At 68.0% G+C, this 57,671-nt stretch carries 51 protein-coding genes and 1 pseudogene (1 of these 52 only partly in view); 25 read left to right on the top strand and 27 right to left on the bottom strand.

Annotation, left to right across the window (positions count from 1 at the left end; translation table 11 throughout):
* The first annotated feature begins 43 nt into the window (after window positions 1-43).
* Genes lon through IT361_09320 form a run of 3 tightly spaced genes read left to right on the top strand, consistent with a single transcriptional unit; the run spans window position 44 to window position 3,722 of the window.
* Complete coding sequence (gene lon / locus IT361_09330; GenBank protein ID MCC6317879.1) at window positions 44-2,446, top strand: endopeptidase La; 2,403 nt, start codon at window positions 44-46, stop codon at window positions 2,444-2,446.
* Window positions 2,443-3,084 carry a YihA family ribosome biogenesis GTP-binding protein gene (locus tag IT361_09325; GenBank protein ID MCC6317878.1) on the top strand — a complete coding sequence of 214 codons (642 nt, stop codon included), beginning with the start codon at window positions 2,443-2,445 and terminating at the stop codon, window positions 3,082-3,084. Before lon ends, IT361_09325 begins: the two co-directional genes overlap by 4 nt.
* Window positions 3,081-3,722 carry a hypothetical protein gene (locus IT361_09320; protein MCC6317877.1) on the top strand — a complete coding sequence of 214 codons (642 nt, stop codon included), beginning with the start codon at window positions 3,081-3,083 and terminating at the stop codon, window positions 3,720-3,722. The genes IT361_09325 and IT361_09320 overlap by 4 nt, the downstream gene beginning before the upstream one ends.
* Before the next feature lie 30 nt (window positions 3,723-3,752).
* Here IT361_09320 and IT361_09315 read toward each other — a convergent pair whose 3' ends face one another.
* Window positions 3,753-4,214 carry an NUDIX domain-containing protein gene (locus IT361_09315; GenBank protein MCC6317876.1) on the bottom strand — a complete coding sequence of 154 codons (462 nt, stop codon included), beginning with the start codon at window positions 4,212-4,214 and terminating at the stop codon, window positions 3,753-3,755.
* Between the two features lie 384 nt (window positions 4,215-4,598).
* Here IT361_09315 and IT361_09310 point away from each other — a divergent pair, with 384 nt between their 5' ends.
* From IT361_09310 to IT361_09300, 3 genes and pseudogenes are all read left to right on the top strand, one after another.
* Window positions 4,599-7,742 carry a SusC/RagA family TonB-linked outer membrane protein gene (locus tag IT361_09310; GenBank protein ID MCC6317875.1) on the top strand — a complete coding sequence of 1,048 codons (3,144 nt, stop codon included), beginning with the start codon at window positions 4,599-4,601 and terminating at the stop codon, window positions 7,740-7,742.
* Between the two features lie 13 nt (window positions 7,743-7,755).
* Window positions 7,756-9,108 carry a RagB/SusD family nutrient uptake outer membrane protein gene (locus tag IT361_09305; GenBank protein ID MCC6317874.1) on the top strand — a complete coding sequence of 451 codons (1,353 nt, stop codon included), beginning with the start codon at window positions 7,756-7,758 and terminating at the stop codon, window positions 9,106-9,108.
* Window positions 9,095-9,630, top strand: a pseudogene (locus IT361_09300) (efflux RND transporter permease subunit). The gene IT361_09305 and the pseudogene IT361_09300 overlap by 14 nt, the downstream one beginning before the upstream one ends.
* Window positions 9,631-9,645: 15 nt before the next feature.
* On the opposite strand, the gene IT361_09295 reads toward IT361_09300, so the two are convergent.
* The 4 genes from IT361_09295 to IT361_09280 all read right to left on the bottom strand — a co-directional run bounded on the left by IT361_09295 (window position 9,646) and on the right by IT361_09280 (window position 15,825).
* Window positions 9,646-10,050 (bottom strand): HPF/RaiA family ribosome-associated protein, encoded by a 405-nt coding sequence (locus IT361_09295; protein MCC6317873.1) that lies wholly within the window; start codon window positions 10,048-10,050, stop codon window positions 9,646-9,648.
* A gap of 557 nt (window positions 10,051-10,607) precedes the next feature.
* A complete protein-coding gene (locus IT361_09290) occupies window positions 10,608-10,973 on the bottom strand; it encodes a hypothetical protein (GenBank protein MCC6317872.1) in 366 nt (121 codons plus the stop codon).
* Between the two features lie 419 nt (window positions 10,974-11,392).
* Entirely contained in the window at window positions 11,393-13,594 is a 2,202-nt protein-coding gene (tadA, locus tag IT361_09285) for a Flp pilus assembly complex ATPase component TadA (GenBank protein ID MCC6317871.1), read from the bottom strand.
* 161 nt (window positions 13,595-13,755) lie between these two features.
* Window positions 13,756-15,825 carry a hypothetical protein gene (locus IT361_09280; protein ID MCC6317870.1) on the bottom strand — a complete coding sequence of 690 codons (2,070 nt, stop codon included), beginning with the start codon at window positions 15,823-15,825 and terminating at the stop codon, window positions 13,756-13,758.
* A gap of 29 nt (window positions 15,826-15,854) precedes the next feature.
* Here IT361_09280 and IT361_09275 point away from each other — a divergent pair, with 29 nt between their 5' ends.
* The 4 genes from IT361_09275 (at window position 15,855) to IT361_09260 (ending at window position 19,907) form a co-directional block, all read left to right on the top strand.
* Window positions 15,855-17,444: an FHA domain-containing protein gene (locus IT361_09275; protein ID MCC6317869.1), complete on the top strand. Its 1,590-nt coding sequence runs from the start codon at window positions 15,855-15,857 to the stop codon at window positions 17,442-17,444.
* The gene (locus tag IT361_09270; GenBank protein MCC6317868.1) at window positions 17,441-18,250 is read left to right on the top strand and encodes a hypothetical protein; all 810 of its coding nucleotides are present in this window, start codon (window positions 17,441-17,443) and stop codon (window positions 18,248-18,250) included. The genes IT361_09275 and IT361_09270 overlap by 4 nt, the downstream gene beginning before the upstream one ends.
* A complete protein-coding gene (locus IT361_09265; protein ID MCC6317867.1) occupies window positions 18,241-19,284 on the top strand; it encodes a glycosyltransferase family 9 protein in 1,044 nt (347 codons plus the stop codon). The genes IT361_09270 and IT361_09265 overlap by 10 nt, the downstream gene beginning before the upstream one ends.
* A 260-nt stretch (window positions 19,285-19,544) precedes the next feature.
* On the top strand, window positions 19,545-19,907 hold the full coding sequence (locus IT361_09260) for a hypothetical protein (GenBank protein ID MCC6317866.1): 363 nt from the start codon (window positions 19,545-19,547) through the stop codon (window positions 19,905-19,907).
* A 36-nt stretch (window positions 19,908-19,943) separates the two neighbouring features.
* Here IT361_09260 and maf read toward each other — a convergent pair whose 3' ends face one another.
* From maf to glmM, 7 genes are all read right to left on the bottom strand, one after another.
* On the bottom strand, window positions 19,944-20,543 hold the full coding sequence (maf, locus tag IT361_09255) for a septum formation inhibitor Maf (GenBank protein ID MCC6317865.1): 600 nt from the start codon (window positions 20,541-20,543) through the stop codon (window positions 19,944-19,946).
* The gene (locus IT361_09250; protein MCC6317864.1) at window positions 20,540-20,989 is read right to left on the bottom strand and encodes a D-tyrosyl-tRNA(Tyr) deacylase; all 450 of its coding nucleotides are present in this window, start codon (window positions 20,987-20,989) and stop codon (window positions 20,540-20,542) included. Before IT361_09250 ends, maf begins: the two co-directional genes overlap by 4 nt.
* Window positions 20,990-21,034: 45 nt before the next feature.
* Window positions 21,035-21,970, bottom strand: coding sequence for an arsenite methyltransferase (locus tag IT361_09245; GenBank protein ID MCC6317863.1), 936 nt, complete (start codon window positions 21,968-21,970; stop codon window positions 21,035-21,037).
* A gap of 23 nt (window positions 21,971-21,993) precedes the next feature.
* Window positions 21,994-22,452, bottom strand: a complete 459-nt coding sequence (locus tag IT361_09240; protein ID MCC6317862.1) for a GNAT family N-acetyltransferase — start codon at window positions 22,450-22,452, stop codon at window positions 21,994-21,996.
* A 175-nt stretch (window positions 22,453-22,627) separates the two neighbouring features.
* Complete coding sequence (locus IT361_09235) at window positions 22,628-22,993, bottom strand: winged helix-turn-helix transcriptional regulator (GenBank protein MCC6317861.1); 366 nt, start codon at window positions 22,991-22,993, stop codon at window positions 22,628-22,630.
* Window positions 22,994-23,304: 311 nt separating this feature from the next.
* A complete protein-coding gene (gene glmS / locus IT361_09230; GenBank protein ID MCC6317860.1) occupies window positions 23,305-25,131 on the bottom strand; it encodes a glutamine--fructose-6-phosphate transaminase (isomerizing) in 1,827 nt (608 codons plus the stop codon).
* 19 nt (window positions 25,132-25,150) lie between these two features.
* Window positions 25,151-26,521 carry a phosphoglucosamine mutase gene (gene glmM / locus IT361_09225; GenBank protein ID MCC6317859.1) on the bottom strand — a complete coding sequence of 457 codons (1,371 nt, stop codon included), beginning with the start codon at window positions 26,519-26,521 and terminating at the stop codon, window positions 25,151-25,153.
* A gap of 236 nt (window positions 26,522-26,757) precedes the next feature.
* On the opposite strand from glmM, the gene IT361_09220 reads away from it, so the two are divergent.
* On the top strand, window positions 26,758-27,666 hold the full coding sequence (locus IT361_09220) for a hypothetical protein (protein ID MCC6317858.1): 909 nt from the start codon (window positions 26,758-26,760) through the stop codon (window positions 27,664-27,666).
* Here IT361_09220 and IT361_09215 read toward each other — a convergent pair.
* The gene (locus IT361_09215) at window positions 27,663-28,712 is read right to left on the bottom strand and encodes a response regulator (GenBank protein MCC6317857.1); all 1,050 of its coding nucleotides are present in this window, start codon (window positions 28,710-28,712) and stop codon (window positions 27,663-27,665) included. The two genes, IT361_09220 and IT361_09215, sit on opposite strands and share 4 nt — an antisense overlap.
* A gap of 141 nt (window positions 28,713-28,853) precedes the next feature.
* Here IT361_09215 and IT361_09210 point away from each other — a divergent pair, with 141 nt between their 5' ends.
* From IT361_09210 to IT361_09190, 5 genes are all read left to right on the top strand, one after another.
* On the top strand, window positions 28,854-30,017 hold the full coding sequence (locus IT361_09210) for a PLP-dependent transferase (GenBank protein MCC6317856.1): 1,164 nt from the start codon (window positions 28,854-28,856) through the stop codon (window positions 30,015-30,017).
* 68 nt (window positions 30,018-30,085) lie between these two features.
* Window positions 30,086-31,069 carry a M48 family metallopeptidase gene (locus IT361_09205; protein MCC6317855.1) on the top strand — a complete coding sequence of 328 codons (984 nt, stop codon included), beginning with the start codon at window positions 30,086-30,088 and terminating at the stop codon, window positions 31,067-31,069.
* Window positions 31,066-32,349, top strand: a complete 1,284-nt coding sequence (gene purD / locus IT361_09200; GenBank protein MCC6317854.1) for a phosphoribosylamine--glycine ligase — start codon at window positions 31,066-31,068, stop codon at window positions 32,347-32,349. Before IT361_09205 ends, purD begins: the two co-directional genes overlap by 4 nt.
* A complete protein-coding gene (gene mutM / locus IT361_09195; protein MCC6317853.1) occupies window positions 32,333-33,145 on the top strand; it encodes a bifunctional DNA-formamidopyrimidine glycosylase/DNA-(apurinic or apyrimidinic site) lyase in 813 nt (270 codons plus the stop codon). Before purD ends, mutM begins: the two co-directional genes overlap by 17 nt.
* The gene (locus IT361_09190) at window positions 33,133-34,245 is read left to right on the top strand and encodes a GIY-YIG nuclease family protein (protein ID MCC6317852.1); all 1,113 of its coding nucleotides are present in this window, start codon (window positions 33,133-33,135) and stop codon (window positions 34,243-34,245) included. Before mutM ends, IT361_09190 begins: the two co-directional genes overlap by 13 nt.
* A 332-nt stretch (window positions 34,246-34,577) precedes the next feature.
* Here IT361_09190 and IT361_09185 read toward each other — a convergent pair whose 3' ends face one another.
* From IT361_09185 to IT361_09165, 5 genes are read right to left on the bottom strand one after another with little or no spacing between them, the layout of a single operon-like run.
* Complete coding sequence (locus IT361_09185) at window positions 34,578-35,057, bottom strand: metallophosphoesterase family protein (GenBank protein MCC6317851.1); 480 nt, start codon at window positions 35,055-35,057, stop codon at window positions 34,578-34,580.
* Window positions 35,058-35,062: 5 nt separating this feature from the next.
* On the bottom strand, window positions 35,063-35,680 hold the full coding sequence (locus IT361_09180) for a UbiX family flavin prenyltransferase (GenBank protein MCC6317850.1): 618 nt from the start codon (window positions 35,678-35,680) through the stop codon (window positions 35,063-35,065).
* A 1-nt stretch (window position 35,681) separates the two neighbouring features.
* A complete protein-coding gene (locus IT361_09175; GenBank protein ID MCC6317849.1) occupies window positions 35,682-36,617 on the bottom strand; it encodes a UbiA family prenyltransferase in 936 nt (311 codons plus the stop codon).
* Window positions 36,614-38,125: a menaquinone biosynthesis decarboxylase gene (locus IT361_09170; protein MCC6317848.1), complete on the bottom strand. Its 1,512-nt coding sequence runs from the start codon at window positions 38,123-38,125 to the stop codon at window positions 36,614-36,616. Before IT361_09170 ends, IT361_09175 begins: the two co-directional genes overlap by 4 nt.
* Window positions 38,115-38,918, bottom strand: a complete 804-nt coding sequence (locus IT361_09165; protein ID MCC6317847.1) for a class I SAM-dependent methyltransferase — start codon at window positions 38,916-38,918, stop codon at window positions 38,115-38,117. Before IT361_09165 ends, IT361_09170 begins: the two co-directional genes overlap by 11 nt.
* A gap of 124 nt (window positions 38,919-39,042) precedes the next feature.
* Here IT361_09165 and IT361_09160 point away from each other — a divergent pair, with 124 nt between their 5' ends.
* The 3 genes from IT361_09160 to IT361_09150 are packed head-to-tail and all read left to right on the top strand — an operon-like array spanning window position 39,043 to window position 41,344.
* The gene (locus IT361_09160) at window positions 39,043-39,645 is read left to right on the top strand and encodes a sigma-70 family RNA polymerase sigma factor (GenBank protein ID MCC6317846.1); all 603 of its coding nucleotides are present in this window, start codon (window positions 39,043-39,045) and stop codon (window positions 39,643-39,645) included.
* Between the two features lie 42 nt (window positions 39,646-39,687).
* Complete coding sequence (locus tag IT361_09155; protein MCC6317845.1) at window positions 39,688-40,278, top strand: hypothetical protein; 591 nt, start codon at window positions 39,688-39,690, stop codon at window positions 40,276-40,278.
* A 1-nt stretch (window position 40,279) separates the two neighbouring features.
* Entirely contained in the window at window positions 40,280-41,344 is a 1,065-nt protein-coding gene (locus tag IT361_09150; protein ID MCC6317844.1) for a hypothetical protein, read from the top strand.
* Window positions 41,345-41,527: 183 nt separating this feature from the next.
* On the opposite strand, the gene IT361_09145 is transcribed toward IT361_09150, so the two are convergent.
* The 8 genes from IT361_09145 to IT361_09110 form a co-directional block, all read right to left on the bottom strand.
* Window positions 41,528-42,274, bottom strand: coding sequence for an SAM-dependent chlorinase/fluorinase (locus IT361_09145; GenBank protein MCC6317843.1), 747 nt, complete (start codon window positions 42,272-42,274; stop codon window positions 41,528-41,530).
* 3 nt (window positions 42,275-42,277) lie between these two features.
* Window positions 42,278-43,381, bottom strand: a complete 1,104-nt coding sequence (locus IT361_09140; GenBank protein ID MCC6317842.1) for an Mrp/NBP35 family ATP-binding protein — start codon at window positions 43,379-43,381, stop codon at window positions 42,278-42,280.
* Window positions 43,382-43,394: 13 nt separating this feature from the next.
* Complete coding sequence (locus IT361_09135; GenBank protein ID MCC6317841.1) at window positions 43,395-44,435, bottom strand: bifunctional oligoribonuclease/PAP phosphatase NrnA; 1,041 nt, start codon at window positions 44,433-44,435, stop codon at window positions 43,395-43,397.
* A 70-nt stretch (window positions 44,436-44,505) separates the two neighbouring features.
* Window positions 44,506-45,972 (bottom strand): amino acid permease, encoded by a 1,467-nt coding sequence (locus tag IT361_09130; GenBank protein ID MCC6317840.1) that lies wholly within the window; start codon window positions 45,970-45,972, stop codon window positions 44,506-44,508.
* Between the two features lie 257 nt (window positions 45,973-46,229).
* Window positions 46,230-47,789 (bottom strand): IMP dehydrogenase, encoded by a 1,560-nt coding sequence (gene guaB / locus IT361_09125; protein MCC6317839.1) that lies wholly within the window; start codon window positions 47,787-47,789, stop codon window positions 46,230-46,232.
* A gap of 231 nt (window positions 47,790-48,020) precedes the next feature.
* Window positions 48,021-48,452 carry a hypothetical protein gene (locus tag IT361_09120; GenBank protein ID MCC6317838.1) on the bottom strand — a complete coding sequence of 144 codons (432 nt, stop codon included), beginning with the start codon at window positions 48,450-48,452 and terminating at the stop codon, window positions 48,021-48,023.
* Window positions 48,453-48,524: 72 nt separating this feature from the next.
* Window positions 48,525-49,508, bottom strand: a complete 984-nt coding sequence (locus tag IT361_09115; GenBank protein ID MCC6317837.1) for a DUF882 domain-containing protein — start codon at window positions 49,506-49,508, stop codon at window positions 48,525-48,527.
* Between the two features lie 6 nt (window positions 49,509-49,514).
* Entirely contained in the window at window positions 49,515-50,408 is an 894-nt protein-coding gene (locus IT361_09110) for a DUF882 domain-containing protein (protein ID MCC6317836.1), read from the bottom strand.
* A gap of 585 nt (window positions 50,409-50,993) precedes the next feature.
* Here IT361_09110 and IT361_09105 point away from each other — a divergent pair.
* Genes IT361_09105 through IT361_09080 form a run of 6 tightly spaced genes read left to right on the top strand, consistent with a single transcriptional unit; the run spans window position 50,994 to window position 57,352 of the window.
* The gene (locus IT361_09105) at window positions 50,994-52,535 is read left to right on the top strand and encodes a 2,3-bisphosphoglycerate-independent phosphoglycerate mutase (protein ID MCC6317835.1); all 1,542 of its coding nucleotides are present in this window, start codon (window positions 50,994-50,996) and stop codon (window positions 52,533-52,535) included.
* An 8-nt stretch (window positions 52,536-52,543) separates the two neighbouring features.
* Complete coding sequence (locus IT361_09100; GenBank protein MCC6317834.1) at window positions 52,544-53,230, top strand: hypothetical protein; 687 nt, start codon at window positions 52,544-52,546, stop codon at window positions 53,228-53,230.
* Between the two features lie 37 nt (window positions 53,231-53,267).
* Complete coding sequence (locus IT361_09095; protein ID MCC6317833.1) at window positions 53,268-53,885, top strand: molybdenum cofactor guanylyltransferase; 618 nt, start codon at window positions 53,268-53,270, stop codon at window positions 53,883-53,885.
* Window positions 53,886-53,933: 48 nt separating this feature from the next.
* Window positions 53,934-55,442, top strand: coding sequence for a D-alanyl-D-alanine carboxypeptidase/D-alanyl-D-alanine-endopeptidase (dacB, locus tag IT361_09090; protein MCC6317832.1), 1,509 nt, complete (start codon window positions 53,934-53,936; stop codon window positions 55,440-55,442).
* On the top strand, window positions 55,442-56,692 hold the full coding sequence (locus IT361_09085) for a molybdopterin molybdotransferase MoeA (GenBank protein MCC6317831.1): 1,251 nt from the start codon (window positions 55,442-55,444) through the stop codon (window positions 56,690-56,692). The genes dacB and IT361_09085 overlap by 1 nt, the downstream gene beginning before the upstream one ends.
* Window positions 56,693-57,352: a methyltransferase domain-containing protein gene (locus tag IT361_09080; protein ID MCC6317830.1), complete on the top strand. Its 660-nt coding sequence runs from the start codon at window positions 56,693-56,695 to the stop codon at window positions 57,350-57,352.
* On the opposite strand, the gene IT361_09075 is transcribed toward IT361_09080, so the two are convergent.
* Window positions 57,342-57,671 carry the 3' end of an ABC transporter permease gene (locus IT361_09075; protein ID MCC6317829.1) on the bottom strand. 2,322 nt of this gene lie beyond the right edge of the window, so only the last 330 of its 2,652 coding nucleotides appear in the window; the start codon falls outside the window, past its right edge; its stop codon occupies window positions 57,342-57,344. The two genes, IT361_09080 and IT361_09075, sit on opposite strands and share 11 nt — an antisense overlap.

Below are 57,671 nucleotides of genomic sequence, written 5' to 3'. Positions count from 1 at the left end.
CCGTCAAGGAGTCACCCGTCCACCGTCCAGCCGCTGTTCCGTGATGTTGGTTCATCGCCCGCCTGACTCATTCGAGGTTCCCGGCAAGCTCCCCGTCCTTCCGCTGCAGGACGTCGTGGGCTTCCCGCACCTCATCATGCCGCTCGTCGTGGGACGATCGGGCTCGCTGGCCGCCGTACAGCAGGCCTGGGATGGGGATCGGCTGCTCGTCCTCGTCACGCAACGCAGCGGCGATGGCGAACAGGTGCGACCCTCCGATCTCTACCGCGTCGGCGTCATCGCGCAGGTGCAGAATGCGGTGCGGCTCCCAAACGGCGCCGTGCGCCTGCTGGTTGACGGCATCGCGACGGTGCGGCTCTCCAGGATCACCACCGTGCGCGGGATGTTGCACGCGGTGCTCGGACCGATCGCGCTCGACATCACCGATGTCGACGGCGGCGCCGCCGCGCGCGCGCGGCGGCTCGTCGATCGGTTCGAGGAGTACGCGGGCCTGCAGCGGCGCATTCCGCCCGAAGTCGTCCAGATCGCGGCCGCGAGCGAAGACGAGGTCCGGGCGGCGTACGTGATCGCGGCGCACCTGTCGCTCCGCACGCCACAGCGCCAGCGCCTGCTCGAGTGCCTCACGCTGCGCGAGCTGCAGGAGTCGCTCCTGTCGCTGCTCGACGCCGAGATCGACGTGCTCGGGCTCGAGCGCAAGATCGAGGACGACGTGCGCGGCACGATCAATCGCAGCCAGCGCGAGTACTACCTCCAGGAACAGCTCCGGGCGATCCATCGCGAACTGGGGCAGGACGACGGCGAAGACGTGGACGAGCTGCAGGCGCAACTCGCCGCGCTCACCCTCCCCGAACCGGCGCGCAAGCGCGCCGAACGCGAACTGCGCAAGCTGAGGCGCATGCCGGCGATCTCGCCGGAGGCGACGGTGTCGCGCAACTACCTCGACTGGATCGTCGCGCTGCCGTGGAGCGCGCGCACGGACGACGTGGCGGACGTGGCACGCGCGCGCACCGTGCTCGATGAAGACCACTTCGGACTGGAAGAGGTGAAGGACCGCATCCTCGATCACGTTGCCGTGCTCGCCAGCGTCGGCAGCCTGGAGGGCCCGATCCTCTGCCTCGTCGGCCCCCCGGGCGTGGGCAAGACGTCGCTCGGTCGATCCATCGCGCGAGCCCTTGGGCGTTCCTTTGTACGCATGTCGCTCGGCGGCATTCGTGACGAAGCCGAGGTTCGGGGGCACCGACGCACCTACATCGGTGCGCTGCCCGGGCGCATCCTGCAGGCCATGCGCCGCGCCGGCGTGGTCAATCCGCTGATCCTGCTCGACGAGGTCGACAAACTCGGCCAGGACTACCGCGGCGACCCGGCAGCGGCGCTGCTCGAAGTCCTCGACCCCGAGCAGAACAAGGCCTTCAACGACCACTACCTCGAACTCGACTACGACCTCTCGCAGGTCTTCTTCCTGACCACGGCGAATTCACTCGCCACGATTCCCGAGCCGCTGCGCGACCGTATGGAGATCGTGCGGCTCCCTGGCTACCTCGACACCGAGAAGTACGCGATCGCGCGACAGTTCCTCCTTCCCAGGCAATGCGCGCGACACGGCATCGACGCATCCTCGCTCGTGCTCGATGCCGACGTCGTGCCGGCGATCGTGCGTGGCTGGACCCGTGAAGCCGGCGTGCGCGAACTCGACCGCCGCATTGCGCGGCTGACGCGCAAGGTCGCCCGCCGACGCGTCGAGGCCACCGCCGTGGCCGGCGGCGACGCGACCTCCGATCGGGTTCGCGTGAGCGATCTCGAGACGCTGCTCGGAGTACCACCCTACGACCCGGACGACCTCCGTCACGACGACCTCGTGGGGGTGGCGACCGGGCTGGCGTGGACGGGCACCGGCGGCGAGGTGCTCGACATTGAAGTGGCGGTGCTCCCGGGACGAGGGCGGCTGCACCTGACCGGGGCGCTCGGCGATGTGATGAAGGAGTCGGCGGGCGCCGCGTTGAGCTACACGCGTTCGCGCGCGACGGCGCTCGGCCTGGACCCTGGATTCGTGCGCACCGTCGACCTGCACGTGCACATCCCGGCGGGCGCCACGCCCAAGGACGGACCGTCAGCCGGTATCGCGATCGCGAGCGCGCTCATCAGCGCACTCACCCGCACCCCGATCCGCGCTTCGGTGGCCATGACCGGAGAAATCACGTTGCGCGGCCGCGTCCTCCCGATTGGTGGCCTCAAGGAGAAATGCGTCGCGGCCGTGCGTGCGGAGAAGCAGCTCGTGATCATTCCGCACGGCAACGCGCGTGAGATCGAGGAGCTTCCGATCGAGGTTCGGCAATCACTCACGATTCGGCCGGTTCGATCGATGGACGAGGTGCTGGACCTCGCTCTCACCGCCTTGCCAGCGCAGGCGCCCGCACCGACGGCGGCTCCACGGAGTGCCGCGCCATGAGCGGCGACGGTACCACGACGGATCCCCTGGTCATCCGACACCTCGCCTTTCTTGGTGGCATGGCGGTGAGCGGCGGCTGGCGACCCGACGCTCTGCTCCCCGAGATCGCGTTCGCAGGACGCAGCAACGTTGGCAAATCTTCGTTGCTCAACACCATCGTGCGTCGCAAGGCGTTTGCCCGCGTGAGTCGCACGCCCGGCCGCACGCAGGAGGTGAACTTCTTTGAAGTGAACAAGAGCTTCGTGATCGTCGACCTGCCGGGGTATGGCTATGCTCGCGTGGCCCGGGACAAGCGCCACGCATGGCAGGGACTGATGGACGCCTACCTCCGCCACACCACGCAATTGCGCGGAGTGGTGGCACTCCTCGACGCGCGACGCGAGCCCTCCGCCGACGACCTCGACCTGCTCGAGTACCTCGCTGACCTGGAAGTGCCCACCCTCGTCGCCATCACCAAGGTCGACAAACTCGGCGCAGCGTCTCGACGCGAAGCCCTGCGGGTGATCGAACGCGTCACCGGCCTCGACGCCGACCAGATGGTGCCCTGCAGCGCGCACACCGGCGAGGGCCGCACGGAGATCGCCGAGGCGATGATGTCGCTCCTGGACGCGCCAGCGTGGCGCGGGACCGTCGGATGAAGGGCCTCGCGCTGGTGCTCGCCCTGTGCAGTTCGGCTGCCTGCGTGCCGCCGGCTTCATCCCCGTCGCAGGGCACAGCGCCCTCCGGCTCGTCCACGGCTCGGCGAGACACCCTCGCACTCATCCCCGCGGGCTATGGCACACTCAAGCAGGACGACATCGCGATTCGCGTGCAGCAGTTCGGGCTGCAGGTGCGCGCGATCCCGCTCGACGAATCGGTGATTCGGGTGCTGTCTCCGGATTCGTATCGCGCGCTCAGTGAATTGCTCCGCAGCCAGTCCACGCGGCTGGACGAAATCCGGCGGCGGACGGCGTACGCAAAGCTCAGTGTGTGGTACGTGTCCTTCTTTGGGGTGGAGCTTGGCGAAGCGCGCTACAGTCCGATGGAGATCATCGTGACCAACGTGGGCCGCGACTTTCGCCCGGTCGACGTGGTCGCCCTGTCACCAGGCTTTGGCCGGCAGCGTGTGCGACAGCGCGAGGTACAGAACGCGCTCTACGTGTTCGACGGGCAGCTCGACGTGAATCAGCCGCTCGTCGTGGCGTACGAAACCGCGCGTTCCAGTTCCTGGCCAACCGTGCTCGAGCGGATCGAACGTGAGCGTGTCCTGGTGCGCTCGCGCGTTCGTCAGCCGTAGCACGGCTGGCGGCGCGGCGCACACCGCAGCTCAGACGACACGCAGCACGTCCTCGACCGGCCCGGCGTCGCCTCCGCTGAGCAGCGCCTGCACCTCAGCCATGCCCTGCCGAGTTCGCGGCCACGACGCGCGTGCCACGGCCTGCTCCACCGTCAGCCATTCGTAGCGGTCGTGTTCGGCTGACAGGCGAATGGGGATCTCCGCATCGACGAACGCGGCGAATGCGACCGCAACCTGCACGGTGGCCAGGCGATGAAGATAGAACGGGTGGCAGAGCACGTTGTACAGGCGCATCACCGGAAGGCCGACCTCCTCCAGCACCTCTCGGACCGCTGCCTGCTCGGGCCGTTCTCCGGATTCGATGCGCCCGTGAACAACCTCCCACGCCCCGGGGCACCGCGCTCCTTCTGCCCTTCGGACGAGGAGCAGGCGCATGGGTGGTCGAGGATCCACCACAAAGACGTCCACGACGCCGACCTTGAGTTCCGTCACGAGATCTGATTGGGAGTGATGACCGCGCCGACGTCGACGCGTGGCGCACAATGCGCCGAGGAGCGGGCGAAGGTGAGTGCTTGCCGCGCACCGCGGGGCCAACCTCGGTCCTGATGAAGTGTCGCGCGGTGGGATGCGCTCCGGTCGCTGACGGGATACGCCGTGCCGCTCTCTCGCAATCCCTCCCATGTGAGTCGGGCTCACCCGGTCGACGCTTGTCAGGCATACGCTGTCATTTCTGTCAGGTATGCGCCTGTATCTGAATGCTGGTGAGCGCGATCGCAGAAAAGTTATTGACAACAATATGTACCGATCGCAAAGGTGGCGGCGCGAGCCGCTGTTGGCTGCGTGTGTATCCGTTCTTGTCGAGAGGAGTAGTCCGCAATGACGCGATGGTTGTCCAATTTGCTCCGGTCCGTCGGCGCGACAGCGTGCATGGCGCTGACGGCGTCGGTCGCACAGGCCCAGGCCACGGGCACGGTGGTCGGCACGATCACCGAGGTAAGTACAGATCGCCCGCTCAATGCCATCTCCGTCGTTCTCGTAGGCACGGGGCGCGGCACGCAGACGAACGAGTTGGGGCAGTTTCGTCTGCTCAGTGTTCCGGCGGGCCCAGCCTCGGTGCAGATACGCGGGCTGGGCTATCGCTCGGTGACGCGGCAGATCACCGTACAGGCCGGCGACACGGCCCGCCTCACTGTCGCGCTCGAGGCCACGGCGCTGCAGCTGGACGTGGTGGTGGTCAGCGGCGCCGGCGCGCAGACCGAAAAGCGCAAGCTCGGCAACACGGTCGCCACCATCGGGTCCAATCAGCTCGAATCGGCGCCGGTGAAGACGGTGTCGGAGGTGCTGCAGGGCCGTGAGCCAGGCGTGATCGCGATGCCGGGGGGCGGGCTGGTGGGCGAAGGAGCCAAGATTCGCATTCGCGGCGGTGCCAGCCTCTCGCAGTCCAACGAACCGATCATCTATGTCGACGGCGTTCGAATGGACAACTCGGGCGGGATGGGGCCTGGGGTCGGCCAGAACGGCGGAAGTCCGTCGCGTCTCGACGATATCAACCCGGAGTCGATCGAGCGCATCGAAGTGCTGAAGGGGGCCGCTGCGGCGACGCTCTACGGTACCGAGGCGTCGAGCGGGGTCATCCAGATCTTCACCAAGCGCGGGAGCGTGGGGGCGCCGCGTTACGACCTGCACATCGAGGGGGGCGCCTCAAGCTACCCGCACGTGTACGAGCCGCACGCGGGCTTCGCCCGCACGCAGACGCAGGCCGACGCGCTCACCGCCTTCTGGAAGCAGCCGATCACCCCGTTCAAGCCGTTCACGGTCGACCTGGAATCGATGATGTACGAGACGGGGAACTTCCAGACCTACTCCGCCTCCGTGGCCGGCGGCGCGCAGCAGGTGAACTACTTCATGGGGGGACGATACGAGACGGAGAACGGCCCCTTCGGCGGCCGTCAGTGGGGACCGGCGTCGGACGTGGCGCAGCGCAAACAGGCCAACGGATCCCTGACGATGTTCCCGGCCGAGAAGATGCTCATGCGGCTCAACTCGAGCTACGTCGAGTCGCACACCGAAACGCCCGACAACAACAACAACATCTACGGCACGCTCGCGATGCTCCTCCTCAGCAAGCCGGAGCTCGCCAACGCGAAGAACCCGACCGGTGCCGGCGCCTTCACCACCGTGCGCGAAGCGATGCAGCGCCGCAACTACGGTGACGTGAGGCGCTTCGGCGGCTCGTTCAATGCGAACTACCGGCCACTCACCTCGATCGCGCTCGATGCCACCGTCGGGGTCGACATCGTCGACCAGATGGGAACGCGCATGCTTCCCTTCGGCTGGAACGTCGATGGTTACGCCAACGCCGACGTGAAGGGGCTGCGGACGGCAAGCAACCGCCACAACCGCGACCTGAGCTTCGAAGGCAAGGGAACCTGGGACACCAAGCTCTCATCGAACCTCACCTCGGCGATGGTCGTGGGGGCGCAGCTCTTCTCCTCGCAGCTCAATTCCAGCTATGGCACGGGGAACGAATTCCCCGGGCCCGGCATCGAGGTCACCGGTGCCGGTGCCATCCAGACCACGTGGGAACAGTTCCTTCAGCAGGTCAGCGCCGGCGTCTTTGCGCAGGAGCAGTTCGGATGGAAGGACTTCGCTTTCCTCACCGTAGGCGCGCGCTACGACAAGCACAGTGCCTTCGGCGAGAGCGCGGGGGGTGCGTTCTATCCCAAGGTCAGCCTCTCGGTGGTTCCGACTGACATTGGTGGATGGTCTGTGCCGGGCATCTCGACTCTGCGACTGCGTGCGGCGATCGGAAAGTCCGGGCTGCAGCCGGGCGCCTTCGACAAGTACACGACCTTCGTCCCCCAGGCCTCCGAAGCCGGCGCCGGACTTCGGCCTGGCAACCTCGGTAACCCGGATCTGAGGCCGGAAGCCTCGACCGAGTGGGAAGGCGGATTCGAGGTGGGGACGTTGCGCGATCGCCTCGCCCTCGAGGTGACATACTGGAATCGCGCGGTCAAGGATGCGCTGGTCGCGCGCCAGTTCCCGCCGTCGGGTGGCTTCAGCAATCCGCAGCTCGACAACATCGGCCAGATGAAGGCGCACGGCCTCGAGCTCGGCATCAAGGCCGACGTCATGAAGCGGAGCCGCATGTCACTCGACCTGTTCGCGAATGCCGCCTACCTGCATCAGGAGGTCACCGACCTGGGCGGGGCGCCGGCCATCAAGATCAGCGGATCGTACGCGCGCTACGTCAACTGGATTCGACAGGGATACGCGCCTGGCGCGTTCTTCGCCCCCACCAGTATGCCGGTGGAGTATCCGATCAGCGTGGGCGCCGGCTGCACGCCCTCCACGCGCGATGCCCTCCTCACCTACTTCTCGCAGCCACGCAGTCCTGATGCGATCAACGTTCTGGCTGCCAAGTGCGGCCAGACCGATAACACGAGCTACATCGGCAAGCCGTTCCCCGATTGGTCCGGCTCGTTCGGTGGGCGCTTCACCTTCCTGCGCAACCTCCGCCTGGAGACGATGCTGGAGTTCCGAACGGGGAACTACTGGGTACACGACCTCACGGGGGCCTTCCGCCGCAACCATGGACTCATCGGGCGCAACTCGCTGCAGGCGGCCGAAATCGAGGCGACGCTGACCAACCCAACGAGCACCGCCGAACAGCGGCTCGAGGCAGCGCGTGTGTGGGCGACACAGATGAAAGGACTCACGCCACTCGACGGGTTGAACGAGATCCACGAGGCCGACTTCATCCGATGGCGCGAGCTGAGCCTCACGTGGGACGCTCCGCGTCACCTGGTTCGGAGCATTGGAGGTCGGACGCTCGCCATCACCTTCGCGGGCCGTAACCTTGGCATCATGACGCGCTATCCGGGGGCCGATCCGGAAATGAACGCGCTCGGACGTGGCGCGTCGACTAGCGAACTCGTAAACAACTTCCAGGAAGGAATCAACGCGTGGGGACTTCCGATGCCGCGACGCTTCAGTCTCTCCGCCCGTGTGGGCTTCTGACGGAGACGACCCAATGACCAATTCTTCATACGCTGCGGCTCGCCGCACCCGAGGCGCCATTCGTTCTGGCGTCCTGCTCCTTTCCCTCGCCACGGGGCTGGGCGCGTGCAACAGTATCTTCGAAGTCGAGAACCCCAACCAGCTCAAGGAAGCCGACCTGGCCAACGCCGCCGCGGCCGCCGCGATCGCCAACGGCGCCCTCGCAACCGTTGCGAATGGATATTCGGCATCGCTGCTCCCGCAGACGGTGATCTCCGACGAACTGAAGTGGGTCGGGAGCTACGACTCGGGACGTGAGCTCATGTTCGGCGGCGTGACCAATGCGCGCAACGAGTTCATGATGGGCGGCTTTCCAACCATGGCGCAGGGACGGTGGATGGCCGACGAGGCCATCGCGCGCCTGGAGGCCTTCGACAAGGCGGGGCAGCTGGCCAACCGCGACGACCTGGCCCGGTCGTATATCTACGCGGCCATCGCCTACACGTCGATTGCCGACATGTGGGAGGATTTCACACTCTCCGATCGCCGCACGCCGGGGCCGGCGCTCGGCTCCGCCGGGATGGTGAAGCTGTACGACACCGCGATCGCGTACCTCGACAAAGCCGTAACGATCGCACGCGCCAGGAAGAGCGCGTCCATCGAGGTGGCCGCCATGGCGGTCCGGGCCAAGGCGCGCCACGGCAAGGCGGTGCGCTCCCTGCTCGCGCCGCGGAAGACGCCGGCCAACGGTCTCGTGAATGATGCGGCGGCGGTCGCCGACGCCCGGCAGTTCTTCACGCTGAACACTGAACCCGACTACAAGTACCGTTTCAAGTTCTCCGCCACCACCGTGGCCAGCACGCTCGGTGCATGGGTCAACGAACGACGCGAGTTCCGGATCGGCGATGCGTACGTCGTCCCCGATGCCACGGACAAGCAGGTCGGACGCGTCCGTTTCCTCGATCCCATCACCGGACAGGTGGACCCTGCCATCAGCGGGATCATCGACGAGTTCAAGGTGAGTCGCCAGTACGGCCCACTTACCGTCGTGTCGGCGCGCGAGCTGCACCTGATCATCGCAGAGGCCGCGCTGGCCGCCGGGGACGCCGCGACCGCCGTGTCTGAAATGAATGCGGTGCGTGCGCTCGACAACCTGCCGGCCTACAACCCTGCAGTACACACGACCATCACGCCGCGCGACCTCCTGCTGCACGAGCGTCGCGCGAACCTGCTGCTCCAGGGACGCAGGCTGCTCGATATGTACCGCTTCGGCGTGACGTCGCCGCAGTGGCAGAGCGCCTCGGATGCCGTGCGCACCCCGGGGATCCTCCTCCCCATCGCTGACGTAGAGCGGCTCGCGAACTGCTATCTCAATGGATCGTGCTGAGCCACGATCGGCACAGCACACACGCGACGGGGCCCGGCAATGCCGGGCCCCGCTTCGCATCCTTCCCTTGCGTCTCGCCCTCGTGCGCCGGTGGCTGCGATCCAGTGTCTCCGTTGAAGGGGAGATGGTGCGGTTACGTCAGCTCCATACGACTACGCTGGTCGCGTCGATCGGCTTCATCCCACCGGCGATGGCGACCGGCGCCGGTGCGGAAGTGCAAGACCCACTGGCAACAGCGTCATCGGTGGCCTCACCACATCGACCGCTCTCACGCTGCTCGCCATTCCCGCGATGTACGTCGGTGGGAACGTCGCGGGATTCGGAGCCACAGGGAACGATCCGGCACCGAATCTCCGGCCGTGGGCCGCCAAACGCACGGCCAGGGAGAAACGCGATGGACCGTACCGAAAGCCATCGCCCTTCTGCAGAGGCCCGTTCGCATTCCAAGGGTCCGACTCTGAACTGTTCCGCTTGACGGGGAGTGTTCCCTCGAGCGGATGTGCCTGGCGTGCGTGTTCCTGACAGAAGGCCGGCAAGCTATTGCTTGGCGCGCAGGGGTCGCGTGCGCTTACGCTGCAGCGTGCGTCGCACCGCTCGCTCGACACTGGCCAGCGCTTCCGTGAGCGCGGGTCGAAAGGCAGTGTTCTGTTGCTCGACGACGATGCTCGGCAGGCCGCTCAGAACGACCTTGATGCGGCAGCGTACATCAACGCCACCACGAGGACCGTTGATGTCGCGCAATCGGACCGAGATGCGCTCGACGGACCCCGCATATCGTCCGAGCTTCTCACCAAGCCTTCTCCGGATGTAGTCGCGGTCGCTCTCATCGAGGGTGAGGCCATCAACCCTGATGTTTGCCGGAATCCCCGGCGCGGCTGTGCGATTCCCGCGTTTGAGGGTCTTCGGCACGTGCTCGACGAGTGGAATTCGTTTCTGCGGCATGCTGAATCATAGTCTCCAACGCGACGATGTGCCTCGCGGTCGGGCCATTCGCGTGCCTGGTGGCCGCGAATCCGAGGTTCAGCTGGTTGACGGCGACGTGAGCTCTTCTCCGAACGCGAACGAGCCCGCCATACCGTGAGAGCCCAGCGAGTGAGACCTACCAGTCAGGGGAGCCACCGCGTCTCGCTGTTGGCTCCGGTCGTTCGCGTGCTCATGGTGGATCAATCAGGCGGTGATTGCGCCGTATCCGTATGAGAGATACTTGCTGCCCCTTGGTTGACCTGTGCTCGATGTCAGACCGAATACCGCAGCGTCACGAGCATGCGGTAGGAGTTCGCGACCGGGCTCGCGCGTGCGATGAACGCGCCCGCCAGGGGCTCGCGAACTGCTATCTCAATGGATCGTGCTGAACCGCGATCGGCACAGCACACACGCGACGGGGCCCGGCAATGCCGGGCCCCGCTTCGCATCTTTCCTTGACATCTCGCCGGCGTGCGCCGGCGGCTGCGATCCGGAGTCGGATGCCGTCACGCTGCGGTCCGTGCGCGTGACGGCCCTTACGGGATAACCAATCGCAACAACGGGATTCGCACCAGATTCGGGCCACCATCGCCCGGTGGGCCGTTACCGCCGACTTTGTCACGCGCATGCGCCATCTGCACGATGATCACCGCAAGAGCCGCGGTCCCGACCATGCTCCCTGCGAAGGCATACTCACGCCGCCGGGAGCGCTCGCCGCGGCGGTAACCGTCGGTAAAGCCTTTGGTGAACTCGGGGTCGCGTTCTGCCGTGCCAAGGGGGACGTCACCCGAAACGGGACGTCCGGCGCGGCTGACTGCCCACCAGCCGCCGAACGGTCCGGCAACGGCTCCCGCCACGAGCCCCCCGGCGAACCACCCCATCTGAAGCGTGGTCGAGGCCACGGAGTCACCGACCGCGCGCCCCCGTCTGTACGTGGAATCCTGGGCCGAGGCCCGGTGCCACGCGAGGGCTGGGAGGAACGCGAGTACAAAAAACCTGACCGGAAAACGCTGCATGACTCGATAGTGCACGGGCGCACAATCGCACGCCAGTGTACAAGTGGCGTGCGCGGGGGATGCCGCGCTCACCCGCGCGCAGCGGTGGCGCGTGCCATCGACCGCCAAGTCCTCTTCTTCCTCCTGCCCGAGCCCCGCGGTGCGCTCCGTGGTCGTCCGTGGCGCGTTGGGCGCGGAGTTCCGCAAGCCAGTGGTCGGCACGCCCGACTCCGGGCTGAAGAGCGTGCAATGATCCTCGAAAGGCGACGGGAGCATCATCAGATGCTCCCGTGCTCCGAAACCCTAAGCAGTTGCAGGGCAGAGCGTTACGATCGACGCGCTTTGATGTGCGCTCGCAGGCGGGCGGACAGTGCGCGTGGGCGGAACGGCTTGGACAGGAAGTCGGTGGCGCCGCCATCAAAGACCCGGACCTCGTTGTCCTCATCGGTCGCAGCCGTGAGCACAATGACCGGAAGGCCTGCGGTGGGGCGTCGGGAGCGCAGGCGGGCCAGCACGCCGAACCCGTCGAGACGGGGCAGGTTGAGGTCCAGCACTACCGCGTCTGGCGAGGCATGATCGACCTCCTCGAGCGCCTGGATTCCGTCGGCCGCCTCGATAACCGTGAATCCGTCCCGTTCGAGCATTTCCTTGAGTACGTGCCGCAGGTGCTGTTCGTCCTCGACGAGGAGCACGGTGGGCTGTCCACTTCGGCGCGGCGCGGCTGGAATGTCGTCGATGAGCTCGAAGGCCGCTTCGACCGGGGCCGTTAGCGTTCCCGGAGCCGGCGTGGGCCGCCCGTTTCGTGCCGAGCCCAGCGGTGCCTTGCCCGTCGGCGTGGGAGTCGGCACCGACAGGACGGAGTGCGGCGTCGGGCGGGGTGGTCCGGATTCGATCGGCACCTCGACGACGCGCAGCAATTCGTCCAGGTCGGTGTTGCCTTCGACGACGTGGTCGATGCCGGACTGCCAGAGCGAACGCATCGCCATGCCTTCCCGGGCCGCGGCGGCGATGCGTTCGGCGCTCTCACCCGCCGAGATACGGCGCTCGACCTCGGCGTCCGCAACGAGGACTTCCATGAGCGCAAGGCGTCCGCGATAGCCCGTGTTGTTGCACTCGTGACAGCCGGCCGCCTTGAACAACGTCGCGCCGTCCGGCACGTGGCGGCGCAGGCGTGCCGACAGCGGCTCGGTGTGCGGTTTGCGGCAGTTCGGGCACAGTCGGCGCAGCAGGCGTTGCGCCACGATGCCCTTGATCGCGGCGCCGAGCTTGTAGGACTCGATGCCGATGTCGAGCAGGCGTGAGACCGTCGTCGCCGCGTCGATCGTGTGCAGGGTCGACAGCACCAGGTGACCGGTCAGCGACGCCTGGATGGCGATGCCCGCCGTCTCCCGGTCGCGAATCTCGCCCACGAGCACCACGTCGGGATCCTGTCGCAGGATCGAGCGCAGCGCGGCCGCAAAGGTCAGCCCCGCCTTCTCGTTGACCTGCACCTGCACGATGCCGTTGAGCTTGTATTCGACGGGATCCTCGACCGTCACGATGTTCACGCCGCGCTGCTGGATGGTGCGCAGCGCGGCGTACAGCGTGGTCGTCTTGCCGGACCCCGTCGGGCCGGTGACGAGGATGATGCCCTCGCGCAGGTTGATCAGGTGCTGGATCTGGGCGAGATCGGCCTGACTGATACCAAGCGCACCCAGTTCGAGCACGGTGGACCCGGCATCGAGGATGCGGACGACGACCTTTTCTCCCGTCGACGCGGGCAGCGTCGACACCCGGAGGTCAACGCGCCGACCACTCACCGAGACCCGTGCCCGCCCGTCCTGCGGCCGGAGCCGATCGGCGATGTCGAGCCCGGACATGATCTTGATGCGAGACACGAGCGGGATGCCCACCGCGCGCGGCAACAACATCGTCGGCCGCAGCACGCCGTCGACGCGCAGCGTCACCTGCACGCCCTTTTCCTGCATCTCCAGGTGGATATCGCTCGCCCGCTGCGAGATCCCCTCGGCGATGATGTGATCCACCAGCCGGATGATTGGCCGCGCCGACGACGTCTCTGACCCGACGTCGAGATCGGCCAGTTCCTCGCCCTCGGCGATGGTCTCGAGGTCCGTGTCTCCGACGGCGTCGATCAGTCGGTTGAAGACGGTCTCTGGCTGATAGAGCTCATCGATACGCGCGGCGATCGCGGAGGGCGACGCCAGGCGCATACGGATCGACTTGCCCGTCGCAAAGCCGAGCGCGCGCTCGCAATCCAGGTCGTTGGGATTTGCCGTCGCGATGTCGAGCGTGTGGTCCGCCACGGTCAGCGGCACGATCTGGTACTTCCGCGCCAACGTTTCGGTGACGGCATCCCGCGCATCGCTGGTCACCGTCGCGAGCTCGGCGACAGGCATCCGGAACCGCGTCGCGAGCGCTGCGAGAATTCGGTCGTCCGTGACCAGTCCGCGTCGCACGACTTCGCTCCAGAGACTCTCCGCGTTGGCGCGGATGTCCTCGAGAGCGAGGGCGTCGATGAGCTTGCTCAAGGTCGGGACAAGCCATTCGTCCCGATGAGTGACTGGGTGCATTGCGGGCAGCAGCGGGCCGGGTCAGGCGGAACCTGTCTGCGTCCAGACAGGGCGCACTCCCAATGGAGTGATTGACCCGGAGTATCGTCACATTGTCGCAGTGGCCCTGTACCGGATCTTTACAGAATGGACCAGAAATCGCGCGTGACGTCGACGGCAAAACGCCAGCGTCCGTCGCGCAGCCCGCGAGCGACATCGAACCGGAGTAGGTCGAACACGCCGATCGCGCCCAGGCCAACGTAGGGGAACATCCCCTGCTCCGCAGCACCTCGGCGGCCTCCCACGCCGACGGTGCCGGCGTATGGAGCCAAGGTGAGGGTTGGCGGAATCTGGCCCCAGCGTCCCAGCGGAATGCGCACGAAGGGCACCGGGCGGCGCAATTCGAGCCGCGCGGTCACCAGGCCCGTGGCGCGAAACTCGTGAAAGCCGTACCCAGGCGCCGAGATGGGGCCACCGGCCAATAGCAGCTCCTGCGGGGGTACGCCGTGGTCACCCCGGACACCGCCAACGGCCGCGCGCACGACCATGGCACCGCGACCCGTGGGCGCGAGCAATTCTGCGCCGACAAACGCGCGCCAGGTGTTCGTCGCGACCACCTCCCCTTCTCGTGGCTCGGGGACGAAATGACCGAACCGGCCTTCGGCGCGGACGCTCAGCAACGACCCGCGGTACCAGGGCGCGCTGGGGCGTTCGAGTCGAAAGGCGACGCGGAGGGCCTGGGCGGAGTCGACGAGGAGCGTGGGCTGGTACCGCCCCTGGAATGGGACGGCATGTACCTCGAGGGCGCGCTGCGCCTCCGCGGCCCCTTCGAGGGACCAGTGCCAGAGTTCCGAGGCGTGGCCGGAGATCGACAGGGATGCCCCGCGCACGCCGTAGGGCTGCGAGTAGTCCGCGCCGAACTCCTGGGCCGCGATCGAGTTTCGTGCACGCGAGGTCTCGGCGACGTCGCCGGCCTCACGGAAATCGCGATACGCCGCGAGTCGCAACGCCAGGCCGTCGGCCCGTTCGCGGCCTAACGAGACCGTGCCCTTCCCCCGTTCGTCGGCGACGCCGAACCGGCCGAGCAGCGCCAGGTCGAACCCGGCGCCCAGGCGGCGCCGCACGCCCGCGCCGATGGCGAGGCCTTCGACCCGGTTCACCTGGGCCAGGTCGCTGAGCGAGCGGGCGGCGGGTCGCGTCGTTCGGGCGCGAGCAAGCGCCTGCGCCCGCACCAGTCGGCGTGCCTCCTCCTGGACCTGCCGCACCTCGTCGTCGGTGGCAATGGTAACGCCGTCGGGCAGCGAGTCGAGAATCGGCGTGGGCGGGAAGCGATGCCGCGCGCGACGTTCCGGCGGCGCCCACTGGATCTCCGGCCCGGGCGACAGGGCCACGGTGCCGCCAGCATTTACCGTGTAGTCCCGAATGTCCCATCGACCGCGGATGATGCCTTTCACCGGAAAGTCCATCCAGCTGCCGCTGCGCCGAATCTCGATCTCCTGGCGCCGGGGAAGCCAGAAGCGCTCGGCGATGAGCGAGTTTTCGAGGATGATGGAGACGTCCTCGAGCTGCGGATCCTTCAGCGCGACGCGCGTGAAGGAGAAGGCCATGCGCACCACCTGGGCGTCGTCCTTCGCGAGGTAGAGCGCGCCAACGGCCGCGGGTACGCGATCGTTGCGCGGCCGCACCTTCACCTCGTACACGTCGATCGTCCGCCCCGGGATTTCGATGCGCAACGAGTCGCCGATCGCAAAGTCGTACGTGGCGAGGCCGGGCGCCGAAAGCGGGTGCGGCACGTCCTGCACCTCGTCACCGTCGCCGAGGCGAATGATGTCGGGGAAGTTGTTCTGAACGATGCCGAGGTGATCGCGATGATAGCTGATGTCGGTGGGCAGCAGCAGCGTGTCGCGACGCCCGACGATCCACTGCCGGCTGTGGTTCGGCGCCTTCCAGTGGATCTCGAGATCGAGCTGATCGGCCTTCACCACCCTGGGCGGCAGGACGAAGCCCTCACCGAGCTGCGCGAGGAAGGTGACGTATCCGCGCGCCGATGCCGTGTAATCGGCGAGCGCGGTGTCCGCGAGCTGGCGCGCTCGGCGCAAGGTGGCTCGCGTCACGAGGTCGCGCGTGCGCGCGTCGTTCCACTCCTGCGCCGCAGCCGGCGCGGCGGCGAGGAGCGCGGCGACGAGGAACGGCAGGGCGCGGTGCCACATGGCGGTCAAACGTAACATATTCCGGGTTCATGACGCTTCGCCTGGTCAGTGCCGACGGCAACCTCACGTTCGAGCTCCGTCCGGGGCTCTCGCTCGTGCTGGGCCGCGCCCTGAGCTGTGACTTACCCGTCCTCGACCCCACGGTTTCGCGTCGGCATGCCGAACTCGTGGTCGAGGCCGCGTCGGTGACGGTCCGCGATCTCGGATCGAGCAACGGAACGTTCTACCAGGGCGTGCGCACGACCGAGGCGCGCCTAACGCCGGGCGAACGCGTCGTGTTCGGCAAGGTGTCGTTCGACGTGAGGCAGCATACCGAACTGCTGATCGACGACAGCTCTGCCGAGGTGCGCCGCCGCGCCGCCCGCGCCGGGACGACGATCATCCGGCAGGTGCCCGTACCCGACGCCGACCAGGCGCTGGAACAGGCGCTCCTGGCCACCGGCTCGCAGGCCGCCATCGAGGGGTCGGATCCCGCTGTCACGCAGGTCCAGCGCGACCGGCAGAAGCTCATGCTCCTCGTGGAGGTCTCGAAGGCGCTCACGCGATCCACCACCGTCGAGGGGCTCCTCGACCGCATGCTCCAGTTCACGTTTCGGCTGCTCGACGTCGATTACGTGGCGATCTGGCTCTACGACGGCGGCGGCACGCTCTCCCCGCGAACGTCGCGCACGCGGACCGGCGCCCCCGCCGAGCGCGATGTCAGCCTGGCGCTCGTGAAGACCGTGGTCGAGCAGAAGGTGGCGATCGTCTCCGACGCCGATGCCGGCGCGGCGGGCGGTACGGAGACGGTGCGAAGCATCTGGTGCGCCCCGCTCATCGCATCCGAAGGCCGCGTGCTCGGCGTGCTCTACGTCGACGGACCGCGCCCCAGCGTGCGCGTGTCCGACGAAGACCTCGACTTCCTCGTCGCCTTCGCCGGCATCGGCGCGGTCGCACTCGACAACATCCGCTTCGGCGAGCGCATACGGCTCGAGGCCCGCATCCGCGAGAACTTCGAGCGGTTCTTCACGCCGCACATGGCCGAGCGCATCGCGGCGATGCCGGAATCGCTTCGACTCGGCGGAGAGCGGCGTCACGTGGCCGTGCTGTTCGCCGACATTCGCGGGTTTACACCGCTTGCCGCACGCATGGAACCCGACGAAACGGCGGCCCTGCTGACGGAGTTCTTCACCGAGATGGTGGACTGTGTGTTCAGGCACGGCGGCACGCTCGACAAGTTCATCGGCGATGCCGTGATGGCGCAGTGGGGAGCACCGATCAGCAGCCCCGACGACCCCGACCTGGCCCTCGCCGCAGCGCGCGACATGCTCGACGCCGTCGACGAGCTGAATCGCGGCTGGCGGGCCAACGACCGACCGGAGATCTCCGTCGGCATCGGACTCAACTACGGCGAAGCGTTTGCCGGGTACACCGGCTCCGAACGCCGACTCGAGTACACGGTGATCGGCGACACCGTCAACACCGCGCGCCGTGTCTGCGACTGGGCAGACGGCGGAGAGATCCTGATGTCGGAACCGCTGCGCGCCGCACTCACGCGCGAACACGCGATCCAGTCGCGGGATCCGCTCACGCTGCGGGGCAAGCCGAAGCCCGTCGTCGTCTTCCGCGCTCTGCGATGATCCTGCGGCTGCCGAAAGGCTACAAACGCATCGAAGGCATCTCCCCGCTCGCGGTCGCACACGAGCGGTACACCGGGGCGATCGCCGATATCCTTCGCGGCCACACCCTCCATCAGTGGGCGTCCCGTCATCCGGATCGCCGCGAGTATCAGGGCCGCGGCAGGGTCTACTCCGCGCCGATTCTCGGTGATGGCCCACGTGTGGTGGTGCGGCACGCGTGGCATGGTGGACTGCTCGCGCCGATTCTTCGCGACGTGTGGCTGCCGCCGACGCCAGCGGCGTCGGAGCTGCTCATCTCGGCGGTGCTGGCGCGCGCTGGCGTTCCCACACCACCCATCGTCGGCTTTGCGACCTATCCGGCTGCCGTGCTGCTGCGCCGCGTCGACGTCGTGACCCTCGAAATCGAGGGACTCGATCTCGCGACGACGATCGGCACGGCGGCTGGTGCCGATCGTGCCCCCGTGCACCGCGCGCTCGCGCGACTTCTCGCCGCGATGCTCGACGCTGGCGCGTGGCACCAGGACCTCAACGCGAAAAACGTGTTGCTCTCCCCGTCGGCCGGTGGCGAGCTGCAGGCAGTGCTGCTCGATGTCGATCGCGTGCGCTTCGTGCCGGCCGGGGATCCCCACATGGCAGCCGCCAACACCGAGCGGCTCCGGCGCTCCATGCAGAAGTTCCACGCCCGCGGCGAACCGGCGCTGACCGACGAGGACTTCGCGGAGATCGAACGTCTCCTTGGCCACGAGGAGGCGCGGCGCGCGAACGACCGCGCCACGGCGCTGGAGGAGTACATGCCGTGGGAGTGACCGCGGCGCTCGACCGGGTCGGCATCGTGATGATGAGCGCCGTGGGCGACGCCGTGCACGTGCTCCCCGTGCTCGACGCACTCAAGCGACACTCGCCGTCCACGCACGTCACCTGGGTGTTGCAACCCGGGCCTGCGACGCTCGTGCGCGGGCATCGGCACGTCGACGACATCGTGGAGTTTGACCGCTCGAAGGGCTGGCGCGCGTTTCTCGACGTTCGTCGCGAACTCCGCCAGCGGCCGTTCGATCTCGTGATCGCGTTGCAGGTCTACTTCAAGGCCGGTCTCGTGACCTCGTTCACGCGCGCACCCGTGAAGCTCGGCTTTGATCGCGCGCGGGCCCGCGACGCCAACTGGCTCTTCACCACCGATCGCATTCCGGCGCATCCGGTGGGGCAGCACGTACAGGACCAGTACCTCGAGTTCGTGAGCGCGTTAGGCATCGCCAGCGAGCCGGTCGCCTGGCACCTCGGGCCCTGGGACAACGAACGCGCGTGGCAGCAGGAGTTCACCGCCTCGCTCTCGCGCCCCGCCGTGGCGATGGTGATCGCGACCAGCAAGCCGCAGAAGGACTGGATGCCGGAGCGCTGGGCCGAACTCGCTGATGTGTTGTGGCACGACTACGGACTGCAACCGGTGCTCGTCGGAGGGAGATCGCCCAGGGAGCTCGCTGCCGAGCGCGTGATCATGGAGAGAGCCAGGCACAAACCGACGAGCATGCTGGGGAGTGGCCTGCGCCGGCTGGTGGGCATTCTCGATGCTTCGGCGCTCGTCGTCGCGCCGGACACCGGGCCGTTGCATATCTCGGTGGCGCTGGACCGCCCGGTGATCTCGCTGATCGGCTACACCAACCCCAAGCGCACCGGCCCCTGGCGCAAGTTCCACGACCTCATCGTCGACGCCTACGGAGAGCCCGGGGAGGACTACCCGATCAGCATGGAGAACCGTCTCGACCGAATGCCGCGCATCGCCGTGCGCGATGTCCTCGAGAAGGTCGACGTCTGGAAGGCGACATATTCGAGGTCGCTCGGGTAGCTCGACGGCGGGTCATGGTGACTTTCCACCATGAACCTTGCGCTTGACGGTGGATGGCCGCTGCTCGGCACTATGCTGGTGTTAGTGGCCGATATGCCGAATCGCGAGGGCGGGAGAAGGCAGCGAGGCTCGAGCGCGGCTGAGTCCGCGTCGGCGGCAGACTGGACGAAGCGTGCATCACCGCGGCTCACGCGACCCGGCCTTAACATCCGCGGGACGGATCGGTCTGACTGCCGTTCTACCCCAACTCCGGAGGCAACGTGAAAAAATGGATTCTTGCCGTCGCGCTCGCCGTGCTGGCCAGCGCGATCTCGGCTCCCGCCGCCATGGCGCAGGGCGGCGGTGGTGGTCGCGGCGGTGCCCGCATGATGGAGATGCTCATGCAGGGAATCACCCTGACCGACGCGCAGAAGGTGCAAGTGGACTCGATCGTCGCGAAGTTCCAGAAGGAGATGCCCGCGTTCACGCCTGGCACGCCGCCGTCCGATGCGGACCGTCAGAAGATGATGGACCTCCGGCAGAAGCAGAACGCCGAGATCCGTGCCGTCCTCACCGACGAACAGAAGGCGGTCTTCGACAAGAACGTCGAGACCATGCGCAACATGCGCCGCCCGGGCTCCTGAGCGTCCAGGGACCGACAGGCGGGCCGCGGCGCCCGCCTATCGGCCCTCGGAAACCGGGCCGAAGTCGTACGCGAGGCCCAGCTCCCGCAGCAGGGCGATCATCCGGCCCACCGGGAGACCCATGACCGCGAAGTAGTCGCCGTGGACGCGTTCCACGATCGTCGCGCCGTACCCCTGGATGCCGTACGCGCCGGCCTTGTCCATCGGTTCGCCGGTGTCGACGTAGCGCGCGATCGTCGCGTCGTTGATGCGGCGGAAGGTCACCTCCACCGATTCCACGCCGGAACGCACCTCGCCTCGCCACGCCACGGCGACCGCGGTGTGCACCGTGTGCGTCCGGCCCGACAGCCTGCCTAACGTCGCCATCGCGTCCGCGCGGTCGGCCGGTTTGCCGAGCAGGTCGCCGTCGAGCACGACGATCGTGTCTGCCGCGATGACGAGCGCGTCCGGCTCGAGCACCGCGATCTTCGCCGCCTTGCCACGGGCAAGCCGCTCCGCGTGCGGCACCGGTGGCTCGTCCGGCCAGTGCGACTCGTCGATGTCGGCCGGGCGCACTTCATGCTCGATCCCGATGAGCCCAAGCAGCTCGCGTCGGCGCGGCGACTGCGAGGCGAGGATCACGCGCACGCCGCTCATCGCTCGAGCCACAGCGTGACGGGTCCGTCGTTTGCGAGTTCGACCGCCATCGATGCCCCGAACTCCCCGGCCGCGACGGTCATGCCGCGCGCACGGAGCATCGCGAGGAACCGCTCGTAGAGGGGGATCGCCACCTCGGGGCGCGCCGCGTCGATGAACGAGGGTCGGCGCCCCTTCTGCACGTCTCCATACAAGGTGAACTGCGAGACGACGAGGACCGAACCGCCCACGTCGGCGAGGGCAAGGTTCATTTTGCCATCGCCATCCTCGAAGACGCGCAGCCCGACGATCTTGTCGGCCATCCACTGCACGTGTGCGTCGGTGTCGCCATGCGTGAAGCCCACCAGGACCACGAACCCGCGCGTGATTTCGCCGGTACGCCGCGTGGAGTCGCCATCCCGCACGTCCACGCTCCCGCGCGACACACGTTGAATCAGGGCTCGCATGCGCGGGAATCTAGCGGCGCATCCCGCGCATGCCCGCCCTGTCCGCTACGACCCGATCGGCCGCTTTGCGCGCACGAAGGCGCTCATCACCCGGCCCGTCACCTGATCGAGCAGCGGATCCAGCGGCAACCCCGCCGCCTCCAGCAATGCCTGCGCGTCGCCACGCTCGTACACGCGCGTCGGTTCGATGGAAATCTCTCCGAACCCGGCCGCGCCAAGGTGCGCCACGTACTCGTCTTCGGTCAGCGCACCGCTCACGCACCCGGTGAACAGCGCGACGCTCTCACGTACCTGCGGCGGAAGGTCTCCGGTCAGCACGATATCGGAGATCGCAAAGCGACCGCCGGGCGCGAGCACACGGAACGCCTCCCGCAGCACGCGAGGCTTGTCCGCCGACAGGTTCACCACGCAATTGCTGATGACCACGTCGATGCTCTTCGACGGCAGCGGAATGTTCTCGATCTCTCCTCGCAGGAATTCGACGTTGGTCAGGCCGCTGCGTTGCTGGTTCTGGCGGGCCAGCGCCAGCATCGCATCGGTCATGTCGAGTCCGTACGCCTTGCCCGACGGACCCACGCGACGCGCCGAGAGCAGGACGTCGATGCCGCCACCAGAGCCGAGGTCGAGCACGCGTTCACCGGTCTGGAGTTCGGCCAGTGCCGTGGGATTCCCGCAGCCAAGCGACGCGAGCAGCGCCTCGGCGGGGATGCCCTCCAACTGCCCCTGCTCGTACAGGTCCACCGTGATGGGATCCCACACCTGCGCGTCCGGCGCGGCGCACGTCGTGCCGCAGCCGCAGCTCGCCTGATGACCCTCGGCGGCGCGCTCCGCTGCCGATGTGTAGCGCTCCCGAACGATGGCGCGCACGGTCTCGCCCTTGTCAGGCGGCGTTGCCGCAAGCGCCGGCGTTGCCACGGTGATCGCGCTCGGCGCATCGTCGCCGCAGCACGTCGGACCACAACAGCTTCGTTCCTTCGTCATGGTGTGTTTCTCCCGGAGTCTCGTCATGTCAACCGCAGGCGCATGGCAACGGCGCTCGCCGGGCATGCCTCGCGGAACTCGACGGACTGCTGCAACGCGCTCGGTGCCGCGGCTCGATCCGCCGCCGCGAACCCGAAACGCGGAAAGAATTCCGACGCCGTCGTCGTCAGAAGCCAGACTTCTTCCAGCCCCTCGGTCCTGGCCCACGCGAGTCGATCGCGCGTGAGTTCATCACCCAGGCCCCGGCCACGGAAGCGCTCGTCCACGACCGCGGAGCGGAGCAGACCTGCGCGCTCGTAGCGCTCGATGCCTTCGGCCCCGACGACGCGACCCGCGCAGTCGGCGACGACGTACGCCGGACCGAACTGATCCTCCAGGCCGTCAGTGATCAGGTGCGACGCGTTCAGCAGCTCGCGCACCGCTCCCAGGTCATCGGAGCCGGCGGCGCGCAGCCGCACGGGTCCGATCGCGTCGTCGCTCACGCGTGCGCCTCCCGCCCCATCGGGCAGGCCGCGTGCGCCGCGCAGTCCTCCGGTGCGTGGGCGTGCGGGCAATAGACCGTTGGTCGGAGTGCCGGGCGGGGCACATCCCGACGAAACGGGGCAGCGTCGGAGGACTGGAGATGCATGGGTGGCTTCATTCGTCGGTGCACTCGCTTCAGGTCAGGTCCTTCAGGCGATCCACCAGTCGCTGGCGCATGCCAGCGAGGCGCTCGCGATTCACGCGGTAGTGGGCCCACACACCGATGCGCTCCGATTCCACGAGCCCAGCCTCACGAAGCAGCCGGAGGTGATGGGAGACCGTCGGTTGCTTCACCGGGACGGCGGACTCCAGGTCGCACACGCAGACCCGCCCTTCGTTTCGGGCGAGCACATCCAGCAGCTGCAACCGCACGGGATGCGCGAGCATGTCGAAGTCGGCCGCGATCGACGTAGCCTCATCGAACGTCAACGTGGGTCGCGCGCTGGCATCGCAGCAGCGGACACCGGGCTTTCGTTCCAGCAGGTCCAGGGTTCTGGTCATGGACTCGTATCGAAGTTCCTCGATGAGTGTAACATAGTCATCGAAGACTGTCAATACGTCTCCTTGGTCCCCACCAGCCGGGAGAGCCGCCGACCCTCAGCCGCTGCGGTCGTGGCCGCGCGGGCTCCAGGTATCGGCGTCTCCACGCGAAGGAGTCCCAGTTCTGCCAACCGCACGGAACGCCGGCCCATGTGATGAGTGCTCGTGGCCAACGCACGCCTCGAAGGGCGCAATGAAAAGGGCGCCCGGCATCGGCGCCCCTGTCCCCGTGACCTCCGTGAACGCACTCCCTCGCGTTCACCCTGCCCTCGCTACTCCACGGTCACCGACTTCGCCAGGTTGCGCGGCTGGTCCACGTTCGAGCCACGCTTGACGGCGATGTAGTACGCCAGAAGCTGCAACGGCACCGACGCCAGGACGGGCATCAGAAGCTCCGTCGTCTCCGGAATGCGGAACTCATAGTCCACCTTGCCGGCGAGCGCTGGCTCATCGCGACTGGTGATGGCGATGACCTTGCCCTTTCGCGCTTTCACTTCGTGCACGTTGCTCGTGATCTTGTCGAACACCGAGTCGTGCGGTGCGATGAACACCACCGGCATCATCTCGTCGATCAGCGCGATCGGCCCGTGCTTCATCTCCGCCGCGGGATAGCCCTCGGCGTGGATGTAGGAGATCTCCTTGAGCTTGAGCGCGCCTTCGAGGGCCGCCGGGAAGTTGTAGCCCCGCCCGAGGTACAGGAAATTGCTCGCCCGCTTGAACTCCTCGGCGAGCGCCTCGATCTCTTCGGCGCGGTCGAGGATCTGCTTGATCTGTGATGGCAGCGCCTGCATGCCGGCGATGATCTCGCGACCGCGCAGCAGGGACAGGTCGCGCAGCCGTGCGAGCTTGAGCGTGAACAGCAGCAGCGCAACGACCTGGCTCGTGAAGGCCTTGGTCGACGCCACACCGATTTCCGGACCGGCGTGGATGTAGATGCCACCGTCGGACTCGCGCGCGATGGTCGACCCCACCACGTTCACGATGCCCATCGTGCGAGCGCCACGCCGCTTGGCCTCGCGCATGGCGGCCAGCGTATCCGCCGTCTCGCCCGACTGCGAGATCACGATGCACAGCGTCTTCTCGTCGACGATCGGATTGCGATAGCGGAACTCCGAGGCGTATTCCACCTCCACCGGCACCCGGGCCAGCTCCTCGATCAGGCTCTCGCCGATCAGGGCCGAGTGCCAACTGGTGCCGCAGGCCGTGATGACGATGTTGTCGAACGACAGCAGTTCCTCGTCGGTCATGTTCAGCCCGCCGAGCTTCGCCGTGCCTTCCTCGACGAGCAGGCGGCCGCGCATGGTGTTTTCCACCGTTTGGGGCTGCTCGAAGATCTCCTTGAGCATGAAGTGCGCAAAGCCGCCGCGCTCGATCTGCGCGAGATCCCAGTCGATGCGGGCAACGTTCTTCTGCACCTCGCCGGCCTTGAGGTCGACGATCCGGTAGCCGTTCCGGTCGACCACCGCCATCTCGCCATCGTCGAGGTAGACCACCTGGCGCGTGTGCGCCAGAATCGCCGACACGTCACTCGCCACGAAGAACTCGTTTTCGCCGAGGCCCACGAGCAACGGGCTCCCCTTCCGGGCCGCCACGATCTTGTGCGTGTCGATCGAGGAAATCACCGCGATGCCGTAGGTGCCCTCGACCTGGTTCAACGCCTCGACGACCGCATCCTCGAGATTGCCGGTGAAGGCCTCCTGAATGAGGTGTGCGAGCACCTCGGTGTCCGTGTCCGACGTGAACCGATAGCCGCGCGACTCGAGCATGCGCTTGAGCAGCGTGGCGTTCTCGATGATGCCGTTATGTACGACCGCAAAGTTGCCGTCCTGACTCACGTGCGGGTGCGCGTTGACCTGGTTCGGCGGCCCGTGCGTGGCCCAGCGCGTGTGCGCGATCCCGGTCGTCCCGTGCACCGGTGTGCCTGCGAGGAGCTGCTCGAGCTTGGCGATCTTGCCGGCTTCCTTCACGGTTTCCACGCCAGCGCCGTTCATCACGGCGACGCCAGCCGAGTCGTAGCCGCGGTACTCCAGCCGCTTGAGGCCCTCGATCAGGAGTGGGGTTGCCACCCGGGGGCCGACGTATCCGACGATTCCGCACATATGCGTTGGTGTTCTGGAATTACCGCGCGAGGGCATCCAGCGGCTGCCGACAGCGGCGCACCAGATCCCTCGCATCCGTTTCTGTTGGTCCTTCGGCGATCACCCGTACAATCGGCTCCGTTCCCGACGGGCGTACATGCACCCAACGATCGGGCCACGAGAGCCGCAACCCATCCTGCGTGTCCACCTCGGCGTCCCCGAACTCCCCCCTGAGGGCCTGATAGACGCTGTCCAGGCTCGCCTTCGGCCGGTCCAGCTTGTCCTTCACGATCTCATAGCGGGGGTACGATGACACCACTGCAGACAACGTGCCGCCTGTTTCTGCGAGCAGCCCAAGGATGAGGGCCGCGGCGAGCGGCGCATCCCTCCCCAGGTGCAGGTCGGGCAGGATCACCCCACCGTTCCCCTCGCCGCCCACCACCGCGCCCTCGGCACGCATCCGCGTCGCGACGTTCACTTCTCCGACGGGCGCGCGAACCACATGACTGCCGTACCGCGCCGCGACATCGTCCAGGATCCGGGACGTGGACAGGTTAGTGACCACCGTCCCTCGCCGCTTCGACAGCACCAGCTCGGCAGCCAGCGCCAGCGTCCAGTCTTCACCGATCGCCGACGCTCGGTCGGACACGACGGCGAGCCGGTCCACGTCCGGATCGGTGGCGAAGCCCAACGCAGCGCCCGTGGACCGAACGAGACTCTCGAGTTCCCCCAGATTCTCGGCCACCGGTTCCGGCGGGCGATGAAAGCGTCCGTGGGGCTCGAGGTTGATCGACCGAACGTCGCAACCCAGTGCCTCGAGCAGGCGCGGCATGATCACGATTCCCGCACCGTGGCAGGTGTCCAGCGCCACCACGAACCGTCGCGCGCGAATCTTCGCGACGTCGATGAAAGGGAGCGCCAGCACCTTCGCGATGTGGCGATCGATGGCGCCATCCTCGGACGTCACCTCACCCAGCGCCTGCCACTGCGCGCGGGGCACGCCGCTCTCCAGCAGGCCGCGCATCTCGGCGCCTTCGGATCCATCGAGAAACAGTCCCGCGGGCCCGATGAACTTGAGCGCGTTCCACTCGACCGGGTTGTGGCTCGCCGTGATGGCCAGCCCTCCCGCCGCATGGTGGTGCTCGACCTCGAGCTGCACCGTGGGCGTCGGCGCCATGCCGATGTCGATGATCTGCGCCCCGACCGACTGCAGGGCCGCCACCACCGCCCGGTGGAACATCGGGCCGGAGACGCGGCTGTCCCGCCCAACCACGATGGACCTGGAGCCCGATCGGGCCAGGGAAAATGCCCCGAAGGCGGCCGCGAACTGACAGGCGACTTCCGGCGTGAGGGCCTCCCCCACCCGACCTCGGACGCCGGATACGCTGACCATCAGTCCTTCGAACGCCATCAACGTCTCCGACCAAGTGTGTGAGTCGTGCAATGTAAGCAGGAACTCGTTGCCAACAAGCGACTTAGCGATGGTGATGCTGGTCACAACTACCCGTCCGACCTTCACCGCGAGCACCAACGGGTGTCGGGTCTGACGCCCCGCGTCGCTACCTTGGGCACATCGCGGATCCGGCATCGCGCGTGACTTGAGCAAAGGACGCACGAGCCGCCGCTTGGTTTTCCAATCGACATCCGATGCTTGACCCCCTCTCCCTCCTCCCGTTCGGCCTCGCAGCGCGCGACGGCGTGCTTGACGGCTGGCCGGCGCGCCAACTCGTGGCTGCCGGCGTCGGGGTCCTCCGCGCGCACGCGCCCGTCGCGCGCGCGCTCGCCAGGCGCCGCTCGGCGATGCTGCTGCCGGTTGGACCGAGCGTGCTGGTGGCGTTGGCGGCCTCGGACGGGCGCGGCGCGCTCTTTCTGGACCCTGCGACGGGGCCGGCGCAGGTCGCGCGCGAGCTGAACACGGCGCGCGTCGGAGCAGTATTCAGCACGCGGTCGTTTGCGAACCTCCTCCCGGACGACCTGCCTCGCGTGCTGCTCGATGACGCTCCCGCGTCTGCAACGTTCGTCACCGCGGCATCGCGCGAACAGTTTGACCTCTCGATGCACGAGGGCATCTCCATCGAAGGCGACCCTGACGCCGAGGGATCCACGGAAGAGCTGTTGTTGGCCTTTGACGAGGCCGCGGATCCGGTGTCGTGGTCGCACCGGCGCGCCTTCGGGCGCGTGCGCGCTATCGTGAAGACGCACGGCCTTCGCGCCATCGACCGCGTCCTGGTCATGCGCGCCTCGGGTGACCTTCATGCGTTCCTCGATGGCGAAGTCAGCGCACTCGCCGCGGGCTGCCGGGTGACCTCGCTCGCGTCAACGGACATCGGGCGCGCGCTAGATGAGATCTCACGGGGCAACGTCACCGTGCTCGTCGCGCCCGGCGCCTCGCTTGCCGCGATGTCGGCTCACCACGAGCATTCAGCTGCACACGCGGCCGGCGCGCTGCGACGGACGATCCTGTCGACGCCCGCGAACGAGGCGACGCGTCGTGCCTGGGCGGCGTGGTCCGGGCTCGAACCGGCGGCGATCGTCGCGCTGCCGTCCGGTGCCTAACGCACGCCCCGGGGCGTGAGTCCCGAAGGGGCGCGCTCCTCGGCGAGCGCCGACGTGTCGATCGCGCCGGCATCGATCGCGCGAAGGAAGGCCTGCACGACCTGCGGATCGAACTGCGCCCCGGCACAGCGCTGCAACTCGGCGATCGTCGCCGCCAGCGCCACCCCTGGACGATACGGGCGCGCGCTGGCCATTGCGTCGAACGTGTCGGCCACCGCGGCGATGCGGGCCTCGATCGGAATGGCGTCGCCCGCGAGTCCGTCGGGAATCCCGCGACCGTCCCACCGTTCGTGGTGCGATCGCACGATGTTGAGCGCGCGTGGCGTGTCGCCGAGGAGTGGCGAGAGCAGACGCCAGCCGACCGTCGGGTGCGTCATGATGTGCTCGTACTCCTCGTCGGTGAGGGGCCCGGCCTTGTTGAGCACCGACTCGCGCACGCCGATCTTGCCGAGGTCGTGGACCCGGCCACCGAGTTCGATCTGGCGGACCACTTCGGCGTCCATGTCCAGCGCACGCGCAATGACCGCCGAGTACCGCGACACGCGCACCGAGTGCCCGTGGGTGTACGGATCCTTCACTTCAAGCGCATCGGCCAGGCTCTGGATGCTCGCCAGGAAGAGTTCTTCGAGCCGGCGCGCCTGTGCGGCGACGCGTTCCTCCAGCCGTTCCTGATAGCCACGGTTCTCGAGGATGAGTCGACGCTTCTCCAGCGCCTGGCGCACACGCGCGCGCACTTCCTCGATGTGGAAGGGCTTGGTGAGGTAGTCCATCGCGCCCGCGCTCAGGCAGCTCACCGCGGTCCCGACATCGGCGACGGCGGTGATCATCATGACCGCGGTGTCGGGGTGTCGGGCGCGCACGGCCCTCAGCAGCCCGATGCCGTCGAGTTCCGGCATGTCGAGATCGGTGAGCACGAGCGTGGCTGGCTCACGTTCGAGGGCGGCGAGCGCCTGCATCCCCGACCCGGCTTCCTCGCACGCAAACCCGTCAGCCTGCATCACGCGCATGAGCACGCGACGCAGGTGGGGCTCGTCGTCGACGACCAAACAGCGAGTCCCTCCGCGCTCTCCTGCCGCGAAGGGTTCCCCAGCGGACAGCCCCGTCATTGGTGCTCTGCGTGCCTCCCGTGCGCCGACTTCCCGGACGCGGCCGGAGTTATCTTCACGGCCACATCCCACTCACGGCGCATGTCGCGAATCTTTGACTCGGATCTCCAGTACGCGCTCGGAACGCGAGCGATCCACGCGGGCCAGCGGCCCGACCCGACGTCCGGTGCGATCATGGTGCCGATCTACCAGACGTCAACATACGCACAGGACGGACTCGGGCGAAACAAGGGCTACGAGTATGCCCGCGGCAAGAACCCCACACGTGAGGCGCTGGAACGGAACCTCGCCGCCCTCGAAGGCGGCGTCCACGGATTCGCGTTCGGCAGCGGCATGGGCTGCCTCGACGCGATCATGAAGCTGTTCAGGTCGGGTGACCGCATCGTCTGCGGTGACAACCTCTACGGCGGCACGCCGCGCCTGTTCGATCGGATCCTCGTGAACTACGGGCTGCGGTTCACCTATGTCGACACCCGCGACCCGCAGCGACTCGAGGACGCGATGGGCCCCGACGTCAGGGGCATCATTCTCGAGACGCCGACTAACCCGCTGATGCATCTGACGGACCTCTCGGCCGCCGCCGGGATCGCGCGCCGCCACGATGCCCTCCTCATCGTCGACAATACGTTCGCCACGCCGGTCTACCAGCGCCCGCTCGAACTTGGCGCGCACATCGTGTACCACTCCACGACGAAGTACCTGAACGGCCACAGCGACATGGTCGGCGGCGCCGCCATCGTCCGCGACGACGACCTCGCCACGCGGCTGCAGTTCATCCTCAACGCCGCGGGCGCCGTGCCCGGCCCGTTCGACGCCTGGCTGGTGCTGCGCGGCACCAAGACGCTGCACCTCCGCATGGCCGCCCATGACGCCAACGGGCGCCTCATCGCCGAGGTCCTCGCGGCCCGACTCGGGCACGAGCGGGTGTTCTACCCCGGCCTGGCGTCCCATCCGCAGTTCGCCCTCGCCTGCTCACAGATGTCCGGATTCGGTGGCATGCTCTCCTTCGAGCTGGGCTCCCGCGAGGCGGCCGAGCGTGTCATGGAACGATTCAAGGTGTTCGCGATCGCCGAGTCCCTTGGCGGGGTGGAAAGCCTGGTGAACCACCCCGCCTCCATGACCCATGCTTCGGTGCCCGCGGACCGCCGGGCGAAACTCGGGATCACCGATGGCCTGGTCCGGTTCTCGGTTGGCGTGGAGGACGTGGGTGACTTGCTGGCTGACGTTGAACACGCATTGGCATGAACGCCTCCACCGGTGACACCTCACCGGGGAGCGTGACGTAGGACGTTCCAACCGCCTCCCAACCTCTCATGGCCGACCGCGTCATCCTCACCGACATCTCCTCGACCGCGTGGGAGCACCCCGCCGATCGCGCGGCGCTCAATACGCTGAGATCGATTCCCGGCTTCGATCAGGTCGTGCGAAAGGTCGCGGGCTTCTTTGGTGAACGTGGCGTCCGGCAGATGTTCCTCGCCAACGCCGTCCGCGTCGGACCCACGCAGAGGCCAAAGCTCTGGGCGCAGTACCAGGAGGTGCTCGCCACCCTCGACTGGCGCGAGGTTCCGGAGCTCTATGTCTCGCAGACGCCGCTCGTCAACGCTGCCGCGGTCGGCTTCGACAAACCGTTCATCGTTCTCAACTCCGGCACCATCGCCCTGCTGAACGAAGACGAGCGCCGCGACATCCTGGGACACGAGCTTGGCCACATCATGAGTGGCCACACGACCTATACCACGATCGCGATCATCATCCTGACGGTGGGCATCCAGAACCTGCCCTTCCTCGCCGGCATGGCGCTGCTGCCCTTCCAGCTCGCGCTCATGGAGTGGTACCGCAAGGCCGAGCTCTCCGCGGATCGCGCCGGGCTGCTGGTCACGCAGGATCCCAGGGTCTCGGCAAGCACGTTCCTCAAAATGGCCGGCGGCGGAGCCGGTGACGACGAGATCTCGATCGATGCCTTCCTCGAACAAGCGGAGGCCTACGAGACCGGCGGGGACTTCGCCGACAAGGTCTGGCAGGTGATCAACACGGCGTTCCGTACGCACCCGTTCGGAACCGTCCGCGCCGCGGAGTTGCAGCGGTGGGTCCGGTCGGGCGACTACGACCGCATCGTGGTACAGGGTGACTATCGTCGCCGCTCTGACGCATCGACACCGCCGCTTTCGGAGGATTACGTTGATGCCGTTGGGTACTACGGCCAACAGGCGCGCGATGCCATGGATTCGCTGACCGACGTCTTCGATCGAGCGCGCGACGCCTTCAACAGCGCCTTCAAGGGACCCTCAGGGACGTGAACGTACTGATCCTCGGTGGCGGTGGTCGCGAACACGCGGTGGCCTGGAAGCTCACGACAGACGACCCCTCAGTTCGAATCACCGCCGCACCGGGGAATCCAGGGATCGAAGCCCTCGGCCGCTGCGTTCGGATCAACCCATCCGAGCCGGTGGCCGTCGTGTCTCTGGCTCGTGAGGTCCAGCCGGACCTCGTGTTCGTTGGGCCTGAAGCGCCGCTCGCAGCGGGAGTCTCCGACGCCCTGAGTGCCGCCGGATTCGCGGTGTTCGGGCCGACGAGGGCTGCAGCTCAGCTCGAGTCATCCAAGCGGTACTCGAAGCAGCTCATGTTGGAGCACGGTATCCCAACTGCCGGAGCATCGTGGCACTCTGATGCGTCTCAAGCGAAGCTGGCTGTTAGACTTACGGGAGCACCAGTGGTGATCAAGGCCTCGGGGCTCGCGGCGGGAAAGGGGGTCGTTGTCTGTGAAACTGTCGAGGCGGCCGACCAGGCTATCGACGACATCATGCTCCGAAGCATCTATGGGCCAGCGGGTGCGGAGGTCCTGGTCGAGGAGTTCATGGAGGGCGAGGAGATTTCGGTGTTTGCGGTGTCCGACGGAGCCCAGTTCGTGCTCCTCCCGGCAGCGCAGGATCACAAACGCCTCCTCGACGGTGATCTCGGACCGAACACTGGCGGCATGGGAGCATACTCCCCGGTCTCTGTCGCGACAGCATCGACCCTGGGCCGGATCTCGGAGGAGGTTATTGGGCCCACTCTGAAGGCGATGGCGGCGCGGGGAGCACCATTTCGTGGGCTGCTCTACTGTGGGATGATGCTTACGGCTGACGGCCCCAAGGTCGTGGAGTACAATTGTCGATTCGGCGACCCAGAGACGCAGGTTGTGCTCCCGGTCATGGACGAGGAACTGCTCCCGTTGTTGTCTGGTGCCGCCAGCGGTCACCTCGGGGCATCGCGCGATGCCTCAGTCTCGCGGCGGGCTGCGGTTTGTACCGTCGTTGCGGCGCCGGGATACCCGGAGGCCGCTCTGACTGGTGGCGAGGTCGTGCTCCCTCATGCTCCCGACGGTGTGCTGTACTTCCACGCCGGGACTGCTCGAGGTGAAGACGGTCGCCTCGTCGCATCAGGCGGGCGCGTGTTGGCCGCCACTGCCATCGCGGAGTCATTTTCTCAGGCGGCCGCCGCGAGCCGCAACGCCGCCGCGGCCGTTCGAATCGCTGGGGGCCAGTTCAGGCGTGACATCGGTTGGCGGGAGCAGGCACGCCGTGCCCGAGCTACCTGAGACCGAAACGATCGCGCGCGACCTCGCCGATCTCCTCGTCGGGCGTACCGTCCAGAAGGTTGCGGTCCTCCGGCCAGACGTGCTTCGCGGTGCAACGCCTACCTGTTTTGAGAGGCGCCAGAGTGGCGCCCAGGTGCTGCGAGTCTGGCGCCGATCCAAGACGGTGGTCCTTAGTCTTAGCGGGCCGGCCCACGTGCTCGTGACGCCTCGGTTCACGGGTTCGCTGCAGTTCGAGTCGCCGCCGGACGCGTACGTCACCATCTCGTGGCGCTTTGCGGACGGCGCCACCCTCATCTACCGCGACGTCCGCCGACTCGGCACGGTCGCCCTGGTCGATGCCGATGGACTTGCAGCGTTTGATCAGGCCCTGGGTGTGGAGCCCCTGTCGCCCTCCTTTACAGTCGCGGCCCTATCGGGGATTCTTCGGGCATCCCGAAGCGCAGTGAAGAAGGTGTTGATGGACCAGCGACGGATCGCCGGTGTGGGCAACATCTACGCGAACGAGGCCCTGCACCGGGCCGGCATCGACCCATCACGCATCGGAGCCGCGATCCGCGCACCCGATGCCGAGCGTTTGCACTTCGAGCTGCGCGCGGTGCTCGAAGCCGGGATCGCAGCGCGGGGCACCACGTTTCGCGACTACCGGGACGCGCGCAACCAGCGAGGATCGTTCGCGGCGAGCCTCCAGGCGTATGGGCGCGGCGGACTCCCCTGCATCCAGTGCGGCGCGCGCCTTACGGAAACGCACGCCATCGACGGGCGATCGACGGTGTTCTGTCACCGATGCCAGCGCTGAAGGCCGACCCGGACGCCGAGCGACTCGCGGCGCTCAGGGCGCACGTGCGGGCCGGCGCGGAGGAGCGCCCCGGCGTGTACCGCATGATCACCGAGACCGGTGAGGTGGCCTATGTGGGCAAGAGCCGCAAGCTTCGCACGCGGCTGCTGTCCTACTTCAGGGGCGAATTCCCGCGGGACAAGTCCGCGCGCATCGTCCGGGAAGCGCACCGCATCGAGTGGACCTACGTGCCATCGGAGTTTGCGTCGCTGCTCGAAGAGCTTCGGCTCATCAAGATGCTCCGTCCGAGACTCAACGTCGCGCAGAAGCGGGACGACCGGAACTACGGCTTCGTGCGCCTCACGAGCGGTCGCGCTCCGCGGCTGACGGTAACGCGCGGCAGCGGCGCCGCGGATCGTGGGGGGACGTATTACGGTCCGTTCGTGGGCACGGCGAACCTGCAGGACGCGTTGCGCGAACTCTCCGCGGCCCTGGGCCTTCGCGACTGCACCCTCGACGGCAAGATGCGCTTCTCCGATCAGATGGAGTTGCTGCCCGCACCGCCCCGCACGCCCGGATGCCTGCGCTTCGAGATCGGTACGTGCCTCGGTCCCTGCGTCGGGGCGCCGACGGCGAGCGCCTACGGCGCACAGGTGCACGTAGCCCGGGCCTTCCTCGACGGCACGTCCGATGTGCCGCTGGTCCAGCTGGAGTCGGCCATGCGCGCCGCGAGCGACCGCCTGGAGTACGAGCGCGCCGGCATCCTGCGCAACCGGTGGCAACTGGTCGAGTCGCTGCGCGAGCGATTCTCGCGCCTCCGGTTCGCCGTCGAGTCGCTGTCGTTCGTGTACCTCGTGCCCGGACACGCGGGCGAAGATCGGTTCTACCTCGTTCGTCGCGGGGTCATCCGCGACGACTTCGCGGCCCCGCAGTCGCCTGACGAGTGGGAGGCCGCACGCGCCCGGGTGCGACAGGTCTTTGCGGCAACCCACGACGTCCCTGGCGCCGTGCCCTCGCACGACGTCGATGAACTGCTGCTGGTGACGAGCTGGTTCGCGACGAAGCCCGAGGAACTCGACGCCACGATTCCACCGGCAACACTGCTCGAGCGCGCCGACTGACCGGTGGCGCAGGCTCGCCGCCGGTCACCGGCGGCCATCCGTGCGATGGGCGGCCCCGGGAATTGGGACTCACGGCCGACCGGGCGCTTCACGAAGGGACGTCGATTCCATCGGGGGTCAGCGTTGCAATGGCCCGTCCCGGGGGACTCAAGGGGTCCGCCATCCAACGGCAGCGTCACCTGGGCTTCCGGACGTCGAGGGCTTCACTCGCCGTGAGGTGCCACACGCCGTTCGCACCGCCCCGCCAGGACCAGGTATCACAGGCCGAGCCGATCCAGGGAGAGGGACGTCGGTTTCCATCGGCGTCATCGTTGCGAGCGCCGTCCTGGGAATCAGGGCTCGCTGTCGATCGGTAGCTCCACGATGGCGACGTCGATTCCCTCGGACGTTATCGTGAGGCGCGCGACGCTGGGCAGGATGTCGAACCGGCGCGGCCCGGCCGCGCCCGGATTGAGCACGAGTCGCCCCCCGCTGCGATGCACCAACGGCCGGTGCGTGTGCCCGAAGACGATCACCGAGGCATCGTAGGCGGCCAGAAGGCCGGCCGGCCTCGGAACGCCGAGTTCGTGTCCGTGGCTCACGTGGAACGTGTGGCCTCCGATCTCTCGATCGATGCGTGTGGGAAGCCGTGGGTGCCCCGGCGGATCGCAGTTGCCCATCACGGCGGCCACCGGGGCGATGGTCGACAACTCGGTCAGCACGTCGTCGCCGCACACGTCGCCGGCATGCAGGATGAGGTAGGAGCCGGCGAGCGCTTCGTGCACGGCGGCGCGCACGAGGCCATGGGTGTCGGAGATGACGCCGACGACCAGCGAGGTCATCCCGCGTTGAGTGCGTCCGGCTCTCCGCCCCAGCGCCTGACGAGTGAGTGCTCGACGTCGAGGTGATCGAGCACGCGTGCGGCGACGAAGTTCACGAGGTCATCGATGGTCGCCGGGCGATGATAGAACGCGGGGGCGGCCGGAAGGACGACCGCCCCCGCGCGGGTGAGCCGCAGCATGTTCTCCAGGTGGATCTCGCTCAGGGGCGTTTCGCGCGGCACGACGATGAGCCGCCGCCGCTCCTTGAGCACCACATCGCCGGCCCGCTCAACAAGCGATCGTGAGCTGCCGTGGGCGAGTGCGGAGATCGTGCCCATGGAGCACGGACAGATGACCATCCCCGCGCAGCGTGTGGAGCCCGACGCGGGAGCGGCGCCGCGATCGCCGTCTTCGTACACCGTGACGCATCGATCCCACGCCGCGCTCCCGACGTGTGCGCGCAAGGCGTCCACCGAAGCGATGTCCATCTCCGTCTGCAGGAGGCGAAGGCCATGGCCGCTGACGATGAGCCAGGTCGCTCGCCCGGCCCGCACAAGCTGCTCGAGGACGCGAACCGCGTACGGGGCCCCCGAGGCGCCCGTGATTGCCAGAACGATCGGGGGCGAAGCCGTCATGTCAGGCCAACCCGCGTACGAGGCGCTCGGCGAGCACGCAGGCAAAGAACACGAGGCTGATGACGCCGTTCATGGTGAAGAACGCAGCATCCAGCCGACTCAGATCCCCGGGCCGCACGAGGCGATGTTCGTAGACGAGGAGCGAGGCAGCGATGAGCACCCCAACGAAGTACAGCACGCCGCTCCCCGTCACCCAGCCCACGACCGCCAGAGCCACGATGGTCAACGCGTGCAGCCCGCGCGTCAGGGCGATGGCACGCGCTTCACCGAGTCTGGCGGGGAGCGAGTGCAGCCCGTTCTGGCGGTCGAACTCGGCGTCCTGCAGGGCGTACAGCACGTCGAACCCACCGACCCACGTGGTCACCGCAATCGCGAGCACGACCGGCATCCACCACGGCTCGGGCCACTGCCCCGTGACGGCGAGGTAGCCACCGACCGGCGCGATCGAGAGGCCGGCGCCGAGCACGAGGTGCGACCATCGCGTGAAGCGCTTGGTATAGCTGTAGAAGCAGATCCAGGCGAGCGCGATCGGCGAGAGTCGCGCGCACAGGGGGTTGAGTCGCCACGCGCTGTACACGAACAGCACGCCCGATGCGAACACCGCCGCCATGGCCTCGCGCACGCCGAGCGCGCCGCTCGGGATTTCGCGCATCTGCGTTCGCGGATTCCGCGCGTCGACGTCGCGATCGACGATGCGGTTGAATCCCATCGCGGTGAAGCGTGCCGTGGTGAATGCGAGGGCGATCCACCCGACCATCGCGAGTGTCACGGGGGCTTCGTAGCTGGCCAGCGTCGCGCCCACGAAGGCAAACGGCAAGGCGAAGACCGTGTGTGGCAGCTTCACGAAGTTGGCGTAACGCACCAGGCGCGAGGTGCCGCCAAAGGTCTGACCTTCGGGCGCGCGGGCCGGCGGATGCGCCGACGGAGGGAGGGTCATCGCGCCGGGATCCCGAGGCGCGGCCACATCGCGTCGACCTGCGCCTTCGTGGCCGCATCCATCTCGATCACCTTTGGCCAGTTGCGCGTGAACCCTTCTTCCGGCCACTTCCGCGTGGCATCGATGCCCATCTTCGATCCGTAGGTGAACGCGCGGCTCCCGTGGTCGAGCACGTCCACGGGCCCCATCGTGAAGCGCACGTCGCGTTCGGGATCCATGTTGTTGAGTGCCACCCACCAGGCTTCCTGCGGATTGCGCACGTTCACGTCCTTGTCGACGATCACGAGCACCTTGGCGAGGGACATGAGCCCGGCTCCCCAGAGCGCGTTCATCACCTTGTAGGCCTGACCCGGGTAGTGCTTGTCGATCGACACGAACACGAGGTTGTGAAAGATCCCCTCGGCGGGCATGTGGTAGTCGACCACTTCCGGCGTCGTCAGGCGGAGCAGCGGCAGGAAGATGCGCTCGGTGGCGTGCCCGAGGTAGAAGTCCTCCATCGGAGGCCGACCGACGATCGTGGTGGCGTAGACGGGATTCGAGCGCATGGTCACCGCGGTGACCTGCACGCGGGGATACAGATCGGCCTCCGAGTAGAAGCCGGTGTGGTCGCCGAACGGCCCTTCGGTGACGAGCGCCTCGGCGGGATCGATCTCGCCCTCGATCACGAACTCCGCATCGAAGGGGACGTCGAGATCCGAGGTGAGCGCCCGGGTGAGCGCGACCGGCGACTTGCGCAGGAAGCCGGCGAAGATGTACTCGTCCACGTTAGGCGGAAGCGGCGCCGACGCCGAGTAGATCGAGGCGGGGTCGGCGCCGACGACGATGCAGACCGGCATCTTCTCGCCGCGCTCGGCCATCGCACGCCAGTGCGCCGCGCCCACCTTGTGGCGCTGCCAGTGCATCGCGACGGAGTCCGGACCGAGCACCTGCACGCGGTACATGCCGACGTTGCGGATGCCGCGCACCGGGTCGCGCGAGACCACCATGGGGAGCGTGATGTACGGGCCGCCGTCGTCCGGCCAGCACGTGAGCACCGGCAGCTTGCGGAGGTCGATCTGGCGGCCGGTCCACACGACCTCCTGGCACGGAGGCGACCCGCCGCGGCGACGGGGCGGGAACTTCGCCACCTCGAGCAACCGCGGCAGCAGGCCGAGCTTGGCCACGATACCATCGGGCACCTTGAGGTCCAGCAGCTGCGTGATGCGCGCGCCGACGGCGTCGAGGTCGTCGACGCCTAACGACATCGCCATGCGGCGCATGGACCCGAACAGGTTGATGGCCACCGGGTACGGCGAGCGCGTGCCGTCATCGAGCAGCACGTGTTCGAACAGCAGCGCTTCGCCACCGCCTGGCGCCTTGCTCACCCGGTCGGCGATCTCGCACAGCTCGAGCCTTGCGCGTACGGGTTCGCGGACGCGGACCAGCTCACCGGCCGCATCGAGCGCCGCAATGAATGACTGCAGATCGTCGAAGGGCGACGGACCGGAACCCGGCGTGCTACGCCCCATGCGCCGACCCTCCCTTCTCCCCGCCATGCACGGCGGCCACGCCGAGGGTCAGGTTGTGCCAGGTCACACGCGAGAATCCGGCGCGGGCCATGCGCTCGGCCAGCGCCTCCTGTACCGGGAAGTGCTTCACCGATTCGGGGAGGTACTTGTATGCCGAGCGGTGGCCGGAAACGAGGCCGCCGATCGTCGGCAGGATGTGGTGGAAATAGGCGTGGTAGCCCGCGCGCACCAGCGGAGAACGCGGCGTGGAGAACTCGAGGATGACGAATCGCGCACCGGGTCGCAGGACGCGATGCACTTCACGAAGGCACGCGTCGAGGTCAGCGACGTTTCGGATTCCGAACGCGACGATCGCACCATCGATCGAGGCGTCGGCCAGCGGCAGCTCCAGCGCGTCCGCGACCACGGGCCGCACGACGGCGGAGGACGCCTTGGCCGTCCCGGCGCGCAACATGGGCTCGGCAAAGTCGGCGCCGATCACCGATCCCCTGAAGCCGGGCAGCCGCGCGAGCTGCGCGGAGACGTCCAGTGTTCCGGCGCAGAGATCGAGGTATCGCCCATCGGGAACCCGACGCCATCCCAGCGCATCCAGCGCGCGCGCGCGCCAGCGCCGGTCGATGTTGAAGCTCAGCAGGTGATTGAGCAGGTCGTACCGTGGCGCGATCTCCGAGAAAATGCGCTGCACGTAGGCACGCTTGGCTGCGCCACCGCTCGCGGCGTCGTGCACCACCACCGCATCGTCGGCAGCGCGATCCGCGATCACCGGCGGTCGCGGCGTATCGGTGAGGGTCATCGTCGAAAGGTCGCTGGGGGTGACAGCGCGATCAAGCGTGACGCTAGACCCGTCTCCCGGTGGTCCTTACCTTCCCCAAACCTCGCAGGTGGGGACGGTAACCCCTCCGGCGCCACCGAGCGGCATGGCCCCGATCCTCGACCTGAAAAACCTCCCGGATGCGGACCTCGTCTCGCTCGCGCAGGAGGGGCGCGAGACGGCGTACCGGGAGCTGATCCGTCGATACGAGCGGCCCGTCTTCTCGCTGATCTTCCGCATGGTGCGCGACCGCGAGATCTCCGAGGACCTCGCACAGGACACATTCATCAAGGTCCTCAACCACATCGATCGCTACCGCCCGGAATTCAAGCTCTCGAGCTGGCTGTTCAAGATCGCGAACAACGTCGCCATCGATCACCTGCGCAAACGGCAGATCGACACCATCTCGATGGATGGCTCGCCTCACGCGGCGACTGCCGCCGAGATCGAGGCCACCCAGCTGGAAATCGCCGCGCAACAGGAAACCGCACTCGAGGAGCTGGAGGCCAAGGAGATCGGCTCGGCCATCGAGCGCGCAATCGAGTCCCTCCGGCCGGAGTACCGCGCCTGCATCATGCTGAGGCACGTCGAGGGGCGCTCGTACGAGGAAATCGCCGCGACCCTCGACCTCCCGCTGGGAACCGTCAAGACCTACATCCACCGCGCGCGGCACCAGCTGCGCGAGGCCCTGGACAGTACTCGTGAGTGAAACCAAGTCGCCCGCTGGGTCGTACACCCCGAAAGAGGCCATGTGATGCACCGACACCTGCTTCCCGAAGAGATCGACCTCCTCCTCGATGACGAGGAGGGCTTCGGCGTTGCCCCACTCCGCGCGCACCTGGATCAGTGCCAGGAGTGTCAGGCCCGGTACGACGGCCTCGCCGTCGTCGTGACGCGCCTCGAAGCACTTCCCCTGCTGACGCCAGCTCCCCGGTTTGCCGACCGCGTGATGACGCGCGTCGAGGTGTTCGAGCCGTGGCACGTCGCGCTGGGCGACTCCGTGCGCCGGCTGATCCCCACGTCGTCCAGTGGGCGGGTCGTGGTCGGCGCCCTCGGGGGCGTGATGGCTGTCACCATGACGCTGCTGGCGGTGTGGATTGGACAGCGCGCCGACGCCGTGTTGTTTCTCGCCAACCTGGCTGCGGAGCGGACGCGGGAAGGGGTGGCTTCCCTCGCGGTCGAGGCAACCCTGGCCCTCTTTGGGGCGCCCACGGCCACCGCGCTGCAGCAGGGGGGGATGGCCGCGCTGGCAGGTGCAGCGGGGGTTCTTGTGGTTTCGGTAGGTGCGGTAGCGCTCGGCGTGAAGGCGCTGGCCACCGCTGGACGCCGCCGGAGGGCCTAGCATGAAGACGCGGGCGTTTCTGGCGGCCGCTACCGCGGCTGCGCTGTGGGCATTTCCCATCGCGGGCGCTGCCCAACCCACTACCTCGCAGCAACCCGAAAGCCTCGCCAGGTTGGCCGGGAATGACAGCCTGATCATTGGCGGGCGCATCATTCCTGTCGGGGCGACCGTCGATGGTCCGGTGGTGGTGGCTGGCGGCAACCTCGAGGTGCGTGGCACTGTGCGCGGAACGGCCCTGGCAATCGCAGGGGACGTCCTGGTGAAGGCGGGGGGCCGCGTGACGGGCGACGCCATTGCGGCCTTTGGCGACGTCCTCAACGAGGGCACGGTGGACGGGAAGGTGAAGCCCCTCACCGGCACGTTTGGCGCGTCGCTGCGAACCCTCATGCGCGGCAATGACGCCGAGCCTCACCCGAACCGCTCACCGCTGAACCTCGCGGTCGGCTGGTTCACGGTGATGATGCTCATCGGACTGGGCGTGCTGGTGTTTGCCAGCCCGTACCTCGATGGCGTCGTCGACGTGCTCGGTCAGTCGTTCTGGCGCTCGTTCCTGACCGGTGTCGTGGGTGAGCTGGGCGTGCTGCCGGTGATCCTGCTGATTTGCGTCGGGCTGGCGATCACAGTGATCGGGGCTCTGCTCATTCCGTTCGCGGTCGTGGCGCTGGTACTGGCAGTCGCCGGACTTGCAACGCTCGGTTTTGTGGCCGTGGCCCGCCTCACGGGCGACGGCATCGGTGGGCGCACCAGCGACCGACTGAGCGCGCGCGGCAGCTCGCTGCGGGGCGTCGTGGTCGGGCTGGCTCTCTACATGGGTCTCTGGCTGCTCGCCGCGGCACTGAACCAGATTCCGGTTGCCGGAACCGTTTTGCGGCTCCTGGCGCTCGTGGTGACGTTCGTGGCCGCGACCGCTGGCTTTGGCGCCGCCTTGCTGTCACGCGGGGGAACCCGCAGAGACGCGGCGGTCACCGTTGCGCCGGCTCCGGCGAGCGACGCTGGGTGGCAGACACCAACACCAGTTGCGGGCGTAGCGGCTGCGCGGCGCTCCAGGGCCAAGGTCGGCAGTTAGGCCGACTGCCAGGCGAGATCCCCGAACACCTCCATCGGGTGCTTCGGCAAAGCTCGCCGCGATGAGCCCTGCGGCGCGTGGACCACGGCAGTCTCGCGAGGTGGCACGGATCCGTATGGCAAGGGGCGGATCACAAGGGCTTCGCCCGACCGCGTGCGGTGTCCGTGGCTTGAAGGCGGACCGCTAGCGGTACCACACGACCGTCGCGCCCCGCGCGAGGCCGAGCATGCTGGCGGCGTTCCCGTCGCGGAGCGCGACTTCGAGGAGCCCGCTCGACCCCATGAGCGCCACCGGTGGTCCCGGCGCAACGTCTCCATAGGTCGCGCGAACGGGCACCGGGCGTCCGGCGGCCGCGACGACTCCGTGGCGCACACCGACGAGGTTGGTGATCGCGTTGCCAAAGCGGTCGATTGCGATGACCTCGCCGATGATCGCGCCATCGTCACGACGCACGGATTCTGGCGTGCGGCGCACGACCGGCGACGCATGCGGCGCGCCTAACGAGGTCAGGCTGGCGCCCGTGGCGAGGGCAGCCGCCGCCGGGGCAAAGACATCGCGACCGTGGAAGGTGCGCGATGCGGACGGGCCAACCGGAAGCGCTACCACCTGCTGGTCGCCGACGAGCAGCGCAGGGGAAAGCACCCCGTTGTCAGGGCCCACGAGGTAGCGACCCTCCGACGCCACGGCGAGGGCGGCGCGCGCGGTGCCGACGCCGGGATCCACCACGACCACGTGCACCGTGCCGGCCGGAAAGCGGCGCCAGTAGCGAGCTACGCCCAGCCGTGCCAGCTCGACGTCGTGGGGCGGGATCTCGTGGGAGAGGTCGACGAGGTTGCCCTCCGGGCAGAGAGACAGCAGCACCCCCTTCATCTCCGCCACGTACCCGTCGGCCGTGCCGAAATCGGTGAGCAGCGTAATGAGGGGCCGCATGGGCTATCGTCGCTGGGGGACGCCGAGGACCTCGTGGAGCCGTCCGGCGATGGCGTCGAGCGCCCTGGCCGCCGGCGATGCGGGATCGGCGGCGACGATCGGTCGGCCGGTGTCACCGCCCTCCATCACGCGCGGCGCGATGGGCACCTGGCCCAGCAGGTCGAGATGGAGTTCGTCAGCGAGGGCTTTGCCTCCGCCCGAGCCAAAGAGCGCGGTGGGCTTGCCACAGTGCGGGCACTCGAACCAGCTCATGTTCTCGACGATACCGAGCACGGGGACGTTTACGCGCTCGAACATCTTTGCGCCGCGCAGTGCATCACCCGTCGCGACCTGCTGCGGCGTCGTGACGATGATCGCGCCGGACACATGGGTGGCCTGCACCAGCGAGAGCTGGGCATCGCCGGTCCCCGGCGGCATGTCGACGAGGAAGTAGTCCAGCTCGCCCCACGCCACGTCACGCAGGAATTGCGTGGTGATCTTCATGACGATCGGGCCGCGCCAGATGGCCGGTTGATCGCGGTCGATCAGAAAACCCAGCGAGATGAGCTTCACGCCGTGGGCCTCGCGCGGCACGATCTTCTCGTTATGCACCGGCGGCGCCCCGTCCACGCCCATCATGCGCGGGATGTTCGGGCCATAGACGTCGGCGTCCATGAGCCCGACACGAAAGCCGCGCCTGGCCAGCGCCACCGCGAGGTTCACAGCCACGGTCGACTTGCCCACGCCACCCTTGCCTGACGATACGGCGATCACGTGCCCCAGGTTCGGGTACAGGACCGGCGTGGGCGCCGAGGGTGTGGCGGCAGGCGGCCGGTTGTCCATCACCGGGAGCGGTCCGCGGCTGCGTGCCGCCGGGCCCGGCACCTCGGCAGGGTCCTTCACCTCGACCCTCACGCCGGTGACGCCGTCGACGCCTTCCACGGCGTGCCGCACATCACGCACGACGGTTGGATCGTCGCTCGACGCGAGTACGACGGTCAGGCGGACCTTGCCGTCGGTGGTCGTCCCGATGTCACGAATCATGTCGTCGGCGAGCACGCTGCCCGTGGAGCGGGGGCTGCGCACGCCGGCGAGGGCAGTTTCGATGCGTTGCTGAAGGGTGGTCACGATGTATTCGAAGTCAGACAGCGTCGGCGGGTTGCAGCACGCCCACATAGTCGCGGGCGGCGCTCACCACGCGTTCACGAACCTGGTCAAGGGTGCCGGGAATGAGCGCCCCGGACGCCTTGGCGTGGCCTCCTCCGCCAAACTCTCGCGCAAAACGGTTCACGTCGACCTGCCCGGTCGAACGGAACGAGACTTTCACCTTCCCGTAGCCGAGGTCGCGGAAGAACAACGCGAGGCGCGTCCCCAGGATAGAGCGCGGGTGTTCGACGATTCCGTCGAGGTCTTCGGGACTCACGTCGTAGCGCTCGAGCGCGTCCGCGGTCACCGAGATCCACGAGATGCCATGTTCCGCATCGTGGCCAATAGAGTGGAGCGCGTCGCGGAGCAGAAAGATCCGCCCCGTCGAGACCGACGCGTAGATGCGTCGATACATCGTCTCCGGGTCGACACCGGTCCGGAGGAGCGAGGCGGCAATGGCGTGACAGCGCGGCGAGGTGTTCGCGTACCTGAAGCCACCGGTATCGGTGAGGATCGCGGTATAGAGCGACTCGGCGATCGGCGTGGTGATCGGCAGGCCGAGCGCGGTGGCAAAATCGAACACCAGCTCACCGGTGGCGCACGCCGAGGGATCGTCCATCAGCAGTTCGCCAGCGGGTTCGTCACTCGGCACGTGGTGGTCGATGACGATGCGTGGAACGGTGAGGCGCCGCACGCTGTCAGCGAGTTGCCCGAGCCGGCGCATGTCGCTCACGTCAAGGACGATGAGCGCGTCCAGGCCATTGAGGGCCCGGACACCGTCGCGCGTGCTCTCCTCGATGGAGTCATCGAGGAGGAAGGCAAAGATCGACGGCCAGGGCGTGGGGTTGATGACGCGCGCGGCGACGCCCAGTTCGGGCAGGAGCCGCGCCATCGCGGCCACCGACCCACAGGCATCCCCGTCCGCGTTGATGTGCGTGGTGATCCCGACGCGTTTGGCGCCACGCAGAGTCTCGGCGATGCGTTGCGCGGCGACGCGACGGGCCGGGGCGACGTCCAGAAGATCGGAAAGTGGCACGTGGGGTCTGCAAAGACGAAGCGGCGCCCCGGGTTGGAGCGCCGCCTCAAAGATACACGGTTCCTGGGTGCTACCGCCCGGCTTCGGCTCTGGAGACCCGCGAGTTGTGCTTCCCGTAGCCAAAGTAGATCAGCAGGCCGATGGCGAGCCAGATAAGGAGTCGGAGCCAGGTGTCGAGCGGAAGGCCCGACATCATGTACCCGCAGATCAGGATGGCAAGAACAGGCACCACGGGTACCATAGGTGTCCGGAACGGTCGGTGCAGATTGGGTGACCGGTAGCGAAGCACAAGAACCCCGGCGCTGACGATGACGAAGGCGAGCAGCGTGCCAATCGACACGAGCTCACCGAGGAGCCCGATCGGGAACATGCCCGCAACCAGGGCCGCGACGCACCCCGTGATGATCGTGGAGACGTAGGGCGTCTGGTAGCGGGGATGGATCTTGGAGAACAGCGGCGGGAGAAGTCCGTCCTTCGACATTGCGTAGAAGATGCGGGGCTGTCCGAGCAACATGACCAGCACCACGGACGCGAGGCCGGCGATGGCTCCGAGAGCGACGAGCATGCGCAGCCACGACAGGGCCGGACCGGCCTTCGCGATCGCCACGTACACCGGATCGGGGACGTTGAGCTCGGTGTAGCTGGCGAGCCCCGTCATCACGAGAGCCATGAGGATGTAGAGCACCGTGCAGATGGCCAGCGAACCCAGGATGCCGATCGGCAGGTCGCGCTGGGGGTTCTTGGCTTCCTGCGCGGCGGTGGACACCGCGTCGAACCCGATGTACGCGAAGAAGATCACCGCGGCCCCGCGCACGACGCCCGAGAGTCCGAAGTGTCCGAACTGGCCGGTGTTCTCGGGGATGAACGGCTGCCAGTTGCTCGGCGTGACGTACATGAAGCCAAAGCCGATGACCAGGAACACGATCGCGACCTTCACGAACACGATGATGTTGTTGAGCCGCGCCGACTCCTGGATGCCGATCACGAGCAGCGTGGTGAGCAGCCCGATGAGCAGCATCGCCGGGAGGTTGATCAGGTTCCCGGTTGGGACCAGCGTGTGCGTCCCCTGTACCGCAAAGGGCGCATTGGTGAGTGCGGCGGGCATGTTCACGCCGACGTAGTCGCGCATGAACGACGTGAAGTACCCCGACCATCCCACGGCGACCGTGGAGGCGGCAAAGAGGTACTCGAGAATGAGATCCCAGCCGATGATCCAGGCGACGAGCTCACCGAGTGTGGCGTAGCCGTAGGTATAGGCCGAGCCGGCGATGGGGATCATCGACGCAAACTCGGCGTAGCAGAGGCCGGCGAAGAGGCAGCCGAGGCCTGCGAGCACGAACGAGAGGACGATGGCCGGACCAGCGTACTGGGCGGCGGCGGTTCCGGTGAGCACGAAGATGCCCGCGCCGATGATCGCGCCGATGCCCAGCAGCGTGAGGTTCATCGCACCGAGGGTGCGCTTGAGGGTCACCGTTTCGCCGGTGCCCTCCGCCTCTCGCATCAACTGGTCAAGGCTTTTCTTCGACCAAAGTCCCATATCGGGAGTCTCCGGTGGTCAGGCGTGAGATGGGCGATCGCGAGGGATCGCCCGGAAGGGTGGTACAGGGGACGGCGAAAGTGGACCTCGTGGCGAGGTGTTGTCAACGGGCCAGAGCGAGCGAGGCCCGGGTATGGGCATGGCGCACCCTGTAGACCACCGCCAGCGGTATGGTGGCGCCCGGAGACGAGGTGGGACACGGCACACGAGCCCGACCCCATTCCTCCGGGCATCGGGCCGAGGCAATCAGGCGCCGCTCAGATCGAGTAGTTAGGCGCTTCGCGCGTGATCTGCACGTCGTGCGGGTGCGATTCGCGGAGACCGGCGGACGTGATGCGGACGAACTGCGCCTCCGTGCGCAGCGATTCGATCGACCCGCATCCCACATAGCCCATGCCGCTGCGCAGACCGCCCACCATCTGGAACAGCACGTCGCTGACGGGGCCCTTGTAGGGTACTCTGCCCTCGATCCCCTCCGGCACAAGCTTGCGCGGCGACAACTCGCCGTCCTGGAAGTAGCGATCGGCGGAGCCGTCCTGCATGGCGGCGAGTGAGCCCATGCCGCGAATCATCTTGAATCGGCGCCCCTCGAGCAGGAACGACTCGCCCGGAGACTCTTCGGTGCCCGCGAGCATCGATCCCATCATCACGCTCGACGCGCCGGCGGCCAGCGCCTTCACGATGTCGCCGGAGTACTTGATGCCGCCGTCGGCGATGACCGGAATGTCCCCCGCACCCTCCACCGCATCGATCACGGCCGTGAGCTGCGGCACCCCGACACCGGTGACCACGCGCGTCGTGCAGATGGACCCGGGCCCCACGCCGACCTTCACGGCATCGACGCCGCGTTCGACCAGGGCCGCCGCCCCTTCCCGGGTGGCGACGTTGCCCACGACGAGCTGCACCTGCGGGAACGCCTCGCGCACCGCGACCGTGGCCTGGAGAACGCCGTCGGAATGCCCGTGCGCGGTGTCGATGATCAGCACATCGACCCCGGCGTCGACCAGGGCCCGCGCGCGATCGAGATAGTCGCCGCCAGCGCCTAACGCGGCGGCACAGCGCAACCGGCCATGCTCGTCCTTGTTGGCCGTGGGATACTGCTTGCGCTTGTGGATGTCCTTGACGGTGATGAGCCCCCGCAGGTGGTACTCGTCGTCCACCACCGGCAACTTCTCGATGCGGTGCTTCGCGAGGATGCGCTCGGCGTCGTCGAGCGTGGTGCCGAGCGGCGCCGTCACGAGGTTGCGCGACGTCATGGCCTCGCGGATCGGCTGCTGCAGGTTCCGCTCGAACTGCAGGTCGCGGTTGGTGATGATCCCGACCAGCTTGCCGGTGCCGTCGACGATGGGCACGCCCGAGATCCGGAACCTGGTCATCAACGCCACGGCCTCACGGAGCAGCGCGTCCGGCGACAGCGTGATCGGGTTGAGGATCATCCCGCTTTCGGAGCGTTTCACCCGGTCGACTTCGGCGGCCTGACGGTCGATCGACATGTTCTTGTGCACCACGCCAATGCCACCGGCGCGGGCCATCGCGATCGCCATCTCCGATTCGGTCACGGTGTCCATCGCGGCCGAAATGAGCGGCACGTTGAGCTGGATGCCCCGCGTGAGCCACGAAGCCGTGCTGACATCGCGCGGGTGGGTGAGCGCGTGCCGCGGGACGAGCAGCACGTCGTCAAACGTCAGCGCCGGTTCGGTCCGGATCCTGGCAGACGCCGACGAGGAGGCGGCGCCATTGGCGCCAATGCGCAACGGCCCGCGATCCGTGGTCGTCGGATGCGCGGGCCGTTCGGGAGATCGAGTTGATGTCGCCATAGCGAAAGCTAGGCGGGTCACGGGGCGACCTCAAGCGCCTTTGAGGATCCAACGCCATCACCACGGGCACCACCACCCTTCGCCATCACCATCCGGGATACACGCACCCGCACCACGTTCAGCTCAGTCGCGCCACAGAGCCGACCGCCCGCACGACGACGTCGAGGCGATGCTCCAGCCTCGTCGTTGCCCTGGTCGTGGGCCAGTGCGACCGGCCCAGGACCCGTCGAGTTACGGCCCCTGCGTCGTCGGAGCCCCGGGATCCGCAGGCGGAGGCGGCGTGGTCGTCGGAGGTGGCGAGGTCGGCGATGACGAGGGGGCCTGCGACTCTCCGGTGGCCCCCTTCACCGTCGAGCTCGCGGCCGTCACGATGTCGCTGGCCACGGATTTTCCCGCCGCGGCCACGCCGCTCAACACACCGGCAGCGCGGTTGAGGAGCCCCATCGTCTCCGAGATGGCCGTCGCCGACACCTTGCCCGCGCGGAGCGTGTCTTCGACGCCTTCGGTGAAGCGTGTGAACAGGTTCGACGCCGACACGGGTTCGCGCGCGCCGTACCTGGACGAGAGGAACTCCAGGTAGTCGAGCACCTGATAGGCGCGTTCGTCGTTCAGTGTGTCGAGCTGCCGGATGAGGCGTTCGCGAAGGTGCGCAGAGGGAGCCATGGCCGCGTGGGATTCGGTGGAGTGGGACGACGTCCCGACCCTCAACCTACCCTGCGGACGCCCCGTCGGGTTTCAGGCGCGCCAGCGGGCGCGACGTCCACGCACGTCGATATGCGCGTAGGGGGAGCCACCGCGGTAGACGCCAAGCCCGCCCACGAGGTCCGGGTGCTCACGCTCCACGCGCTCCACGGCGCGTTCGATGAGCGAGATGTCCACCCACGTCACGCGGCCATCACCATTGGCGTCCACGGCCACATCCGCGGCGTCGCCGTACTGATGGCGGCTGTCGCCGGCGGCGCGTGGCACTCGGCGGTTGTGGAGCGGCGTGCGGAAGCCGGAATGCACGTCCACGTCGACCTCCGCGCCACGCTCCCCGCGGAACCGCGCGATCTCCTCGAACACGAGTTCGAGCTTGTCGAGCAGGCGCGGGTCCATGGCCACGTAGCGGGGCCAGGTGGTCTGCTCATCGTGCGTGATGAAGTCCTCGATCGTGAGATGTTCGGAAACCGGCAGCGTCACGTCCACGGCGCGCACTTCGAGGAACCCTGGCGGGGCCGCATCGAGGTCACCGCGTCGCTCGCCGGCATAGAAGCCGATGCGATAGCCGTTGATGGAGATGCCGCGCTTGGCGCTCATCGGCGTGAGGACGCCGACGGTGAGGCTGTCCACGACGCGCCGCTCATCACCATCCAGGATCGCGAGGTGGTAGAATCCCGGCGCAGCCGGTGCGAAGATCGGGCCGGCCAGGGGGCGCGGTACGGCCACCCCGGCCAGCGATCCCACGGGCACCCACTCGTACCGCAGTCCTTCGGGTGACGTGCTGAGTTCGAGCGGAATGGAGACCGGCGTCGAGGGGAGCGCCGTCACCATGCGAACCGCACGGCTGCGGCCATGTGCGCTCGTGCTGGGCCGCGCCAGCGACAGCCGCGGAGCGCGAGGGGTGTGCACGCGTGCCGGGCCAAACGCGGCATCGGCGCGCGAAAGAATGCCGAGCGAGGCGACCGCGAGCGCGCCGAAGAAGAGCGCGGGACCAAGGCGAGAGCGACGCGGCGCCACGCTCCGCTAGACCCCCCAGCGGGCGCGCGTCCCGCGAACGTCCACGTGCACGAACGGTCCGTGGCTGCGCGTGCTCTTGTAGAGTCCGGCGCCCCCGGCGAGTTCGGGATGCGCCCGCTCGACGCGCTCGACGGCGTCGAGGATCACGCGGGTGTCACGCAGGTCGACCCGACCATTGCCGTCGAGGTCGTCCATGCGCTCGTTGCCGTCGTTGTCGATGAAGATGTCGGCCGCGTCGCCGTACTGGTGGCGGCTGTCGCTGGCTCGCCCACCGCGTCGGACGCCTTTCGCGTTGTACTGCGGCGTGCGGAAGCCGGACATCACCCGCACACGATCCACGGTGACACCTCGCGCCTGCAGGTCGCTGATGATGAGCTCGAGCTTGTCGACGAGCGCTTCGCTCAGCACGAGGTACTTGGGCCACACGGCCTGCTGATCGTGCGTGAGAAAGTCGCGCAGCATGAAGTGCTGCGAGACGCGCGTGTGCTGGTTGGCCGGGGTGATCTCGATGAAGCCTTCGGGTACCGTGCCGCGCCCGGTGCGTTCGGCGGGCCAGCGGCCCATGTGGTACGCGCCGAGCCGCGTCCCCTGCTTGGAGCGGAAGGGAAGCATCGTGATCATCGAGAACGGGCCGCTCGCGGCAGACGCCGTGTAGACCCCTGGCCGACTCGCCGCGCTGTCGCCAAAGAGCTGCTGCAACACGCGGATGGGGCCACCGCGGGCCGCGGACACGAGCCGAGCCAGGAGCTTGCCGCTCCTGCCCGTCAGCGAATCCACGACCGATAGCGAGTCGGCACGGACCGTCACGGCGCTCTCGCCCGACGCCTGCGCATGCAGGTGTGGCGTCGACAGCGCGAGCGTGGCGGAGATCAGGAGGGCCTGATGTGCGAGACGGGCCATGCGGGGGAACGAAACGGGTCGAACGAGAGCAACACGAGACCAGCGACCACGTTTCGACGACGCCCCGGGCGCCCGCCACGTCACTGGGGAGCTTCGGCAGGTGACGAACCACCAGAGCGCGCGGTGATCCGTGCCTTGCGAAGGAGTGGGAAAGCTACCTCGCACACATGATTGTGCCACCGTTGTACGCGTCAGGATTCCGCCGCGTTTGACCACGCGGACAGCTCGAGGGTTGCCGAGCCAGCACCGCCTGGCAGGCACGCCTGGTTGCTGAACCATGCCATCACCGCTGCGGCCGAGTTCGCGCAGGCTCGGCGAGCCGTCGCAGGCGAGCGCTTCGCGTTCCCTGGACGTCGATCGGCAGCGACGCCGGCGCCGCGCTGAGTCCGGGCGCTTGCGGCGGACGCGGCCGGCCACATCCGCGCGCGTCTGGCAACGCGGTGCGCGTCGTCTCGCGCCAGGCGCGCGACGCGCGATCCAGTCGCGGGAACCCGTTGATCCGAGGTGTCGACCCGCCACGCGCCCAGCCCCACTCCGCTACATTCCCCGTTCCCTTTCCCCCCGCTGGCGACCGCCCTTCGACCCATGCCTGGTACGACTCGACCAGTAGTGCTCGTCGTCCTCGACGGCTTCGGGTTCCGCGAGGCACCGGACGGGAATGCCATTGCCATGGCGCGAATGCCCACCTGGAAGGCCCTGTGGTCGAGAGCGCCGCGGACCCTTCTCGAGGCATCCGGGCGGGCGGTGGGGCTCCCCGTCGGGCAGATGGGAAACAGTGAGGTGGGTCACCTCAATCTGGGCGCCGGACGCGTGGTGAAGCAGGATCTCGTGCGCATCGACGAGTCCATCGAGGATCGGAGCTTCCAGACGAAGCCCGCGTTCCTCGACGCGTGCGCCCGGGTGAAGGGCAATGGCGGCACCCTGCACCTCATGGGGCTGCTCGGGGATGGTGGCGTGCACGCGATGGACCGCCACCTGTTTGCGCTCATCGACCTGGTTCACGCGCAGGGCGTTCCCCGCATCGCGCTGCACGCGTTGATCGACGGCCGCGACACCCTCCCGACGAGTGGGCTCGGCTACCTGCGCGCCACACTGGCCCATGCGGCCGGCCGGGTCGTCGTCGGATCGCTCGGCGGGCGCTATTTCGGCATGGACCGCGACAAGCGCTGGGAGCGCGTGGTGAGATGGTACGACGTCGCCGTGCGAGGCCGCGGGACCACGACCGAGGATCCGGTGGCGGCGATCCAGGCGTCCTACGATGCCGGCGTGACGGACGAGTTCATCGAGCCGCTCGTGGTGACCCGGGACGGCCAGCCCGTCGCGCCGATGCGCGATGGAGATGCCGTGATCGCGTTCAACTATCGGTCCGACCGCATGCGGCAGATCACGCGTGCCATGATGGATCCCGGCTTCACGGGGTTTGACGTGCGCGATCGACCGCAGCTCTCGCTCGCGACGATGACATCGTACGACGAGTCGTACTCGTTTCCGGTCGCGTTCCCGCCCTTCTCGATGGCGCGGATCATGGCGGAGGTGATCTCGGAGCGCGGGATGACGATGTTTCGTACGGCGGAAACCGAGAAGTACCCGCACGTGACGTACTTCTACAATGGCGGCATCGAGACTCCGTTCGCCGGCGAGGAGCGCAATCTGGTCGCGAGCCCGAAGGTGGCAACCTACGACCTGCAGCCGGAGATGTCGGCGCCAGGTGTGACCGACGTGTTGTGCCATGCGATCGCGCGGGGCACGTACGATTTCACCCTCTGCAACTACGCGAATGCGGACATGGTCGGGCACACCGGCTCGATCCCGGCGGTGATCGCGGCGCTCGAATGCGTCGACGCGTGCCTCACGCGAGTGGTGAAGGCCGCCGAGCAGGCCGGAGCGCGGCTGCTGGTCACGGCCGATCATGGCAACTGCGAAGTGATGATCGACCCGGCGACGGGTGGACCGCACACGGCGCACACGACCAATCCGGTGCCGTTCGTCGTCGTCGACCCCGCGGGGGAGCGTGCCCTGCGATCCGGGGGCGCGCTCTGCGACGTGGGCCCCACGATTCTTTCGATGCTCGGCATCGACCAACCTTCCGAGATGACGGGACGCGACCTCCGGTCCGGCCCGGCGTGAGTCACCACATGCAGAATCGATTGCTCCTCGCCTTCTCGCTCCTGGCTCCCGCGGCCGCGATCGCGCAGGTGGGACACGTCCCGGCACGGTCACCGTACCGCGACCTCGAGTATCGCCAGGAGCTGACCTTCCTCGGTGGCAGCTTCGATGCCGCGATCGACCCGGCGCGCGTGGCACCGACCGGGGGACCGATGGTCGGCGCGCACTACGAGTTCCGCGTGGGTGGCCCGGCGTACCTCACTGCGCGGATGGTTGGCGTCTTCGCGAATCGCACCGTGATCGACCCCAAGCTCGAGCTGGTGAACCGCAATCTTGGCGAGAAGTCGGTGCCGTTCCTGCTCACGGACCTGGGCTTCTCGCTCAACCTGACCGGCTTCAAGAGCTGGCACGGCCTGATCCCGGTCCTGGGTGGTGGCGGGGGCATCGCCACGAGCTTCGAGAGCCTCGACGCGGGCGGGTACCGTTTTGGTTACCCGTTCGTCGTGACCGTCCGGCCCGGCCTCAAGTTCGCGGCGCGCGGGCGCTGGCAGGGACGACTCGACGCAACGAACTACTTCTACCGCGTGCGCTATCCCGAGACGTATTTCGTGAAGACCGGCGCCGACGATCCGGTGTTGCCGCCGGGGTCCGCTCGCAACTACTGGAAGCGCAACCTCGCGATCACGATCGGGGTCACGCGCAGCTTCGGTCGTTAGGCGACCGCCACACACGAGTCACCGGGGGCGCGTGACCATGGGCCACCGCCACGATGTGGACCGATGCATCGGCGTGATCATGGCCGGCGGGGGTTCCACGCGGTTCGGCGGGCGCCCCAAGGGTCTTGAACGCGTCGGCCGCGCGCGGCTGATCGACCGCGTCGCCGACGCGCTGCGCACGTGTTGTGATGACCTCCTGCTGGTCGCCAACGACCCCGAGGCGGAGCGCTGGATCCCGGGCGTGACCGTGCGGCGCGACGTGCGGCCGAACGAGGGTGGCCTCGGTGGGCTGCATGCCGCACTCACGCATGCCGCCGCGCCGGTGATCGTCGTGGCGTGGGACATGCCGTTCGTGACCGGTGCCCTGCTCCAGCGCCTGCGCACCTGCGACCCGACGGCTGACGCCGTGCTGCCGTGGAGTCCGGGGCCACGCGGCGTCGAACCGCTGTGCGCCTGGTACGCCCCGGCGTGCCTCCCGGTCATCACGAGATGCCTCGATGCGGGCGAGCGTGCCATGGTCGGGTTCCATCACCTGGTGCGACTCACCGTGCTGCCCGAGGGCGAAGTGCGCACGTTCGGTGACCCGTCGGAGCTCTTCCTCAACGTGAACACGACCGACGATCTGGCCCGCGCCCAGGCCATCGCGTCCCGCTAGGCGGCACCGGTCGCGCGCCGGTCGCGCGGTCGCGATCTTTGCTGCACCATGACCCTGCCTCGCGTCTCCCTGCGCCCCGCTGCGCTTGCGCTGTTTGCGGCCCTCGCCGGGTGCGCGTCGTTGCGCGGTGGTCGCGCAACGGAGCCCGTGCGCGAACTTCGCCGCGCCACTGACTCGCTCCTCGCCCAGCCGCGATTCCGTTCAGCAGCGCTGGGCGTGCTCGTGGTCGACCCCGCGCGCGGGGACACGCTCGTCTCGCGCAACGCCGGCAAGCTCTTCATCCCCGCCTCCAACCAGAAGCTGCTGACCGGCGCCGTGGCGCTCACCCAACTCGGCCCCGACTTCCGATTCTCCACATCGGTGTTCGCCGATGGCCCGATCGCCGACGGCGTCGTGTTCGGGAACCTGCGGTTCGAGGGGATGGGCGATCCCAGCATGAGCGACCACATGGCGGGCGACGCCATGCGTCCGCTGCGCGCACTCGCCGATTCGCTCGCCGCCCGTGGGGTCGTGCGGATCCGCGGCGCGCTCGTGCCCGGCCGCGACGCCTTTCCCGACGCCACATGGGGGTTCGGCTGGGCGTGGGATGACGTGGATTTCGCGTATTCGGCGGGCGTGGACGAGTTGTACTTCAATGAGGGCTTCCTGGCGATCGATGTGATCGGCGGGCGGAGCGCCGGTGAACTGCCCGCGATGCGCGTCCGGCCGAATCCCGCGTTCCCCAACGTGCGTGTGCAGGCGACCACCGTGGAGCGCACCACGCCGGGCGAGCGGCCGCGCGTGCGAGCGTCGCACGACAGCACGGACGCGCTTGCGGTCATCGTGGACGGCGCGATCGCGATCGGTGATTCACAGCGGGTGGAGCTGACGCACCGCGATCAGGCACGCGCGTGGCTCGAAGCGGCACGCACCGCGCTGCGCGATCGCGGCATCCTGGTCGATGGCGGCATCGGCGAGCGCACGCCGGCGCCGCCGACCGCCTGGACCGAGCCCGCCGGTACACTGTTGTTCTCCGTGGCGTCGCCTCCACTGTCGGAGATCCTGGTCGCGTTCGAAAAGCCTTCGCAGAACCAGATCGGGGAGATCCTGCTCAAGTCGCTGGGCCGAGCAAAGCGCGGCGCCGGGACCGCCGACAGCGGGGCCCGTGTCGTGCGGGATCAGCTCGTGGCGTGGGGTGCGGCACCCGATGGTTTCGTGGTGCGTGACGGGAGCGGTCTCTCACGGCACAACGTGGTGACGCCGGCGACGATCATCACGGTGCTCGACGCCATGCGCCAGGGGCCGCTCTTCGAGACCTTCCGCCGTGCGCTTCCCATCGCCGGCGTGGACGGCACGATTGGCACGCGCATGCGGGGCACACCCGCGCAGGGAAACGTGCATGCAAAGACCGGCACGCTGGACATGGTTCGTTCGCTCTCGGGATACGTGACCACCGCCGATGGGCGCCTGCTGCTCTTCAGCCTGCTCGCGAACAACTTCACCGTGCCCACGCGCGAGGTCGATGCGCTGCACGAGGCGATCGCGGTGCGGCTGTCGCAGCTCGGAGGGCGCCGCTGATGCTTCCCGTCGCCGAGGCCGCGGCGCGCGTCACCGCCGGCATTCTGCCGTTGGACCCCGAGCGCGTCGCTCTTCTGGACGCCGTGGGGCGCGTGCTGGCCGAGGACGCGATCGCCGGGTACACGATGCCTCCGTGGACCAACTCGGCCATGGATGGTTATGCCGTGCGCGCCGCGGACATAGCCGGCGCCAGCGCGAACGCGCCCGTGCTCCTGCGCGTGCTGGAGACGGTGGCGGCCGGCGCGTTTCCCTCGCGGCCCGTCGGCCCAGGCGAGGCAACGCGCATCATGACGGGCGCACCGGTGCCCGAGGGGGCCGACACGGTGGTTCGCGTGGAGGACACCGACGACGGCGTCGAGTCCGTCGCAATCCGCGACACGCGCGACAGCGGCAAGAACCTCCGGCCGCGAGGCGAGGACTTTCCCGCGGGCGCGACCGTCGTCCCCCGCGGAACGCCCATCGCGCCGGCGCAGGTGGGCGTGCTCGCGTCGTTGGGGCTCGGGTCGGTGTCGGTGCACCGCCAGCCGATCGTCGCGATCCTCGGTTCGGGGGACGAACTCGTGGACCTCGACCGGTTCCACGACGTCCTCGCCGGGCGCAAGATCGTGTCGTCCAACTCGTACACGCTCTCGGCGCTCGTTCGCGCCAACGGCGGTGTGCCGCGGCTCCTCGGCAACTCGCCCGACGACCCGGAGGCATTGCGTGCCCTGCTGGCGCGGGCGCGCGGCGCAGACCTGGTAGTCACCTCGGCGGGTGCGAGTGTAGGGGCGTTCGACCATACCCGGGCCGTGCTCGCCTCGTCGGGTGCCACGCTCGACTTCTGGAAGGTGAAGATGCGTCCCGGAGCACCGATCGGGTTCGGCACGCTCGGTGGCACGCCGTGGATTGCGCTGCCCGGAAATCCCGTGTCGGCGATGGTCACCTTCGAGCTATTTGTGCGACCGGTGATCCGCCGCATGCTCGGTCACGCGCGCGTGCATCGTCGGCCCGTGCCGGTGCTGCTGGAGGAGCCCGTGGCGATCGCGGCCCGCCTCACGCACTTCCTGCGCGCCATCGTGAGCGTCCGCCCCGACGGCATGCTGGGGGCACGACTGACCGGGCCCCAGGGCTCCGGCATCCTCACCTCGATGTCGCGGGCCAACGCGTTGCTCATCATCCCGGAGGAGCCATCACACGTGGCGGCCGGTTCGCGAGTCAACGCGTTCCTGACGAGCGAAGACGCATCGCTCTCCGCGGAGTTCTTGCTGTAGATGAGCCTGCGTGACCGGTTCGACGTCGCGGAAACGACGATCCGTGTCGGCGACCATGCGTGGACGCTCGAACATCCGCGCAGCGCCGAGGCGCTGATCAGCGAGCCCGATTTCGAGCGGGACGAGCGGCTGCCGTACTGGGCCGACATCTGGCCGTCGGCGCGCGTGCTGGCCGACGTGCTCGTCAGGCACCAGGGCGACGGTCGAACGGCCCTGGAGCTCGGTTGCGGGAGCGGACTCGTGGCGTGTGCGCTCGCCTGTGCGGGGTATCGGCTGACGGCCACCGATTACTACGAGGATGCGCTCGCGTTCACGGCGGCGAACGTGCTGCGCGCGACGGGCGTGTCGATCACGACGCGCCTGGTCGACTGGCGCCAGCTTCCCCGGGACCTCGGGCGCTTCGATCTGGTCGTGGGCGCCGACGTGCTGTACGAGCGCGGCTACGGCCCACTCGTGGCAGACGCGCTGGCGGCGACGATCGGTCCGCGCGGCGTGGCGTTCATCGCCGACCCGGGTCGCGTGGGGTTCGATGCGTTCCTCCAGGCGTGCCGGGAGCGTCGCTTGTCCGTGGACGAGGCGTGGACCGTGCCGCACGCGCTCGACGCGCAGCGCCACGACGTGCGTATCGTGACGCTGGTGCGGGATGCGCCTAACGGTTGAGGACCTCCGATGCCCCGCGGCGCAGCACGCGGCGCGCCGGGAACCACGCGGCACACACACCGGTGACGACGATCGCCGCGATTACCGTGGCGAAGGTGAACGCATCGCGCGGAGACACGCCGAAGAGCAGCTGCCGCAGGACGCCGCCGGCCGCGAAGGCGACAAGGGATCCGACGACCGCCCCGGCAGCGGTCAGCGCGAGCCCGTGGCGAAGGATGAGCCATCGCACGTGGGCGGGTGCGGCGCCGAGCGCGAGCCGGATGCCGATCTCGGGGATACGGCGCTGTGCCGCTTGCGCCACGACGCCGTACACGCCGAT

This window comes from Gemmatimonadaceae bacterium, assembly GCA_020846935.1.
Lineage (GTDB): Bacteria > Gemmatimonadota > Gemmatimonadetes > Gemmatimonadales > Gemmatimonadaceae > RBC101.
The sequence above is the reverse complement of the archived record's forward strand: the minus strand, read 5'-3'. Positions and strand labels throughout refer to the sequence as shown.

What these genes read in the sequence shown, in the direction of transcription:
- lon (MCC6317879.1), top strand. Translation starts at nt 44, where the DNA reads ATGTTGGTTCATCGCCCGCCTGACTCATTCGAGGTTCCCGGCAAGCTC.
- IT361_09325 (MCC6317878.1), top strand. Translation starts at nt 2,443, where the DNA reads ATGAGCGGCGACGGTACCACGACGGATCCCCTGGTCATCCGACACCTC.
- IT361_09320 (MCC6317877.1), top strand. Translation starts at nt 3,081, where the DNA reads ATGAAGGGCCTCGCGCTGGTGCTCGCCCTGTGCAGTTCGGCTGCCTGC.
- IT361_09310 (MCC6317875.1), top strand. Translation starts at nt 4,599, where the DNA reads ATGACGCGATGGTTGTCCAATTTGCTCCGGTCCGTCGGCGCGACAGCG.
- IT361_09305 (MCC6317874.1), top strand. Translation starts at nt 7,756, where the DNA reads ATGACCAATTCTTCATACGCTGCGGCTCGCCGCACCCGAGGCGCCATT.
- IT361_09295 (MCC6317873.1), bottom strand. Translation starts at nt 10,050, where the DNA reads ATGCCGCAGAAACGAATTCCACTCGTCGAGCACGTGCCGAAGACCCTC.
- IT361_09280 (MCC6317870.1), bottom strand. Translation starts at nt 15,825, where the DNA reads ATGTGGCACCGCGCCCTGCCGTTCCTCGTCGCCGCGCTCCTCGCCGCC.
- IT361_09275 (MCC6317869.1), top strand. Translation starts at nt 15,855, where the DNA reads ATGACGCTTCGCCTGGTCAGTGCCGACGGCAACCTCACGTTCGAGCTC.
- IT361_09270 (MCC6317868.1), top strand. Translation starts at nt 17,441, where the DNA reads ATGATCCTGCGGCTGCCGAAAGGCTACAAACGCATCGAAGGCATCTCC.
- maf (MCC6317865.1), bottom strand. Translation starts at nt 20,543, where the DNA reads ATGAGCGGCGTGCGCGTGATCCTCGCCTCGCAGTCGCCGCGCCGACGC.
- IT361_09250 (MCC6317864.1), bottom strand. Translation starts at nt 20,989, where the DNA reads ATGCGAGCCCTGATTCAACGTGTGTCGCGCGGGAGCGTGGACGTGCGG.
- IT361_09245 (MCC6317863.1), bottom strand. Translation starts at nt 21,970, where the DNA reads ATGACGAAGGAACGAAGCTGTTGTGGTCCGACGTGCTGCGGCGACGAT.
- IT361_09235 (MCC6317861.1), bottom strand. Translation starts at nt 22,993, where the DNA reads ATGACCAGAACCCTGGACCTGCTGGAACGAAAGCCCGGTGTCCGCTGC.
- glmS (MCC6317860.1), bottom strand. Translation starts at nt 25,131, where the DNA reads ATGTGCGGAATCGTCGGATACGTCGGCCCCCGGGTGGCAACCCCACTC.
- glmM (MCC6317859.1), bottom strand. Translation starts at nt 26,521, where the DNA reads ATGGCGTTCGAAGGACTGATGGTCAGCGTATCCGGCGTCCGAGGTCGG.
- IT361_09220 (MCC6317858.1), top strand. Translation starts at nt 26,758, where the DNA reads ATGCTTGACCCCCTCTCCCTCCTCCCGTTCGGCCTCGCAGCGCGCGAC.
- IT361_09210 (MCC6317856.1), top strand. Translation starts at nt 28,854, where the DNA reads ATGTCGCGAATCTTTGACTCGGATCTCCAGTACGCGCTCGGAACGCGA.
- IT361_09205 (MCC6317855.1), top strand. Translation starts at nt 30,086, where the DNA reads ATGGCCGACCGCGTCATCCTCACCGACATCTCCTCGACCGCGTGGGAG.
- IT361_09190 (MCC6317852.1), top strand. Translation starts at nt 33,133, where the DNA reads ATGCCAGCGCTGAAGGCCGACCCGGACGCCGAGCGACTCGCGGCGCTC.
- IT361_09180 (MCC6317850.1), bottom strand. Translation starts at nt 35,680, where the DNA reads ATGACGGCTTCGCCCCCGATCGTTCTGGCAATCACGGGCGCCTCGGGG.
- IT361_09175 (MCC6317849.1), bottom strand. Translation starts at nt 36,617, where the DNA reads ATGACCCTCCCTCCGTCGGCGCATCCGCCGGCCCGCGCGCCCGAAGGT.
- IT361_09170 (MCC6317848.1), bottom strand. Translation starts at nt 38,125, where the DNA reads ATGGGGCGTAGCACGCCGGGTTCCGGTCCGTCGCCCTTCGACGATCTG.
- IT361_09165 (MCC6317847.1), bottom strand. Translation starts at nt 38,918, where the DNA reads ATGACCCTCACCGATACGCCGCGACCGCCGGTGATCGCGGATCGCGCT.
- IT361_09160 (MCC6317846.1), top strand. Translation starts at nt 39,043, where the DNA reads ATGGCCCCGATCCTCGACCTGAAAAACCTCCCGGATGCGGACCTCGTC.
- IT361_09150 (MCC6317844.1), top strand. Translation starts at nt 40,280, where the DNA reads ATGAAGACGCGGGCGTTTCTGGCGGCCGCTACCGCGGCTGCGCTGTGG.
- IT361_09145 (MCC6317843.1), bottom strand. Translation starts at nt 42,274, where the DNA reads ATGCGGCCCCTCATTACGCTGCTCACCGATTTCGGCACGGCCGACGGG.
- IT361_09130 (MCC6317840.1), bottom strand. Translation starts at nt 45,972, where the DNA reads ATGGGACTTTGGTCGAAGAAAAGCCTTGACCAGTTGATGCGAGAGGCG.
- guaB (MCC6317839.1), bottom strand. Translation starts at nt 47,789, where the DNA reads ATGGCGACATCAACTCGATCTCCCGAACGGCCCGCGCATCCGACGACC.
- IT361_09120 (MCC6317838.1), bottom strand. Translation starts at nt 48,452, where the DNA reads ATGGCTCCCTCTGCGCACCTTCGCGAACGCCTCATCCGGCAGCTCGAC.
- IT361_09110 (MCC6317836.1), bottom strand. Translation starts at nt 50,408, where the DNA reads ATGGCCCGTCTCGCACATCAGGCCCTCCTGATCTCCGCCACGCTCGCG.
- IT361_09105 (MCC6317835.1), top strand. Translation starts at nt 50,994, where the DNA reads ATGCCTGGTACGACTCGACCAGTAGTGCTCGTCGTCCTCGACGGCTTC.
- IT361_09100 (MCC6317834.1), top strand. Translation starts at nt 52,544, where the DNA reads ATGCAGAATCGATTGCTCCTCGCCTTCTCGCTCCTGGCTCCCGCGGCC.
- IT361_09095 (MCC6317833.1), top strand. Translation starts at nt 53,268, where the DNA reads ATGGGCCACCGCCACGATGTGGACCGATGCATCGGCGTGATCATGGCC.
- dacB (MCC6317832.1), top strand. Translation starts at nt 53,934, where the DNA reads ATGACCCTGCCTCGCGTCTCCCTGCGCCCCGCTGCGCTTGCGCTGTTT.
- IT361_09085 (MCC6317831.1), top strand. Translation starts at nt 55,442, where the DNA reads ATGCTTCCCGTCGCCGAGGCCGCGGCGCGCGTCACCGCCGGCATTCTG.
- IT361_09080 (MCC6317830.1), top strand. Translation starts at nt 56,693, where the DNA reads ATGAGCCTGCGTGACCGGTTCGACGTCGCGGAAACGACGATCCGTGTC.